The organism is Pseudomonas sp. DR48 (assembly GCF_019823085.1).
Lineage (GTDB): Bacteria > Pseudomonadota > Gammaproteobacteria > Pseudomonadales > Pseudomonadaceae > Aquipseudomonas.
This window is the reverse complement of sequence record NZ_CP081946.1, coordinates 2,030,928-2,088,598: the sequence shown is the minus strand read 5'-3', so window position 1 is coordinate 2,088,598 and position 57,671 is coordinate 2,030,928. Positions and strand designations below refer to the sequence as shown.

The following is a 57,671-nucleotide window of genomic DNA, read 5'->3' as shown; positions in this document are numbered from 1 at the left end:
GCCTGGTGATCAACATCAAGGCTGGCGAGTCCAGTGGTTCGGCGCTGTACACCGTGCCCAATGACGTCTACACCGGTGCTTCGCCGGTCAGGGCAGCGATAGCGGACAGCACTGGCGGCAACTTCGAAAAACTCGACACGGACCGCTCGGCTGTCGTTACCAAAGTGACCGACGTCGCCGACACCACCACGGTCAGCCTCACCGCCACCGGCTCGGTCGCTGAAGGTGGTTCGATTGTCTACACCGCGAACCTGACCAATGCGGCCGGCACACCGGTGACTGTGACCCTGAGCAACGGCGCCGTGATCAACATCGCTGCCGGCACAACGACCGGCTCCGTCACCGTCAAAGCCCCGGCTGATGACGTCTACAAAGACGCCGGCAAGGTCGAAGCGACCATCAAGGAAGCGAGCGGCGGCAATTTCGAAAACCTGGTGAAAGACCCGTCTGCGGCGGTAACCAACGTAACCGACACCCTCGACACCTCGACCGTCAAACTCACTGCCACCGGCAGCGCGGCCGAAGGCGGCGTCGTCACTTACACCGCCACCGTGGGTGCGCCTGTCACCGGTTCGCCAGTGACCGTGTCCTTGGCCAACGGCCAGACCATCACCATCGACATCGGCAAAACCACCGGCGTCACCACCACCCTGGCACCGAACGATGCGTTGACCGGTCATGCACCACTGACCAACTCGATCACCAACGTCAGTGGCGGCAACTACGAAAACCTGGTCGCCGACAAAACTCCGGTCAGCACCAGCGTGACCGATACCATCGACACCACAACGGTCAGCCTGAGCGCTACCGGCTCGGTCGCTGAAGGTGGTTCGATTGTCTACACCGCGAACCTGACCAATGCGGCCGGCACACCGGTGACCGTGACCCTGAGCAACGGTGCCGTGATCAACATCGCCGCTGGCGCGACGACCGGCTCGGTGACCGTCAAGGCGCCAGCCGATGACGTCTACAAAGACGCCGGCAAGGTCGAAACGACCATCAAGGAAGCGAGCGGCGGCAATTTCGAAAACCTGGTGAAAGACCCGGCTGCTGCCGTGACCAACGTCACCGACACCCTCGACACCTCGACCGTCAAACTTACTGCCACCGGCAGCGCGGCCGAAGGCGGCAACGTGGTGTACACCGCCTCCGTCACCGCGCCGGTGACTGGCAAAGACGTAATCGTCACGTTGGCCAATGGCGAAAAAATCACCATCGCGGTCGGTGAAAGCGCCGCTTCGATCACCGTCAAAGCACCGAACGATGCCTTGGTCGGCCACGAGCCGTTGACCAACTCCATCAAGGAAGTAACAGGCGGCAACTACGAGAACCTGGTCGCCGACAAAACCCCGGTCAGCACCACCGTGACCGATACCACCGACACCACGACGCTGAGCCTGAGTGCGACCGACTCCGTGGCCGAAGGCGGTTCGATTGTCTACACCGCGAACCTGACCAATGCGGCCGGCACACCGGTGACCGTGACCCTGAGCAACGGTGCCGTGATCAACATCGCTGCCGGCGCGACGACCGGCTCGATGACCGTCAAGGCGCCAGCCGATGACGTCTACAAAGACGCCGGCAAGGTCGAAACGACCATCAAGGAGGCCACGGGCGGTAACTTCGAGAACCTGGTCGCCGACAAAACCCCGGTCAGCACCACCGTGACCGATACCACCGACACCACGACGCTGAGCCTGAGTGCCACCGACTCCGTGGCCGAAGGCGGTTCGATTGTCTACACCGCGAACCTGACCAATGCGGCCGGCACACCGGTGACTGTGACCCTGAGCAACGGCGCGGTGATCAACATCGCCGCTGGCGCGACGACCGGCTCCGTGACCGTCAAGGCGCCAGCCGATGACGTCTACAAAGACGCCGGCAAGGTCGAAACGACCATCAAGGAAGCGAGCGGCGGCAACTTTGAAAACCTGGTGAAAGACCCGGCTGCGGCAGTGACCAACGTCACCGACACCCTCGACACCTCGACCGTGAAACTCACTGCCACCGGCAGCGCGGCCGAAGGCGGCGTCGTCACTTACACCGCCACCGTGGGTGCACCTGTCACCGGTTCGCCAGTGACCGTGTCCCTGGCCAACGGCCAGACCATCACCATCGACATCGGCAAAACCACGGGTGTCATCACCACCCTGGCACCGAACGATGCGTTGACCGGTCATGCACCACTGACCAACTCGATCACCAACGTCAGTGGCGGCAACTACGAAAATCTGGTCGCCGACAAAACTCCGGTCAGCACCAGCGTGACCGATACCATCGACACCACGACGGTCAGCCTGAGCGCTACCGGCTCGGTCGCTGAAGGTGGTTCGATTGTCTACACCGCGAACCTGACAAACGCGGCCGGCACGCCGGTGACCGTGACGTTGAGCAACGGCGCCGTGATCACCATCGAGGCAGGCAAAACCACCGGCACCGTGACCGTTGATGCACCTAAAGACGACGCCTACATCGACGCCGGCAAGGTCAGCGCCACAATCGCCACCGCCACGGGTGGCAATTTTGAAAACCTGGTAAAAGACCCGGCTGCGGCAGTGACCAACGTCACCGACACCCTCGACAAGACCGAAGTCAGCATCACCGGCAGCACCTCGGTGACTGAAGGCCAGACCGCCAGCTACACCGTCAGCCTGACCAACCCGGCCCAGACCGAAGTCACCCTGAAGATCACCTACAGCGGCACTGCGGCCGACGGTTCGGACTTCACCGGTGTGTACACCGTGAAGATTCCGGCCGGCGCCAGCACTGCGAATTTCAACGTCGCGACGCTGGACGACAGGATCACTGAAAGCACCGAAAACTTCGTGGTCAAGATCGACTCGGCCACCGGAGGCAACTTCGAGAACCTGACAATCAGCGCGACCAATGGCAGCATCAGCACTGCGATCGTCGACAACGATGCGCCGCCGGTTCTCGACCTGGACGCCAACAATTCCAGCGGTGCCACCGGGGCCAATTACAACGTGACCTTCACCGAAGGCACCACCGGCCAGGGTGTGTCGATTGGCGACACCGATCTGAAAATCACCGACCCGGACAGCACCATGCTGACTGGCGCGACCATCGTGCTGACCAACCGTCAGCCTGGCGATGCGCTGAACCTGGGCAACAGCGTCAACGGCATTACCATCAATGCCAACAGCAAGGACGGCACCGTCACGCTGACGTTGTCGGGCAACGCGACGCTGGCCGACTACATGCAGCAGATCAAAAACATCAGCTTCACCAACAGCAGTGAAGATCCGAGCACCGTGCCGCGGATCATCACCGTGACCGTGACTGATGGCAGCAACTACTCCAACACCGCGACTACCACCGTCAACGTAGTGGCGGTAAACGACGCGCCGACCGCCGCACCGGTCAACGTCACCGGGACCGAAGACACACCGCTGATCCTCAACTGGTCGACATTTGGCGTCAGCGACGTCGACAGTCCTGCTGCAAGCCTCGGCGTGAAAATCACCGGCCTGCCGGGCGAAGGCAAGTTGCAGTACCTGAATGGTTCGACCTGGACTGATGTCACGAACAACCAGACCTTGACCAAGGCGGACATCGACGCGGGTAAAGTGCGCTTCCTGCCGGATGCCAACGAATCCGGTGCAAATGGTTACGGCGGCGCGGGCCTGGGCAACAATCTGGCGGACTACGCGCAGATCAAGTTCCAGCCAACCGACGGCTCGGCGCTGGGCAACACTGGCACGATCAAAATCGACATCACCCCTGTGGCCGACGCGCCATCGCTGAGCGTTGCGGACAACAGCGTCAAATCCACCGGGTTGATCAAAGAGATCTGGACTGGCCTGTCGGGTCTCGGCACCGATGGCAGCGGCGCGTCTTCGAGCACGCTGAAAAGTGTCATCGACGGCGCGGGCACACCTAACTCCAGCAGCACCGTCAGCAACGTGCAATCGAATGGCGACGTGGCCGTTGGCACCGCCTCGAAAACCTCCGGCTTGATCTATCTCGAAGCAGGCAAGACTTACACCTTCACCGGCACCGTCGATGACAGCCTGCTGGTGACCATCGGCGGCAAGAACGTCGCGGCCATCACGTGGGGCGCGGGCGGCAACCTGAACGGCTCGTTCATCCCGACCACCAGCGGTTACTACACGCTGGACATCTACCACCACAACCAGAGCGGCCCGGGCAACTATGACGTCAACCTGTCGGTCAACGGCGGCGCGGCAGTCGACCTGAGCAGTGCCGGCGTGCCGCTGTACACCGGCGTGGCGGATCTGGCGGCTTCCGGCGTGACCGTCTCCGACCTGCACGGCACCAACGGTGAGGGTTACTACGACGGCTACAAACTCAACTCCGGCGCCGAAGGCACCAGCGTTCACCTGACCGCGATCAAGACGGCCCTGACCGACACAGACGGTTCCGAAAGCCTGAGCGTGAAGATCGGCGGCATCCCGGCGGGTGCGGTTCTCACCGATGGCGCGGGCCACACGTTCACCGCGACGGCGACCTCCGGCGAAGCCAACGTCACCGGCTGGAACCTGGGCACCCTGACCGTGACCCCGCCGTCGTACTACAACGGCCAGTTCAACCTGACGGTGACCTCGACCTCCACCGAGGCCTTGGGCGGTTCGGCGCTGAGCACGGCGACGATCCCGGTCACCGTCTACCCGGCGGTCTACAACGCGATTACCGCCACAGCCGCCAATGACACCGTCACCGGCACTGACGGCAACGACATCATCGTCGCCGACATCGGTGGCCTGACCGTGGTGCCGGGCACCAACTACAACATCGCGTTCATGGTCGACAGTTCGGGCAGCATGAGTTCGTCGTCGATCAGCGCCGCCAAAGACTCGCTGACCTCGGTGTTCAACACGCTCAAGCAAAGCATGGGCGGCAACTCGGGCACGGTGAACATTTTCCTGGTGGACTTTGATACCCAGGTCAACAAATCGGTATCGGTCAACCTCAACGATCCGAATGCGCTGAACCTGCTCAAGTCGGTGCTGGACTCGATGTCATCCGGCGGCGGTACCAACTACGAGGACGTGTTCAAGACCACGGCCAACTGGTTCCAGAGTGCCGACGCGGTGGCCAACACCGGGGCCAAGAACCTGACCTACTTCATCACCGATGGCCAGCCGACCTATTACCAGAGCGGCGAGCAGACCAACCCGACGCTGTACGGCAACGTGAAGCTCGATGACGTGGTTAAAACCAGCAATTACAAGCCGGGCGATGCGTTCTCCACGTACATCGACAGCACGCACATTCTGAACATCAACAGTTCGGGCACCGTGACGCTGCAAACCTACAATTCGTGGTGGGGCTGGAGCTCCAGCAACCTGGGCACCGTTCACGCTCAAGGCGACGGCACCTACGAGCTGTCCAGCCTGGCGGGCAGCGGCAACAGCTCCGGTTCGAATACCACCGACAACGCCAACAGCAGTTTCGCACTGCTGGGCAACCTGTCGAATGTCGAGGCCATCGGCCTGAACAAGGACGTCAGCCTCTCCGACCTGAAACCGTACGACACCGACAAGACGCCGCAAACCAACATCGATCCTAAAGACCTGGCCAACTCGATCATCGGCCACACAGAAGCGACGATGCCGGGCAACGACACTGTCAGCGGTGGCGATGGCAACGACATCCTGTTCGGCGACCTGGTGAGCTTCAACGGCATTTCCGGCGAGGGTTACCAGGCAATGCAGGCGTTCGTCGCGCAGCAGACCGGCGTCGACGTCAGCAAAGTCACCACCAGCAACGTGCACCAGTTCATCACCGAGCACTACACCGCGTTCGATGTGTCCGGCGCCCATGACGGCAACGACACGCTGTTGGGCGGTGCGGGCAATGACATTCTCTTCGGCTCGGGTGGTAACGACGTACTCGACGGCGGCAAGGGCAATGACATCCTGCTCGGTGGCTCGGGCAACGATTCGTTGATGGGTGGTCAGGGCAACGACATCCTGATTGGCGGTTCGGGTGCCGACACCTTCGTCTGGAAGGCTGGCGACACCGGGAACGACGTGATCAAGGACTTCAAGGCCAGCGAAGGTGACCGCATCGACCTGCGCGACTTGCTGCAAGGCGAAAGCGGCAGCACCATCGACAACTTCCTGAAGATCACCACGGTGGATGGCGTTTCGTCGTTGCAAGTCAGTTCCGGCGGCAAATTCAACTCGGGCGATGCTGCAGCCGCGACGCCGGATGTGACGATCAAACTGGACGGCAACAACTGGTCCAGTGCGAATATCCACTCGCTGATTGCCGGCAGCGACCCGACCATCAAAGTCGATCACAACAACAGCTGATCCAACGAAAAACGGCCGCCCTTATGGGGCGGCCGTCACGTTTGCGCCTATCCCCCCGGTGACGATTTCGTCGCCGCACCGCATACTCGCGTTCCAGTTGGCCTATGCTGCTGACAGCATGACGCTGGTCCATTTCTGAGGGATGCTCAATGTTCTACGTGCAACGCGATGCGCAAGGTCAGTTAGTGCGCGTGGAAGCCGCGGCCTACGCCGAGGCCACGGAAACGCTGCCGGCTGATAATCACGAGATTCAGGCCTGGTACGCCAACGAGGTGATGGAAACCAGCCTCAAACAACTCAAGCAGAGTGACCTGGAAATGATCCGGGTACTCGACGACTTGATCCAGGTGCTGACCAGCAAAGGCGTGATCCGCGTCACCGACCTGCCGGCCGCCGCCCAGGCCAAGCTGATGGACCGGACCCAGGCCCGTGAAGCGTTGGGTGGGTTGAGTCATTTGATTGATGATGAAGAGACTGGGTTGATCTAAAGTCCCGAGCTCATGGGTGTCTGCACTGGCGCCTTCGCGAGCAAGCCCGCTCCCACATAGATCTTCAGTGAACACTCAATGTGTAAACAGCCGAGATTCAATGTGGGAGCGGGCTTGCTCGCGAAGGCGCACTCATTGGCGATGCAGCTATAACGCCTTACTGCCAAGGCTTCGGCTCACCAAACAGCTGCCCCTGAACCCCATACAGCCCCATCTCCCGAATCACCAACAACTCCCCTTCCGTCTCGACCCGTTCGGCAATCAACGGCAGATCAATGCTGTGCGCCGCGCGCTGAATCGCCTCGATGAACAAACGCTTGTCACTCTCCTGATCAATCGCACGGATGTAACTGCCATCGATCTTCAAGTACGCCAGGCCCAGTCGCGCCAGGTTGCCAATCATGCTGAAGCGCCCGCCAAAACGTTGCAGGCTCAATGAGAACCCAAGCTCACGCAGACGCCGCGTCAGATCTTCCAGCATCGCTTGCTCGGGCAGTTGTTCCTCGCCGATTTCCAGGGTCAGTCGCGGGCCGAGATCGGAGTGAATGCGCAAAATCTCGAAGATTTTGCTCAACGCCTGCGGGTCGACCAACGTCGCCGAAGACAGGTTCAGCGCCAGCGACTGTTCATGCTCGGCCATTTGCTCAAGCACCAGCTCCAACATCAGCCGATCCAGCCGCGCGGTCCAGCCAAACCGCTCCAGCCACGGCAGGAAGCGTCCAGCGGGAATGGTCTGGCCCTCGGCGTCGATCAACCGCGACAACACCTTGTAATGCAGCACCAGTTGCGTGTCCTGACTGGCCACCACCGGCTGGAAATACAATTGGAAGCGATGATGATTCAACGCCTGATCCAGCAAGGTGTGCCAGGCGTGATGGTCATCACCGACACTGGCCGAAGCACTGTGATCAAGGCACGCCCAGCTCTGCTCACCTTGCCCTTCGGCCTGGGCCAATGCCTGATCGCCCAGGCTCAACACGGCTTGCGGCGAGTCGCCGTGAACAAACGGTGCGAGCCCGATCGAGGCCACTGAAGCCACGTCGGTGGCGCCTGTCGCATGCAGGCTCGCCAAGGCGCTGTCGAGGTTCTGCGCCAGTTGCAGCGCTTCTTCACGCACCAGCCCTGGCGCCAACACGGCAAATTCGCCACCACGGATCCGCGTGACGAGGTTCTGCGTTTCAGGGTACTTGGCGCACTCACGGGACAGTTGCTCGCCCACCGCTTGCAACAATTGATCTGTGCGCTGACCACCCAGCCGCTGGTTCAAACCCGCCAGGTCCTTGACTCGCAACAGCAGCAGATAACCGGAACTTGCCTGTTCCGGGTTGCTGACCCGGGCATTCAACTGCATCTCGAAATAACGCCGGTTGGCCAGGCCCGTGAGGTTGTCCTGATAGGACTCGACACGCAGTTTTTCACTGCGTTCGGCCTGTTCCTGGAACAGCGCCTTGAGCTTCTCGACCATCTGATTCATGGCTTGCACCACACGTCGCAACTCAGGCGTGCGTGGCAGCTCCGGCAGACTGAGGAATTCGCGGCGAGCGATGGCGTGGGATTGCTTGACCATGTAATCCAGCGGCTTGAGTTGTCGACGCAACAGCAACGCACCCAACACCGCGCTCACAGCGCCGCAAATCAGCAACCAGCCGAGGCTGCCCAACGCGCTCTGCCATAGTTTGGCCAACGCGAACATCGGGTGGCTGACCACCTCGACCCGCGCCGCTTGTTCCCAACCGCGGCTGACAATCGCATCGCCACCGGCCGGTTCCAGGCCGATCATTTTGACGAACCAGTCCGGCACATTGTTGACCGCCGGAATGCCGCTGCGCTCGACGATGGTTTTGTCGTTGGACAAATCGACCACACGGATGCTCGCGTAATAGCCGCTGTCGAAGATCGAACTGACCAACAACTCGACCATCGCTGGATCATCGATATTTGGCGTCAGGGACAGCGCCAACGCCGTCGCGGCGTCCTGGGCATGGGAGCGCAACTGGTTGACGTACTGGGTACGCGAGCTTTCCAGGCTGACCATGAAGCTGCCGGTGAAGGCGACCACCAGGAACAGACAGATAGCGATCAACAGCTGTTTGAACAAAGACATCTGAGCGCGTGCTCCTAATTAGTCGTCTCGACCGGGAAACCTTCGGCCTGCATTTTCTTCAGTACGTCCTGCCAACGAGACAGGCGTTTGGTATCACCGACCTTTTTGTTGCCCTTGGCACCCGGCAGCCACAATCCTTCGGCATTGAAAGAGTAGACCGGCAACAAATCGGTTCGCTGGTTGGCCGGCTTGATCGCGTCAATCAAGCTGTCGAGCACCAGCGGCATGGCCTCTGGGCTCGAGTAATAGGTCAATACCATGTGCGCTCGGTTCAAACGCAACGCCTTGACGTAGGTGATGCGCAGCTTGTCACTGGACACACCGAGATGGCGCAGGCTGAAATACTTGGCAATGGCGTAGTCTTCGCAGTCGCCGGCGCCTTTCCACAAGGCTTCGATGGGAGTTTCCCAATAGTCGACTTCATGCCACAGATCGATGTCCTCGACGTAACGCACCTGTTTATTGAAGAACTGGTTCACCACGTTGAGCTGCTCCAGCTCATTGACCTGCTTTTGCGTCGCCAGCAAATGCTGCCAGGCGTCGATGCGTTGCTGCCCTTCGCCCAAGGGCCCGTACAATGCCTGCGCGCGACGGCTGATCAGCGAGAAATCCCAATCGGCATGCAACCCGCCCAGCATGACGCCGGCCAGCAGCAAGGCGCAGCACAGCCAGCGTAAGGTCCGAGGGATCGCGAAACGTACCGCCAATGCGAGGCATCCAGATCAGGCAGATGGAATTCGTTTGATGGTGAAGGTTAGCCCGGTAAAAGACAATGGCACCGTGCAATCACTGGTGACGCGCTAAACTTTGAATGGTGAATGACATAATAAGTGGCAGGCTTCGATCCCCGGATCGTTTGACAACCTGACAAGCAGTCACTAGTGTCCATTTGGATCCAAATATTTCAGTCAAACAGGGTGCGTAGTAGTGACACAGAAGCCCAACCCGCTCAGCAGTATCAAGGTCAACGGGCCGATTCCCGCTCATTTGGCACGCTCGGTGATCGAAGAAACCCTGCGTTCTGCCATTCTCGACGGTCGCATTCCGTGCGGCACTGCGTTGCGCCAGCAGGATCTGGCCGACCTGTTCGGTGTCAGCCGCATGCCGGTGCGCGAAGCCTTGCGCCAACTCGAAGCCCAGTCGTTGCTCAACGTCATCGCGCATAAAGGTGCCGTCGTCGCGCCGCTGGTTCAGGGTGACGCCGTCGAAACTTATGCGTTGCGGATTCTGTTGGAGTCCGAAGCACTGCGGTTATCGATTCCCTTACTCGACGCCGCGGATCTCGAAGAAGCTGCGCGCTATATCGATAGCCTCGAGACAGAAAACGACTACACCGAAATCGGTCGGCTCAATCGCCTCTTCCACATGGCGCTTTACAGCAAGGCGCCTAACCGCCGTCTGTTGAGACTGGTCGAAGACGGGTTGAACGAGGAAGAGCGCTTCCTGCGCTTTAACCTGGAAGCCATGGGCCTGGGCAAACTGTCCCAGGAAGATCACCGAGCGCTGTTGTTGGCCGTCGAAAATCGTGACGTCGAACGCGCGGTAAAGCTGCTCGAACATCACCTCAATCGCGGTGTGGAGGTCATCACGCGTTACCTCAACAGCCCCGAGGCGCAGAGCAGGAAAACCAACCGCTAATCTCGGCGGTCAATGAGACAGGGCAAATCCCTGAGCCTGTTTCATTGACCGCCATTCAACCTGATGAAGCCTCGACAAATCCTCTTACACATCCTCCGGCGTCCTGCCGAACCGCTGTAGCGACCGCACTTCCTGTGGCCAAGGCCCTTTCGCCGAACGACTTCCCTCCAGCCCATTCATTGCACCGGTTAATGACAACCCGGTGATAGCGGCTGCCTTGATTTACGCTCACTCTTGGGCTGCCAACAAATAAAGAACGGGCGACGCTCCGCATCCTGCGAAGCAGTCCCCGCACCAAGAACCTACGGAAGGAGTCTTGTCACGGGAAAGGAAGAACCGGCGTCGATCCCAGCCAACTTCCACCCCCTTAAGTCATCTAAACGACACCTTTAGAAAGTTGCTTCGAGTGAGGCATTCACTCTTTACCTGAATTTTGACTTTTATTAGTCGAAAGGAGCAACTACGCCCAAATAAAACAACTAACAAATGTTTTATCGGGACTTGTCGCGCGCAAGAAAATATAACTTCCAAATAATATAAAAATAACTTGCCGGGAACTTTATTCATGTATTAGTTTTTCTCCGCCCCCTTCCGAATATGGGTGCTAAACGCCTTTACCTGGCGCCTTACTTTCAACGCAAACTCATCAATTAACTTGAGGCATTCGCTCGCCAACAGAAAACTTTAAACGACTGTCACTTAATGATCAAAGCACCCCCTATCGGCATTTCAGATCAACTATAGGCTCGCTCATGAAAACGCATAAAGACCGCCTCAACCAAAAGAAAGCAGAACTTAGTGCGCACCCGATATTCGCTGAAATACATTCACTGTCGGTACTTCAACGCTTCATGGAAACCCATGTTTTTGCGGTGTGGGATTTCATGTCGCTGACCAAACGTCTGCAACAGGAATTGACCTGCGTTCAACTGCCCTGGTTGCCGCCGCGAGACCCGCAGGCTGCGCGCCTGATCAACGAGATTGTGCTCGGTGAAGAGTCCGATGATCGTCCGGCCCACGGTCATTACAGCCATTTCGAGTTGTACCTGGATGCAATGCGCGAAGTCGGTGCCAGTACGGTCGCGGTCGAACGGTTTGTGGCGTTGCAACAAGAAGGTGTGAGTTACGACGTGGCGTTGCAAAGCGTTGACGTTGATCCGGCGGCTGCGCAGTTCGTGCGCCATACCTTGCACACCGCGCTGCATGCACCGGGGCATAGCGTGGCGGCGGCGTTTCTGCACGGTCGTGAGAGTGTCATTCCACACATGTTCCAGCGGATCCTCGATGACTGGGGCATCGGCATCGAGCAGGCGCCGACCTTCCGTTACTACCTGGAACGGCACATCGAGGTCGATTCCGAAGACCACGGCCCGGCCGCGGAGAAGCTGCTGGCACGACTGGTCGATGGTGATCCGCAACGCGAGGCCGATGTCTACGCCAGCGCGATTGCCGCCGTAGAGAGCCGCATCGCCCTGTGGGACGGCTTGCGCCAGAGCATGAGCGAACCGGTTGCCGAGGTGAACGCATGAACGCCGCTGACTACCAATCCTTCGCCGACGCCTGGGAGAGCCGCGCGACCATCCGCACCCGTCCCCGGCGCGTGCTGGAGAACGATGACAAGTTGATCTATCCCTTGAGTCGCCAACCGCTGGTGCTGAGCGAAACCTTCCTGCGCGAATGCCCGGAGCAACGCGACTTCGCACTGGTGCAGACGCTCTACAAATTCATCAACGACGTGGTGATTTTCGAGACCGAGATCGTCGACAAGACCGCACGTAGCATCGCAAAGAACCGCTTCGCCCTAACGTTCCCGTTCGCCTGTCGCTATGACGCCATGACCGTGGTGGTGGACGAGGATTACCACGCGCTCGTGGCCATGGATTTCATGCAGCAGACCGTCGCCATGACCGGTATCACGCCGATCGAATTGCCCGATGAAATCGAATTGAGCCGAGCGATACCGGCGGCCGTGGCCCTCGCACCCGAGCACCTGCGCAGTGCCGTGGAACTGATTTGCGTGGCCATCGCAGAGAACACTGTGACCGGTGATGTCGCCGCGTTCGCCAAGGACGACACGGTCAAGCAATCGATCAAAGGCCTGATGGCCGACCACTTGCTCGACGAAGGTCGCCACTCCGGATTCTGGTCGCGGATGGTGCGCATCTACTGGCACACCGCGAGCGAAGACGACCGCCAACGCATCGCGCAAATCCTGCCGGTGTTCATCGCGCATTACCTGACCAACGACATCCAGAAGTCCTTCGATTTTCGTCTGATCGACTCGTTGCAGATCAGCGATGCCGCGCGTCGTGCACTCAAGAGCGAAGTCTCGGGACTGGCCTTCCCGATCAATCGCCATCACCCGCTGGTCGCCAATATCGTGCGGTTCTTCCGCAGCAGTTCGCTGCTCGATTCGCCGTGCGTGCAAGACGCCCTCAGCGACTACCTGGTTTAACGAGGAGAACATCATGAGACGTCTCGACATTCTGCTCATTGGGCAAAGCCAGGCCTTGACCGACCTGGCGCTGGAACTTGAACAACAGGGTCATTTGCTGGTGCGGCTTGAGGCGTTCGAAGGGACGCCATCGTTTGATTTGCTGATCGACGATGCCAGCCAGGCGTTTTCAGTCTTGGGCGATGCGCCACGTCTTACCCTGCAACTGGGCGTCGGCAAGCCAGGCATCACCGGGCTGGCGCCGATGGACTTGCTATGCATGCAAGCAGGCCGGCTTTTCACTCGTGTGCCAATTGCCGACGAGCCGTCGGGAAACGGCCAGGCATTGCGCCTCAAAGCGGTGGCGGAACTGGTGGATCATGTCGCGCTGCTGGTCAGTCGGTTCTCCCGGGACGCCGAGTATTTTCTGCAGGCCGAAACGGCCGATTCCGCTCACTTCGAGCATGTGGAAAACCTGTTGTTTCTAGAGCACCTGGCTTTCGTTCATCAATTCAACAACACCGCTCAACCCGCGCTGCTGCAACTCGCGCGGATTCCGATGATCGAGCGCCTCGAGCAACGCTTCATCGAGTCGCCCGAACGACCTGCGCTGAACATCGCTGGCACGTCCTTGAGCTATCGGCAATTGCACGCCCATAGCCGCGCGATCCAGCAGCGATTGCTGCCATTGCTCGCTCAACATCAGGGGCCGTTGGTCATCGGGATTTGCCTGCCCAAATGCACGGCTTTGTATGCGGGGATTCTGGCGATTTTGGGCAGCGGTGCGGTGTATTTGCCGTTGGAGCCAAGCCACCCGTTGCAACGTCAGCAATACATTCTTTCGAACGCCGGGGCCGTGTTGTTGCTGCATGACGGCCAACATCCGCTGGCCGATGAAATGCCAGCGCTGGACATCAGCCAAATCGACGCTGATGACGTCGACCTCGGCCAATCCTTGATGCGCCAGAGACCTGATCTCGATGCACCGTGCATGGCGCTTTATACGTCGGGCACCACCGGGCATCCCAAAGGCGTATTGCTCAGCCAGGCCAACCTCGCGCACTTCACCGCGTGGTACGCCGACTATGTGCAACTGACTGAACAAAGCCGGGCGCTGCAGTTTTCATCGCTGAGTTTCGACTCGTCGCTGATCGATATTTTCCCGACCTTGCTTCAGGGCGCCGAGCTGATCGTGCCCAGCGATGATCAGCGCCGCGATCCCTTGCAACTGGTTGAACTGATCCGTCATCAACGGCTGAGCCATGCGTTCCTGCCGCCGGCGCTGCTGAGCATTCTGCCGCTGGAGCAACTGCAGGTCCTGGATCATGTGATGACCGGTGGCGATGTCTGCGAGCCCTATGTCATCGAGCAACTCACCCGCCAGGGCAACCTCTACAACCTCTATGGTCCGACCGAAGCCACCGTCCTGATCACGGCCCGACAGCTGCGTAATGGCGACAGCAACCGCACTCTCGGCGCACCGATTGCCAACAGTCAGGTGCTGATTCTGGATGAGGCCTTTAGACCCGTGGCCGAGCAGACCGTCGGCGAGTTGTACATCGTCGGGCCGGGGGTTTGTCTGGGTTACCTGAACAACCCGCAGCAGACCGCCGAGCGCTATCTGAACCTGAGTCTGCCTGACGGCCAGACCCTGCGCGCCTACCGCACCGGCGACATGGCGAAGTGGACCACCGACGGCATCGAGCTGTGTGGACGACGGGACAACCAGGTAAAGATTCGCGGCTTTCGGGTCGAGCCGGAGGAGATCGAACGCTGCCTGCGCGACAGTCAGTTGTACCGCCAGGTGGCGGTGGTGATCGACAGTCAGCGGCGCATTCTGGCTTTCCTGGCGCAGCCACAGGAGAAGCAACCGGGTGCTGCTCGCGAAGCCTTGAGGGCTCACGCGATGCAGTTTTTGCCCGACTACATGCAGCCCGGCGCCTGGACCGAACTGACCAGCATGCCGTTCGCCAGCAACGGCAAGGTCGATCGCAAAGCGCTACTGGCCCTGCCGGTGAATGTTTGCGAAAACACGGTGCGACGCCTCCCGGCCAGCGCCGATGAAGCACTCTTGCTTGAGATCTGGGCCGAGTTGCTGGAGCTGCCACCCAGCGATATTTCGACCGACGAAAGCTTCTTCAATCTGGGCGGCCACTCGATTCTGTTGTCGCGGATGCTGCTGCGATTGCGTGAGGAATTCGGCCGCAGTATCTCGATCAACCGCTTTATCGAATTACCGACCATTGCGAAATTGGCGACCCTGGTCCGTGGCTCGGGCACCGAGGAAGTGCTGAGTGCGCAAGCGCTGGCAGATGCTTTCCGTGAGCTGGATATTCAGCCGCTGCCAATCAGCCGCATGGGCGATGTGCACAAGGTGATCGTCACGGGCGCCAACAGTTTTGTCGGTGTGCATATCGTCGAGGCGTTGTTGGCGTGGGGGGCGAGTGAAGTGGCGTGCCTGGTGCGTGATGGTGACGGGCAATCGGCGGCTGAGCGTTTCGCTCAAGCGTTGCGCGAAAACCGTCTGGAGCATCTGGACCTGAGTCGGGTGCAGGTTTACGCGGCGGATATTACGCGTCCGTCACTGGGGCTCGAACCGGCCATTTACGAGCGTTTGGATCGAGAGTTCGGCGCGTTGGTGCACAACGCCGCCAACGTCAATCACGTACTCGATTACGAGTCGCTGGCGCGAGACAACGTCGAGCCGATTTTCGAGTGCTTGCGTCTGTGCGAGGGGCGCAGCAAGAAAATCTTCAACTTCGTCTCCACGCTGTCGGCCTCCAGCACGATTGCCGACGATGGCCGGGTGCTGGAACTGCCCGCCGCACAAACCCCGCCGATCTACATCAAGAACGGCTACAACCTGTCGAAATGGGTCGGTGAACGGATCCTCGAACGAGCCCGCGAGCGCGGGGTGCGGGTCAATCTTTACCGACCGGGGAACATCAGTTTCAACAGCCTCACCGGCGTCTGTCAGCCGCACAAGAACCGCTTGATGCTGATGCTCAAGGGATCGATTCAACTCGGTCAGGTGCCGGAGTTCGCGCTCAATTTCGACCTGATGCCGGTGGACTTTCTGGCCCGGTTCATCGCCTTCCATGCCAGCCGCTATCAGGCCGAAAAAGCCGTGTTCAACCTGCACAACCCCGAGCCCCTGAGTTGGGACGACTACGTTGCGTCATTCCGTGATGCCGGCCGGGAATTCGCCATGGTCAGTGTCGCTGACTGGCAGCAGCAACTCGGTCGGGTCGACAGCGACAACGCGCTGTTCGGCGTGCTCGGGTTCTACCTCAACGGCTTCGAGGAAGACATCGGCGACATCTCGATGATCGGCCACGACAACGCCCAGGCCGGCGTACGACAGATGGGCGCGCATTACCCGGAAAAATCCCCGGCATTGCTGCGCCGTGGCTGCGACTACCTGAAAGAAATCAACTTCATCTGATTCATTCAAACCCAATGGAGCAAGACCATGAGCACTCTGCAACCCGATACCCTGATCAAAAACCCTCACGGCTGCCACGTCGTATCTTCTGTGGAGGTGCCGACGGATGCCGCAAAAGTCTGGGCGGTGGTCGGCAACTTTGCCGGCTTCGACAAATTCATTCCTGCGCTCTCGCATATCGAGATGACAGGAGAAGGCGTGTCGTCGCTGCGCAAGAAATTCTTCAAGGATGGCAACCTGGTGGTCGAGCAGCTTAATTCACGCGATGACCAGGCGCTGAGCATGACGTGGACCACGATCTACAACACGTTGGGCGTGGCCAATTTGTGGGCGGCGATGAGTGTAGAACCGCTGGGTGCGGGCAAGTCGCGGGCGACCTGGACCATCATTGCCGAGCCGGCGCAGGGCGGCGCCGAGGCCTTGCCGGGATTCAAGGATTTTGTGCAGGGGTTTGCCGATGATGCGATGAATAATGTGTTGAAGCTATTTGCGTAGGGCTTTCGTCTGGCGGTGATTGAGCTACCGCCATCGCGGGCAAGCCCGCTCCCACAGGTTAACCGGGTTCCTTCTGAAGGAGTGCGGTCAAGCGTGGGAGCGAGCCTGCTCGCGATGAACGATAACGCGGTCTGACCTGAATCAGATCTTGAAGCTATCCACCAGCTGCTTCAACCGGTTCGCCTGCAACGACAATGCATCGCAATCCTTCAATGTTTCATTGAGGTTCGCTACGCTCTGCTGGTTCAGCAGGTTGATCTGATTGACGTCAACGTTGAGGGTTTCCACGACTGCCGTCTGTTCTTCGGTCGCGGCTGCCACCGACTGGTTCATCCCGTCGATTTCGCCAATGCGCTGGGTAACACTCACCAATCGCAGACCGGCCTGATTCGCCACTTCGACAGTCTCTTCACTGGAGACCTGGCTCGCATTCATGGTCGTCACCGCTTCGCGGGAGCCGATCTGCAGCGAGGTGATCATCTTGTGGATCTCTTCCGCCGACTCTTGCGTGCGATGCGCCAGATTGCGCACTTCGTCCGCCACCACCGCAAAACCGCGACCGGCTTCACCGGCTCGAGCCGCTTCGATGGCCGCGTTGAGCGCCAGCAAATTGGTCTGCTGGGAGATGCCTTTGATCACATCCAGAATGTGCCCGATGTTATCGGTGCTGGCATTCAGGGTTTCGATCTGGGTGCAGGACAGGCTGATTTTTTGCGACAGCTCGGTCATGGCCAGAATGGTTTTTTCCACCACCTGACGACCGTCATCGGCCTGCTCGCTTGCGCCGCTGGCGTGCTGGGAAGCGTCCGCGGCGTTACGCGCGATTTCCTGAGTAGCGGCGCCCAACTGATTAATTGCGGCGGCCACGCTGTTGGTGCGAGCGCTTTGTTCGTCGGAGCCGACGATTGAGGCGTTGGACGAGGCCATTACACGCTGGGACAGGTCATGAACCTGCCGGGTCGCCGAGGACACTTCGGAAATCGAGGCGTGAATCCTTTCTACGAACTGATTGAAAGAGCCGCCCAGCTCGCCAAACTCGTCTTTGCTTTCCACGGACAGACGACGGGTCAAGTCACCCTCGCCCTGGGCGATGTCCTGCATCGCACGGCCCATGGTAGTCAGTGGGCGCATCAACACATTGATCAGCAGGCTCAGGAGCACTGCAATAACGCTGACGGCGATAAACATCGCGATCAACGCTGAGGTGCGGAATTGACTCAACGGCGCGTAGGCCTTGTCCTTATCGATCGACAGACCAATGTACCACTCGGCATTCGGCAAACCGCTGACCGGAGTGAACGAAAGGATGCGGTCCTGCTTGTTCAGGGTGACGTCCTGATTGCCCTTCTCGATGCGCACACCGGCGTTCGGATAGATGTCCTTGAGGTTTTTCATCACTTGGTCTTTGTCCGGGCTGACGATTACTTGCCCGTCGGCGCTGACCAGGAACGCATGGCCGATGCCACCGAAGTCTACCGAATTGATGATCTTCACCAGGGTTTCCAGGCTTAGGTCACCACCGACCACCCCGAGCAATTCTCCATTCTTCTTCACCGGCATGGCGATGGTGACCACCAGGCCACCGACAGCTGCCATATAGGGCGGAGTCAGCATGGTCTTGTCGGCAGCTACAGCTTGTTTGTACCAGGGGCGCTGACGCGGATCGTAACCGTCCGGCATCTTCGCATCGGGACGCTGAGTGAATACACCATTGGCCTGGCCAACATAGGTGAATTGGAAGTTGGAAGTGAAAGCCGGTTGATCGACCAAACCCGGAAGGTCAGCATTGGCGCCTTGATGAGCGACGTTTTGCGCGAGGTTTTCCAGGACCAGTACACGCCCACTCATCCAGTTCTGCACGCTGCTGGCAGTCAGGTCGCCGGCTTGCTGGACGGACGATTCGAGGTTCTGCCGGATCGTGTTTCGCTGCAGATAGTCGTTGTACAAAGTGAACAACGCAAACGCCAGCACCACGACGCCAGAGGCGGCCAGAAGGATTTTATGGCTGAATTTGAGATTCATTTCATGGGACTTCTATGCAAAAAGTGGGGATGCGTTCCAGGTGCAACATTCCATGTAACAGCGCAGACGGCGCTCTTCGACCGCTCTACTTTGGTGCACGCATGTCTCATCAGTCTTTCGGCACAAACCCGGGAATACTTAGCGGTTTAAATGAAATGCCCGGTATTCCCGCTGAACGGTGTGCTAGAGCGGCGCAGGCGTAACCGCTGGCACTTGAAAGGGTCGAGGACTGTTCTGGTGCCGAAAGGTGTCGGCTCGCAGAGTTCCTGAGTGTGGTGAGGGTAGGCGGGGTCGGCGTTTTTACGGACGTCAGAAAGACAAAACCCCTGTCTGCGTTAGCAAACAGGGGTTTTGGAATTGATCTTGACGATGACCTACTCTCACATGGGGAAACCCCACACTACCATCGGCGATGCATCGTTTCACTGCTGAGTTCGGGATGGGATCAGGTGGTTCCAATGCTCTATGGTCGTCAAGAAATTCGGTGGCTAGCCCGTTACAGTCGTAACGTGCCGGCAAAATCAGTGACTTATACTAAAACAAAACCCCTACCTGCATACGCAGATAGGGGTTTCGGAATTTAATCTTGACGATGACCTACTCTCACATGGGGAAACCCCACACTACCATCGGCGATGCATCGTTTCACTGCTGAGTTCGGGATGGGATCAGGTGGTTCCAATGCTCTATGGTCGTCAAGAAATTCGGTAGCCAGGTCGTGCTCTCTTGCGAGACCACGCTCCAGCGAATGGGTATGTGATAGCTTCGGTGTTTTGCGAGCCTTCTCGAACTTTCGGTTCGTTTCGTCTTCACACACCGCAATCTGATGCTCTTTCGAGTAGTCAAATTGCTTGGGTGTTATATGGTCAAGCCTCACGGGCAATTAGTATTGGTTAGCTCAACGCCTCACAGCGCTTACACACCCAACCTATCAACGTCGTAGTCTTCGACGGCCCTTCAGGGGACTCAAGGTCCCAGTGAGATCTCATCTTGAGGCTAGTTTCCCGCTTAGATGCTTTCAGCGGTTATCTATTCCGAACATAGCTACCCGGCAATGCCACTGGCGTGACAACCGGAACACCAGAGGTTCGTCCACTCCGGTCCTCTCGTACTAGGAGCAGCCCCTCTCAAATCTCAAACGTCCACGGCAGATAGGGACCGAACTGTCTCACGACGTTCTAAACCCAGCTCGCGTACCACTTTAAATGGCGAACAGCCATACCCTTGGGACCGGCTTCAGCCCCAGGATGTGATGAGCCGACATCGAGGTGCCAAACACCGCCGTCGATATGAACTCTTGGGCGGTATCAGCCTGTTATCCCCGGAGTACCTTTTATCCGTTGAGCGATGGCCCTTCCATACAGAACCACCGGATCACTAAGACCTACTTTCGTACCTGCTCGACGTGTCTGTCTCGCAGTCAAGCGCGCTTTTGCCTTTATACTCTACGACCGATTTCCGACCGGTCTGAGCGCACCTTCGTACTCCTCCGTTACTCTTTAGGAGGAGACCGCCCCAGTCAAACTACCCACCATACACTGTCCTCGATCCGGATAACGGACCTGAGTTAGAACCTCAAAGTTGCCAGGGTGGTATTTCAAGGTTGGCTCCACGCGAACTGGCGTCCACGCTTCAAAGCCTCCCACCTATCCTACACAAGCAAATTCAAAGTCCAGTGCAAAGCTATAGTAAAGGTTCACGGGGTCTTTCCGTCTAGCCGCGGATACACTGCATCTTCACAGCGATTTCAATTTCACTGAGTCTCGGGTGGAGACAGCGCCGCCATCGTTACGCCATTCGTGCAGGTCGGAACTTACCCGACAAGGAATTTCGCTACCTTAGGACCGTTATAGTTACGGCCGCCGTTTACCGGGGCTTCGATCAAGAGCTTCGCGTTAGCTAACCCCATCAATTAACCTTCCGGCACCGGGCAGGCGTCACACCCTATACGTCCACTTTCGTGTTTGCAGAGTGCTGTGTTTTTAATAAACAGTCGCAGCGGCCTGGTATCTTCGACCGGCATGGGCTTACGCAGTAAATGCTTCACCCTCACCGGCGCACCTTCTCCCGAAGTTACGGTGCCATTTTGCCTAGTTCCTTCACCCGAGTTCTCTCAAGCGCCTTGGTATTCTCTACCCAACCACCTGTGTCGGTTTGGGGTACGGTTCCTGGTTACCTGAAGCTTAGAAGCTTTTCTTGGAAGCATGGCATCAACCACTTCGTGTACTAAAAGTACACTCGTCATCAGCTCTCGGCCTTAGAATCCCGGATTTACCTAAGATTCCAGCCTACCACCTTAAACTTGGACAACCAACGCCAAGCTGGCCTAGCCTTCTCCGTCCCTCCATCGCAATAACCAGAAGTACAGGAATATTAACCTGTTTTCCATCGACTACGCTTTTCAGCCTCGCCTTAGGGACCGACTAACCCTGCGTCGATTAACGTTGCGCAGGAAACCTTGGTCTTTCGGCGTGGGTGTTTTTCACACCCATTGTCGTTACTCATGTCAGCATTCGCACTTCTGATACCTCCAGCAAGCTTCTCAACTCACCTTCACAGGCTTACAGAACGCTCCTCTACCGCATCACCTAAGTGATACCCGTAGCTTCGGTGTATGGTTTGAGCCCCGTTACATCTTCCGCGCAGGCCGACTCGACTAGTGAGCTATTACGCTTTCTTTAAAGGGTGGCTGCTTCTAAGCCAACCTCCTAGCTGTCTAAGCCTTCCCACATCGTTTCCCACTTAACCATAACTTTGGGACCTTAGCTGACGGTCTGGGTTGTTTCCCTTTTCACGACGGACGTTAGCACCCGCCGTGTGTCTCCCATGCTCGGCACTTGTAGGTATTCGGAGTTTGCATCGGTTTGGTAAGTCGGGATGACCCCCTAGCCGAAACAGTGCTCTACCCCCTACAGTGATACATGAGGCGCTACCTAAATAGCTTTCGAGGAGAACCAGCTATCTCCGAGCTTGATTAGCCTTTCACTCCGATCCACAGGTCATCCGCTAACTTTTCAACGGTAGTCGGTTCGGTCCTCCAGTTAGTGTTACCCAACCTTCAACCTGCCCATGGATAGATCGCCCGGTTTCGGGTCTATTCCCAGCGACTAGACGCCCTATTAAGACTCGCTTTCGCTACGCCTCCCCTATTCGGTTAAGCTCGCCACTGAAAATAAGTCGCTGACCCATTATACAAAAGGTACGCAGTCACCCAACAAAGTGGGCTCCCACTGCTTGTACGCATACGGTTTCAGGATCTATTTCACTCCCCTCTCCGGGGTTCTTTTCGCCTTTCCCTCACGGTACTAGTTCACTATCGGTCAGTCAGTAGTATTTAGCCTTGGAGGATGGTCCCCCATATTCAGACAAAGTTTCTCGTGCTCCGTCCTACTCGATTTCATGACTAAGAGATTTTCGCGTACAGGGCTATCACCCACTATGGCCGTACTTTCCAGAACGTTCCGCTAATCTCAAAGCCACTTAAGGGCTAGTCCCCGTTCGCTCGCCACTACTAAGGGAATCTCGGTTGATTTCTTTTCCTCAGGGTACTTAGATGTTTCAGTTCCCCTGGTTCGCTTCTTAAGCCTATGTATTCAGCTTAAGATACCTAACTTATGTTAGGTGGGTTCCCCCATTCAGACATCTCCGGATCAAAGTCTGTTTGCCGACTCCCCGAAGCTTTTCGCAGGCTACCACGTCTTTCATCGCCTCTGACTGCCAAGGCATCCACCGTATGCGCTTCTTCACTTGACCATATAACCCCAAGCAATCTGGTTATACTGTGAAGACGACATTCGCCGAAAATTCGATAATACTCAATTAAGAGCAACTCACAAATTTTACCTTAGCCTGATCCGTTACCAGTGAAAGTAACGTCCAGTCTATCTTTCTATCACATACCCAAATTTTTAAAGAACGATCTAGCCAAAGACTAGAAATCAACATTCACCATCATCACGATGGAATGCTCATTTCTAAGCTTTCAACAAACAGAAGCAGTGAGTGGTGGAGCCAAACGGGATCGAACCGTTGACCTCCTGCGTGCAAGGCAGGCGCTCTCCCAGCTGAGCTATGGCCCCGTATTGCTACAGGTTCCCACACAAAAATTGGTGGGTCTGGGCAGATTCGAACTGCCGACCTCACCCTTATCAGGGGTGCGCTCTAACCAACTGAGCTACAGACCCAATTTCGGGCTGCTTCTTATCGTCTTCTTCAATGAATCAAGCAATTCGTGTGGGAACTTATGGAGCAGCTGATGTCGTCGATTAAGGAGGTGATCCAGCCGCAGGTTCCCCTACGGCTACCTTGTTACGACTTCACCCCAGTCATGAATCACACCGTGGTAACCGTCCTCCCGAAGGTTAGACTAGCTACTTCTGGTGCAACCCACTCCCATGGTGTGACGGCGGTGTGTACAAGGCCCGGGAACGTATTCACCGCGACATTCTGATTCGCGATTACTAGCGATTCCGACTTCACGCAGTCGAGTTGCAGACTGCGATCCGGACTACGATCGGTTTTCTGGGATTAGCTCCACCTCGCGGCTTGGCAACCCTCTGTACCGACCATTGTAGCACGTGTGTAGCCCAGGCCGTAAGGGCCATGATGACTTGACGTCATCCCCACCTTCCTCCGGTTTGTCACCGGCAGTCTCCTTAGAGTGCCCACCATAACGTGCTGGTAACTAAGGACAAGGGTTGCGCTCGTTACGGGACTTAACCCAACATCTCACGACACGAGCTGACGACAGCCATGCAGCACCTGTCTCAATGTTCCCGAAGGCACCCATCCATCTCTGGAAAGTTCATTGGATGTCAAGGCCTGGTAAGGTTCTTCGCGTTGCTTCGAATTAAACCACATGCTCCACCGCTTGTGCGGGCCCCGTCAATTCATTTGAGTTTTAACCTTGCGGCCGTACTCCCCAGGCGGTCAACTTAATGCGTTAGCTGCGCCACTAAGAGCTCAAGGCTCCCAACGGCTAGTTGACATCGTTTACGGCGTGGACTACCAGGGTATCTAATCCTGTTTGCTCCCCACGCTTTCGCACCTCAGTGTCAGTATCAGTCCAGGTGGTCGCCTTCGCCACTGGTGTTCCTTCCTATATCTACGCATTTCACCGCTACACAGGAAATTCCACCACCCTCTACCATACTCTAGCTTGTCAGTTTTGAATGCAGTTCCCAGGTTGAGCCCGGGGATTTCACATCCAACTTAACAAACCACCTACGCGCGCTTTACGCCCAGTAATTCCGATTAACGCTTGCACCCTCTGTATTACCGCGGCTGCTGGCACAGAGTTAGCCGGTGCTTATTCTGTCGGTAACGTCAAAACAGATACGTATTAGGTAACTGCCCTTCCTCCCAACTTAAAGTGCTTTACAATCCGAAGACCTTCTTCACACACGCGGCATGGCTGGATCAGGCTTTCGCCCATTGTCCAATATTCCCCACTGCTGCCTCCCGTAGGAGTCTGGACCGTGTCTCAGTTCCAGTGTGACTGATCATCCTCTCAGACCAGTTACGGATCGTCGCCTTGGTGAGCCATTACCTCACCAACTAGCTAATCCGACCTAGGCTCATCTGATAGCGCAAGGCCCGAAGGTCCCCTGCTTTCTCCCGTAGGACGTATGCGGTATTAGCGTCCGTTTCCGAGCGTTATCCCCCACTACCAGGCAGATTCCTAGGCATTACTCACCCGTCCGCCGCTCTCAAGAGAAGCAAGCTTCTCTCTACCGCTCGACTTGCATGTGTTAGGCCTGCCGCCAGCGTTCAATCTGAGCCATGATCAAACTCTTCAGTTCAAACATCTTTGGGTTTTTAAGAAACCCTAAACTTGGCTCAGCAATCGTTGGTTACATCTTTGATTTCTCGCGGAGTAACTTGTGATGCTGATAATCTTGTTGACTATCAGTCTGACTCCACAAGCACCCACACGAATTGCTTGATTCAGTTGTTAAAGAGCGGTTGGTTAAGATCTTTCGTCTCAACCGAGGCGCGCATTCTACAGCAGCCTCTGTTGCTGTCAAGCGGTTATTTTCAGAAGTTTTCAAAGTTTCCTTTGCAACTTCAACCACTTGCGCTTCCGATCTCTCGTTAGCGGGAGGCGAATTCTACAGCGTTACTCGCTGCTGTCAACACCTCTTTTTCTCCGCTTTCGACCGAGAAGATCGAAACGTCCATAAGGCCAAACCCACCTGCCTTACCGACTCCTTCTGGGCTTCGATGACCTGAAGCAACTCGCTGCCGAAAACTGCGTAACTCTTTGTTTACCAAGGAGTTTTCCGTTTCGACCGCGCCGGAAGTGGGGCGAATTATAGACTTCCAGAATCTGCCGTCAACACCTATTTATGCTTTTCTATCAATAACTTGTAGAAGGCATGAAAACTGGTCGATTTCCCTCTATATAGAAGAGCAAAACCACGCCTTCTATATAGTAAGGCGGCTTTAGAGCACCCCCGCCACCTTGAAAGCCGCAACCGCATCAGCATCCAGGCCCAGCACCCGCTGCAAAACCTCCAGCGTGTGCTCGCCCAATAAAGGAGGCGCATTACGATATTCGACTGGCGTCTGCGACAATCGAATCGGGCTCGCGACCTGCGGCACCATCCCAGCCAGCACATGCGGCAATTCAATCGCCAAACCGCGCGCCTTAACCTGAGGATCGGCAAACATCTGAGCCAGGTCATTGATAGGGCCACACGGCACACCGGCCTGCTCCAATTGCAGCACCCACTCAGCGGTGGTCTTGAAGACCGTCGCCTGGCGGATAAGAGGGATCAACACCGCACGATTCGCCACCCGCAGCTTATTAGTCGCAAAGCGCGGATCGTCTGCCCACTGCGGCTGACCAGCCACCTCGGCAAATTTTCGGAACTGCCCGTCATTGCCCACAGTGAGGATGAAGTCGCCATCCGCCGTGGGAAAGTCCTGATAAGGCACGATATTCGGATGCGCGTTACCCAGGCGCTTGGGAGCATTGCCTGTCGTCAGGTAGTTCATCGCCTGGTTAGCCAGACAAGCCACCTGAACATCCAGCAACGCCATATCAATATGCTGTCCGCCACCAACATGCTCTCGATGAGCCAGCGCGGCAAGAATAGCCACGGTGGAATAGAGCCCGGTCAATATGTCCGTCAGCGCCACACCGACTTTCACCGGCCCTGCGCCCTCCTCCCCTTCCGGTCGACCCGTCAAGCTCATCAGCCCGCCCAAGCCCTGGATCATGAAGTCATAACCCGCGCGCTTGGCATAAGGTCCGGTCTGTCCAAACCCGGTGATCGAGCAATAGATCAGGTTCGGATTGATGGACTTGAGCGTCTCATAGTCCAACCCATAAGCCGCCAGACCACCGACCTTGAAGTTCTCGATCAGGATGTCGGACTTGGCCGCCAACTCACGCACCAGCTTTTGACCCTCTGGCCGCGTGAAGTCGATAGTCACCGATTGCTTGTTGCGATTGGCCGACAAGTAGTAGGCGGCCTCGCTGGTGTTCTCGCCATAGGCGTCTTTCAGGAAGGGAGGGCCCCAGGCGCGCGTGTCGTCGCCATTGCCCGGGCGCTCGACCTTGATCACTTCGGCGCCAAGGTCTGCAAGGATCTGCCCGGCCCAAGGCCCGGCGAGCACCCGCGATAAATCCAGTACCCGTAGATGCGAAAGCGCGCCCATGGCCGTTCTCCTATTAATAGAACGCCTGGATGCCGGTCTGCGCGCGACCGAGGATCAACGCATGGACGTCATGCGTACCTTCATAGGTGTTCACCACTTCCAGGTTCACCAGATGGCGAGCGACACCGAACTCATCGGAGATACCGTTGCCACCCAGCATGTCGCGCGCCATGCGCGCGATATCCAGCGACTTGCCGCAGGAGTTGCGCTTCATCATCGAGGTGATCTCGACCGCCGCAGTGCCTTCATCCTTCATACGACCCAGGCGCAGGCAACCTTGCAGCGCGAGGGTGATTTCGGTCTGCATGTCGGCCAGTTTTTTCTGGATCAACTGCGTGGCAGCCAACGGGCGACCGAACTGTTGACGATCCAGGGTGTACTGGCGAGCAGTGTGCCAGCAGAACTCGGCAGCGCCCAATGCGCCCCAGGAAATGCCATAGCGTGCCGAGTTGAGGCAGGTGAACGGGCCTTTCAGTCCACGCACGTCCGGGAAAATGTTCTCTTCAGGGACAAACACGTTGTCCATCACGATCTCGCCGGTGATCGATGCACGCAAACCCACCTTGCCGTGGATTGCTGGTGCGCTCAGGCCTTTCCAGCCCTTCTCCAGAACGAAACCACGGATGTCGCCTGCATCGTCCTTGCCCCAGACCACGAACACATCAGCGATCGGGCTGTTGGTGATCCACATCTTGCTGCCCGTCAGGCTGTAGCCGCCTTCCACTTTGCGTGCACGAGTAATCATCGCGCCCGGGTCGGAACCGTGGTTCGGCTCTGTCAGACCAAAGCAGCCAATCCATTCACCGGTAGCCAGTTTCGGCAGGTACTTTTGCTTCTGGGCTTCAGTACCGAATTCGTTGATCGGTACCATGACCAGCGAGGACTGCACACTCATCATCGAGCGATAGCCGGAGTCGACACGCTCGACTTCACGGGCAATCAGGCCGTAGCTGACATAGTTCAGGCCGCTGCCACCGTATTGCTCTGGAATGGTTGCACCCAACAGACCCACTTCGCCCATCTCGCGGAAGATCGCAGGATCGGTCTTCTCATGGCGGAAAGCTTCCAGAACGCGCGGCGCCAGCTTCTGCTGAGCGAACTGCTCGGCGGTGTCGCGAATCATGCGCTCTTCTTCGGTGAGCTGTTGATCCAGCAGCAGGGGATCGATCCAGTTGAAGCTAGCTTTACCGCCCATGAGTGAGTCCTCTCGAATCGGGTCAAATTGCGTGGGACTGATCCTAGGCCGGGTTCGGCGTGACAGCAAACGAGGATTTTGCATACTGTTGTGCTAATTTCTCACTCCGTAGCATCGTGAAGCGGCTTTTATACGATGCATTAGTGAGGTAGAAGTACATGCGCCGGAAAATCCCTAGCACAACTGCGCTGATCAGCTTTGAAGCGGCCGCACGCCACGAGAGCTTCACCAAGGCGGCACAGGAGCTTTCGCTCACCCAGGGCGCAATTTGCCGACAGATCGCCAGCCTGGAGGAGTTCCTCAGCGTTGAACTCTTCCGACGCTCGCGGCGCGGAGTCAAACTGACCGAGGCAGGACTTTCCTACAGCCGCCGGGTCGCTACCCAGCTCGATGCTGTCGAGCGCGACACGCTTTCAGTGATGGGGCAACAAGGCGCCAACGTGATCGAGTTGGCCGTCGTGCCGACCTTTGGCACTCAATGGCTGCTGCCACGACTGAAGGACTTCCAGCACAAACACCCGGAAGTGACCGTCAACCTCACCAACCGCACACGTCCCTTCCTCTTTGCCGACACTGACTTCGATGCCGCTATTTACTTCGGTGATGCGGACTGGTCGGGTACCGAATCCCACAGGCTGATGGGTGAAAATCCGATGCCAGTGTGCAGTCCAACGTTACTGGGCAATAAGACCTCCCTGTCAGCCGATGAAATTGCCGACATGCCCCTGTTGCAGCAAACCACTCGGCCCTATGCCTGGCGCCAATGGTTCAACTCGCAAAACCTTAATGTGCCGCGAGACATGACAGGGCCGCGCTACGAGCTATTCTCCATGCTTGCCCAGGCGGCGATGCACGATATGGGGATCGCCTTGATTCCGCCCTTTCTGATTCAACGCGAATTGGCCGAGAAGCGCTTGGTGATTGCCAACCCCCAGGCACTGTCGAGCATCAAGGCCTATTACCTGATGATTCCTGAGCGAAAGGTCGAATCGGCGTCTCTACGCGCTTTTCGTGACTGGTTGGTGAACCAGGCGCAGAGCTACAGCCTAGAGGGATAAAGGGTCAACGCCATTTGTTGACCTCGTAGTCAGCAAAGTAAAAGCCCTACAGATATAAGTATTTGTCGCATATTCGCAGACTGTACCGAAAAGCAGTACAAACGTCCCACAAGCGCCTGCCTACGTGGCTTTGAGCCTCTACTGATGGGCAATAACACCTCATTCACGGTGCGGATGCGTAAATTCTTTAATTTTCGCCAAAATCCTTGTAAGGCACGGCCTGTATGGGATTGAGGTGGTAGGTTGCGACATTCGGTCACGGGGTGACTTGTAGTTAATTTTCCGTCACCCGTCATAATCCCTTGAAGGGCACAAAGTTCGCCTGCAAAATGCCGCGCCCCGCCCTGATTTGGCGGGATCGTGCTGATCGGCCGCCCCAGCCGCACCATCCGTAGTGCCTGGGTTTACTCAATAAGATCACGCAGGAGATTTGACGTGCACATTGGTGTTCCTCTCGAAACCCAGACGGGTGAAACGCGGGTTGCTGCAACCCCGGAAACCATCAAGAAGCTGATCGGCCAGGGTCATAAGGTCACTGTACAAAGCGGCGCAGGCATTAAAGCCAGTGTTGTTGACAGTGCCTATGAAGCGGCAGGCGCAACCATTGGCAGCGCCAACGACGCATTTGGTGCCGAGCTGATTCTCAAGGTGGTCGCTCCCAGCGACAGCGAGCTGACGCTGATTAAGAGCGGCACCGTTGTGGTGGGCATGCTCAACCCGTTCAACAATGAAACCATTGCCAAGCTGGCCGAGTGCGGCATTACCGCGTTCGCGCTGGAAGCTGCGCCACGCACCTCCCGCGCCCAAAGCCTGGATGTGCTGTCCTCCCAAGCGAACATCGCCGGTTATAAAGCCGTGCTGCTGGCCGCTCACTACTACCCTCGCTTCATGCCGATGCTGATGACTGCTGCGGGCACCGTGAAAGCGGCGCGCGTGCTGATTCTCGGTGCAGGTGTAGCCGGTTTGCAGGCGATCGCCACGGCGAAACGTCTGGGTGCAGTGATCGAAGCGTCCGACGTGCGCCCTGCGGTGAAAGAGCAGATCGAATCTCTGGGCGCCAAGTTCGTCGACGTCCCTTATGAAACTGAAGAAGAGCGCGAATGCGCCGTCGGTGTCGGCGGTTACGCGCGACCAATGCCTGCCAGCTGGATGCAGCGTCAGGCCCTGGCCGTGCACGAACGCGCCAAACAGGCCGACATCGTCATCACCACCGCCCTGATCCCGGGCCGCAAGGCTCCGACACTGTTGAGCGCCGAAACCGTGGCGCAGATGAAGCCGGGCTCGGTGGTCATCGACCTCGCGGCAGCCCAGGGCGGCAACTGCCCGCTGACCGTGGCTGACCAGGTCGTCGTCGAGAATGGCGTGACCATTTGCGGCCCGACCAACCTGGCCGGCGAAGTCGCCGCAGATGCTTCGGCCCTGTACGCCCGCAACTTGCTGGACTTCCTGAAGCTGGTCTTCAACAAGGAAGGTCAGTTTGAAGTGAACCTCGAAGACGACATCGTCGCCGCGTGCCTGATGTGCCGCGACGGCCAAGTCATCCGCAAAAACGCCTAAGCAGGGATTCAGACGATGGAAGAGCTTATCTCCCCCGGTATCTACAACCTGATCATCTTCGTGCTGGCGATTTATGTCGGTTATCACGTGGTCTGGAACGTAACGCCTGCGCTGCACACGCCCCTGATGGCAGTCACCAACGCCATCTCGGCGATTGTCATTGTCGGTGCCATGCTGGCCGCCGCGCTGACCGTGACGCCACTGGGCAAGACCATGGGCACCCTGGCAGTCGCTCTGGCTGCAGTGAACGTGTTTGGTGGCTTCCTGGTCACCCGCAGGATGCTTGAGATGTTCAAGAAAAAAGCCCCGAAAGCCGTAAAAGAAGAGGCGCCCAAGTAATGAGCATGAACCTTGTCACGACGCTCTACTTGATCGCGTCGATCTGCTTCATCCAGGCCCTCAAAGGCCTGTCGCACCCAACAACGTCACGGCGCGGCAACGTATACGGCATGCTCGGCATGGCACTGGCGATCCTCACCACGGTCGGCCTCATCTATAAGCTGGGGGCAGAGTTGGCTACGGCCGGCATTGGTTATGTCATCGTCGGTCTGCTGGTCGGCGGCACTGCCGGTTCGATCATGGCCAAGCGCGTTGAGATGACCAAGATGCCGGAACTGGTCGCCTTCATGCACAGCATGATTGGTATGGCCGCGGTGTTCATTGCCATCGCCGCTGTGGTCGAGCCGCAATCCCTGGGCATCGTCAAACACCTGGGCGATTCGATTCCGGCGGGCAACCGTCTGGAGCTGTTCCTCGGTGCGGCCATCGGTGCAATTACCTTCTCCGGTTCGGTCATTGCGTTCGGCAAATTGTCGGGCAAGTACAAGTTCCGTCTGTTCCAGGGCGCACCGGTACAGTTTGGTGGTCAGCATAAGTTGAACCTGCTGCTGGGCCTGGCGACACTGGGCCTCGGCGTGACCTTCATGCTGAGTGGCAACCTCAGCGCCTTCGCGCTGATGCTGGCCCTGGCCTTCGTGCTGGGCGTGCTGATCATTATCCCGATCGGCGGCGCAGACATGCCGGTCGTGGTGTCGATGCTCAACAGTTACTCCGGCTGGGCGGCGGCAGGTATTGGCTTCTCGCTGAACAACTCGATGCTGATCATCGCAGGCTCGCTGGTGGGTTCGTCCGGTGCGATCCTCTCGTACATCATGTGCAAAGCGATGAACCGTTCGTTCTTCAACGTATTGCTCGGTGGTTTCGGTAACACGGCCGACGCGGCCGGCCCTGCGGGCTCGAAAGAAGCCCGTCCGGTGAAATCCGGTTCGGCTGACGATGCGACCTTCCTGCTTACCAACGCCGACACCGTGATCATCGTTCCCGGCTACGGCCTGGCGGTGGCACGGGCGCAACACGCGCTGAAAGAACTGACCGAGAAACTGACCCATCGCGGCGTGACCGTGAAGTATGCGATCCACCCGGTTGCCGGTCGCATGCCTGGCCACATGAACGTGTTGCTGGCGGAGGCAGAAGTGCCTTACGACCAGGTGTTCGAGATGGAAGACATCAACTCCGAGTTCGGTCAGGCCGACGTGGTACTGGTGCTCGGCGCCAACGACGTGGTCAACCCGGCCGCGAAGAATGACCCGAAATCGCCGATTGCCGGCATGCCGATTCTCGAGGCATTCAAGGCCAAGACCATCATCGTCAACAAGCGCTCGATGGCCAGCGGCTATGCCGGTCTGGACAACGAACTGTTCTACCTCGACAAAACCATGATGGTCTTCGGCGACGCGAAGAAGGTCATCGAGGACATGGTTAAAGCAGTCGAGTAAAAACTGCTCCAACGCAATGCCCAAAACCCCGGCCTTTAGTAGGCTGGGGTTTTTTTATTCCTCATGAAACCCGACCAAAGGCTCTAAATCAGTGGTCTGCATTCGACCATGGTAGCGGGAGGAATTTTTCTGAAATCACTAGACTGCAGACCTTGCTTCCGTTACCCGAGATAACAATCCATGTACCGTGATCGTATTCGTTTGCCTTCGTTGTTGGATAAGGTGATGAGCGCCGCTGACGCTGCCGCTCTGATTGAGGACGGCATGACCGTCGGCATGAGTGGTTTCACGCGCGCCGGCGAAGCCAAGGCCGTACCTCACGCATTGGCCGAACGCGCCAAAATCACTCCACTGAAAATCACGTTGATGACCGGCGCCAGCCTGGGCAACGACCTCGATAAACAGCTCACCGAAGCCGGCGTACTGTCGCGACGCATGCCGTTCCAGGTCGACAGCACACTGCGCAAGGCTATTAATGCCGGCGAAGTGATGTTCATTGACCAGCATCTCTCGGAAACCGTGGAATCGCTGCGCAACCAGCAACTCAAACTGCCGGACATTGCGGTGATTGAAGCCGTGGCGATCACTGAGCAAGGCCATATCGTGCCGACCACGTCCGTGGGCAACTCGGCCAGCTTCGCGATTTTCGCCAAACACGTGATCGTTGAGATCAACCTGGCGCACAACCCGAATCTGGAAGGTCTGCACGACATCTATATCCCGACCTACCGCCCGACGCGCACGCCGATCCCGCTGGTGAAGGTCGACGATCGTATTGGCAGCACCGCGATCCCGATCCCGCCGGAAAAGATCGTCGCGATTGTGATCACCAATCAGTCCGACTCTCCATCCACCGTCCTGCCGCCGGACGTCGACACCCAAGCCATTGCCGACCATTTGATCGGCTTCTTCAAGCAGGAAGTCGCCGCAGGGCGCATGACCAACAAGCTCGGCCCATTGCAGGCCGGCATTGGTACCATTGCCAACTCGGTAATGTGCGGCCTGATCGATTCGCCGTTCGAAGACCTGACCATGTACTCCGAAGTGCTGCAGGATTCGACCTTTGACCTGATCGATGCGGGCAAACTGAGTTTTGCTTCGGGCAGTTCGATAACCTTGTCGAGCCGGCGTAATGCCGATGTGTTTGGCAATCTCGAACGCTATAAGGACAAGCTGGTTCTGCGGCCGCAGGAAATTTCAAACCACCCGGAAGTGGTGCGCCGCCTGGGCATTATCGGCATCAACACGGCGCTGGAGTTCGACCTGTATGGCAACGTCAACTCTACCCACGTCTGCGGCACGCGGATGATGAATGGCATCGGCGGTTCCGGGGACTTCGCGCGCAACGCGCATCTGGCGATCTTCGTTACCAAGTCCATCGCCAAGGGTGGCGCGATCTCCAGCGTGGTGCCTATGGTCAGCCACGTCGATCACACCGAGCATGACGTCGACATCCTTGTGACCGAGATAGGCCTGGCGGACTTGCGAGGTCTGGCACCACGCGAGCGCGCCAGGGTCATCATCGACAACTGTGTGCACCCGGATTATCGCCAGGCACTGGATGACTACTTTACGGCTGCTTGCGCAGTGGGTGGGCATACACCGCATATCCTGCGCGATGCCCTGAGTTGGCACATCAACCTGGAAGAAACCGGGCGAATGCTGGTGGTCTGATCCAGGAAAATACAGCTGACACAAACACAGTTGTGTCAGCTGCCCTTCGCTTCCTTCGATTCCGTTTAAAACTGTACTTCTGTACCGGTCATTTCTTACCGTATCGCCCTACCAAATCGTGTAAGACGGGCATTTTTGCCCCTTATTGGTGCAGACAAGTACAGTTGCCTCAATTTCGACCAGTACACCGTCTATTAACAGTTAACTGGTCCCTCACAATACAGGTGAACTGTATCTACAGGGACTGGCCAAACGAGAGGATCATTGGCATCAGTTAAACCACTACCTAATCCCGCCATAAGCGGAAGGATGTCAACCATGGAACGTACACTCAGTTCCGAACTGTTCTTCGAAGACACTGCTGCAAAATCCCAGGCTTCCATGCCTCTGCGCGTTATTGCCAACCTGATGTTGTGGCAGCGCCGCATCTCCAGCCGCCATCAACTGGCTCGTCTGGATTCGCGTCTGCTGGCTGATGCCGGGATTAGCGAAGCACAACGCTACGAAGAGCTGAGCAAGCCGTTCTGGCGCTAACTTAGCGTCGCTGGCCCTGACCCACCGGGTCCACTGCCAGCATCCAAATTGAAAAAACAGAGCCCGTCGTGGGAAACCACGACGGGCTTTGTCGTTTTCGGCATCAGGCGGCGGCTATACAGAAGAGATAACGGAGAATAGGTACAGTTTAAGCATTTCATCTATTGAACCGGTACAATTTGACATCGGTGTATCTGTTGCTCCGGTACCAGCGGCATCAACATGTACGTCCTGACTCACCAACTAAAGGACTGCGTCATGGATGACTTACTGAATGTCCGCACCCCTTCCCTACAAACCAAACTGCGATTCAGCAGACTCAAAGGTGTGTTGACGGCATTCGCTGATAGCCTTGAGCGAGCTCGAACCCGGCGTTTGTTGGGCCAAATGAATGAACATCAACTCTCGGACTTGGGCATTAGCCACGCCGATCGCCTGAATGAATTGGACAAACCGTTCTGGCGTTGACGCCCTGCACTGAAAGACAGGACTATTCGAAGTGATAAAAGCAGGCTTAATATCCAACCCGAACGTGGCGAGCGCTGCATGACAAGCGTCTGATCCAACAGCGGCTTCATCACCTCACTTTCGGTTATCCAAAGGAGTTACACCATGTCCCGTCTTCGTCTGCTCAGCGCCGCAGCCCTGCTTGTCGTGGCTGCAAATTCCCACGCCACCAGCTTTATCGTGACCACGGATGCAGTGGTTGGCGCGCTGAAGTCCAGCTCCGATGCAACCTCGGATGTCACTTCTTCCTTTCGCGATAACAAAATTGTTCGCGCCGCCCGTGACGACGCCGCCAGCTATGTGGCCAGCGAAGGCGCCATTCGTGGTGTGAAACTGGAAAGCGCATTTGACTACATTCGCCGCCAGGTTCCTCAACTGAACGCAACCGATGCCCAACTGGCCCAGGCTATTCTGGCAATCTAAATCCCACGCTCCATGAGATACGCCGGTCGTGTCCCAATGTTTCGACGCTGGCTCTACGCCGGGCGTTGAGCTAGCCTTGGGACTCGCTTTCGGCAATCGAGTCTCATGCGTTTTATTCCAAAGCTTGTTTACTTTTCGATCATTCTCCCGGCCTTTTGGTCGGGCTCAACGCTTGCCTACGACGCCTTCAATCTTTCCACGCAAGGCATTGTCGCCACGGGTTACGCCACCAGCATGGTGACCACTGCCCCCTTCGACCGTAAGCTGCTACTGGCTGCGCACGATGACGCCGCAGCATTCATTGCCAGCGACGGCCAGCTACGCGGAGCGCGGCTGGAGTCGGCGCTGATTTACTTGCGCCAAACCCAACCAAAACTTCATGCAAGCGACCTTGAACTGGCGCAGGCAATTCTCGTCCAATAGTTATCCTTGTTCTTGCGGAGCTGTTCCATGCGTACCCCCCTGATCGCCGCCACTCTTGGCCTGCTGCTGTTGGCCGACATAGCTCATGCGCAAACCCTGGTTGCCACCAGCAACATCCTCATCAATGCCACCCGGCGCACGCTCGATTTCACGTCTGACACCACGACGTCCATCCGCGACTCCAAGATCGTCCGTGAAGCCCACGACGATGCAGCCAGCTTCGTTGCCAGCAACGGCGACATACGCGGCGCTCACCTGGAAGCGGCCTTCAATACCTTGCGCATCCGCGTACCCGAAGCCCGCGACGCCAGTGATCAGGTTCTCGCAGAAGCCATTCTCGCACTGTGAAGTTTCCCGTAGCCTGGCTGCTGGCCGGGGTAATGCTACTGCTTTGCAACACGGCTCAGGCGAGCCTGCAATTACGGCTCAAGACTGAAGGCCTGAGCCCTGAACAACAGCAGGCCAGTCAAACGTTGCTTGATGAAGCCATGCAGGCCTTGCCGCCACGCTTCATTGAGCAACTGGACCGGCGCATTGATGTCGGCTGGACCGATGACATGCCGAGCAATGCTTTCGGTCAGGCGTCGCTGGTCTCTGAACTCGACCTGAACCGCAACCTGCTCGCCAGCCTCACCGACGGCAGTGCCGCGACAAAGAAGACCTATCGCCCCCACGGCACTGTCCGCCGCGAAATGCTCGCGACGGTACTGCATGAACTCACCCACATTTACGATCGCTCACGCCTGTGGCCCGACGCGGAGCGCAAGCTGATCCAGCGTTGCACCCGACGTAATGACAGCTCAGGCCTGATTGGCCTGCCCGATGAATGCCGAGGCCAGTCCGCACGGCGTTTTACCTTGAGCGATGATCCTCGCCTGCTGGATCTGGCCGGATGGCAGCAATACGTCGGTCGCCGTGGCGAGCGCGAACAGCACAACCGACAAATTGCCCGAAGCCCGGACATCTACGAGACGAGCAGTCCCAAGGAGTTCGTCGCGGTCAACATGGAGTATTTCCTCCTCGACCCGAGCTATGCCTGCCGTCGTCCCGCGCTGTATCGCTACTACAAAGAACATTTCGGTTGGGCGCCCGCCGCCAAAGACACTTGCGCCAAATCCTTCGCCTTCCTCAACGCCGGCAACGACTTCGCCAAACAACCGCTGGGACAGGTCGATCCGGAACGGGTGTATGCCGTCGACTATCTGCTAGCCGAAGCCAACCAGAACTGGGTCAGCCGCTGGGGCCACAGCATGTTGCGCCTGGTGATCTGTGCGCCGGGGCGGCCAAGGGGACCGGACTGTCGCCTGGATCTGGACCAGCATCTGGTCTTGTCCTACCGCGCCTTTGTCGGTGACGTGCAGCTTTCCAGTTGGGATGGACTAGTCGGCAAATACCCGTCGCGCCTGTTCGTCCTGCCGCTGTCCCAAGTGATCGACGAATACACCAAGACCGAGTTGCGCAGCCTGGCGTCGGTACCCCTGAACCTGTCCCGCCGAGAGATCGAAGACGTGGTGGAACACGCCGCCGAGATGCACTGGAGTTACGACGGCAACTATTTTTTCCTGTCCAACAACTGCGCGGTGGAAGGCCTGAAGTTACTGCGCAGCGGCACCAACAATGCGCAACTGGTCGGGCTCGACAGCATCATGCCCAACGGTTTGCTTGAAGTGCTCAAGGGCCGGGGGCTGGCGGATACCAGTGTGCTGGATGATCCGCGAGAAGCCCTTCGCCTGGGCTATCGCTTCGACTCCTTCCGCGATCGCTACCAGGCGATGTTCGACGTGCTGAAAAAGCATTTGCCGATCAAGCAGGAAAAGGTCGAGGACTGGCTGGCTTTAAAAGCCGTCGACCGCCGGCAATGGTTCGAACAGGCTGACTTGCGCACCAGTGCGGCATTGTTGTTGCTGGAGCAGGCAAGCTTCCGCCAGCAATTGGTGTTGGCCCAGGACGAAGTGAAACAGCGCTATCTGGGTGCCAGAGAGTTGAAGAACGGCGGAATGGACAAGGCCAATGCAACCTTGCAGCAGATTCTTGCCAATAGCGGCTTCCTCAGCCGTCCGGCAGAGCTACTGGGTAGCGGCGGATATGGTTTGCCTCAGCCCAGTGAATGGCAGCGACTGGAGTCGGAAAGCAGTCTGCGCCAGAAGCAGCTTCAGTTGCTCACCGGTGATCTGGACAAGGAAGTCCGGGCGCTGCTCGATCCGAGTCGTGCCGCTGAGATGGCCGCCAATGAAGCCAACCTGAAACAGATTGGCGAACATTTGCGCAAGTTGCACAAAGCGGCGGGCGGATTGGAATTGCCATAAAAAAGAAGGCTTCGTGGATGATCCACGAAGCCTTTTTGTTACCTGCAGGTTAAATCAAAGCACGCCTTCCAGAATCTCGTAGACGATCCCGGTGCTCACGGCGATCAACACGATGTCGCCGCCCGCACGGCGCCATTCGTAACCAGGGTAATACGGCAGTCGACCCAAGGCGCGGTTATCCAGGCGTTCGCCGTAATAGCCATGAGGCAACGGTCGACCACGAACCAGGTGAATACCTGGAGGTGGCGGCGCGCCCCTTACGAAATAGCCATGATTGTCGTGAATGGTCTGGCGCACCGGGCCGAAGTCTCGCGGTGGAGGGCCGCCGCGACGGTTGTCCTGCGGACCCCGGTGATCATTACCATGGTCATCGCCACGATTATCTCCACGGTTATCGTAATGGCCCTGCTGCTGGTCGCCGCGGTCGTGATCGTCACGCTGATCGGCGCTCGCATGCAACAGCGGGGTGGCACTGAGCATCAGCACACCCAGGCTGGCAATCAGACGTTTCGGCATTTTCATCAGGTCTTTCCTCACTGCGCATACAGCAAAAAGGGCTTCAGAACGGTGTCCTGAAGCCCTCGGTCTTGCTATTTAGTGTGTGCCGCGAGGCGCTAATTCCTCTGTATCAGGAACTTTACCTTCAGCTGACGCGGGCCTTACGCACGCCATCGGCCAATGCCGCGCAAAGACTCAACACTCCGTCCACGGCCTGTTCCGACGTCGAGGCATTGGCGATGTGATCGATCAGTGCCGAACCCACCACAACACCATCCGCCAGGCGTGCGATGGCCGCCGCTTGTTCTGGAGTCCGAATGCCAAAACCGATGCTGATCGGCAGATCGGTGTGACGACGCAGGCGCGCCACCGCTTCTTCCACGTGCTCCAGCGTCGCCGCGCCCGCACCGGTCACACCGGCGACGGACACGTAGTAGACAAAGCCCGAGCTGCCATTGAGAACAGTCGGCAGGCGCACATCATCGGTCGTCGGTGTCGTCAGACGGATGAAGTCCAGGCCCGCGGCCTGAGCCGGATCGCACAGCTCGGCGTTATGCTCTGGCGGCAAGTCGACCACGATCAGGCCATCAACGCCGGCCGCTTTCGCGTCGGCAATGAAACGCGGCACGCCGTACATGTGAATCGGGTTGAAGTAACCCATCAGCACCAGCGGCGTGTCGCTATTGCCTTCACGGAACTCGCGAACCATTTGCAGGGTTTTCGCCAGGTTCTGCTTGGCGCCCAGCGCACGAATGTTCGCCAACTGGATCGCCGGGCCATCGGCCATCGGATCGGTGAAGGGCATGCCCAGCTCGATCACGTCGGCACCCGCACCGGGCAAGCCTTTGAGGATCGCCAGGGACGTGTCATAGCTCGGGTCGCCGGCGGTGACGAAGGTCACCAGAGCGGCACGATTTTGTTCCTTGTGTTCGGCAAAACGTGTTTGCAGGCGGCTCATCAGTGTTTCTCCTGCTGGGAGTGCTCTTGTTGAGAGTGTTCCATATGGTGCATCACGGTTTGCATGTCTTTGTCGCCACGACCGGACAGGTTGACCACCATCAGGTGATCCTTAGGCAAGGTCGGCGCGCGCTTGAACACTTCGGCCAAGGCGTGGGCGCTTTCCAGTGCAGGAATGATCCCTTCCAGGCGGCAGCATTTATGGAACGCATCAAGGGCTTCGTGATCGGTCACCGAGGTGTACTGGACGCGACCGATGTCATGCAACCAGGCGTGTTCAGGGCCGATGCCTGGATAGTCGAGGCCGGCAGAAATCGAATGGGCATCGATGATCTGGCCATCGTCGTCCTGCAGCAGGAAAGTACGGTTGCCATGCAACACGCCTGGCACGCCGCCGTTCAGGCTGGCGGCATGCTTGCCGGTTTCAATGCCGTGTCCAGCGGCTTCGACACCAATGATCTCGACGCTTTTGTCGTCCAGGAACGGGTGAAACAGGCCCATGGCGTTGGAACCGCCACCGATGCACGCCACCAGGCTGTCCGGCAGGCGGCCTTCCTGAGCTTGCAGTTGATCACGGGTTTCTTTGCCGATCACGGCCTGGAAATCACGGACCATGGCGGGATAAGGGTGCGGACCGGCAACGGTGCCGATCAGGTAGAACGTGTTGTCGACGTTGGTTACCCAGTCACGCAGGGCTTCGTTCATCGCGTCTTTGAGCGTACCGGTGCCGGCCACGACCGGAATCACTTCGGCACCCAGCAGTTTCATGCGGAACACGTTGGCCTGCTGACGTTCGATGTCAGTGGTGCCCATGTAGATCACGCACTCCAGGCCGAATCGAGCGGCCACGGTGGCAGTCGCCACACCGTGCATGCCGGCGCCGGTCTCGGCAATGATGCGTTTCTTGCCCATGCGCCGCGCCAGCAGGATCTGGCCGATGCAGTTATTGATCTTGTGTGCGCCGGTGTGATTGAGCTCTTCACGCTTCAGATAAATCTTCGCACCGCCGCAGAACTCGGTCAGACGCTCAGCGAAATACAGTGGGCTTGGACGTCCGACATAATCACGCTGGAAGTAGGCCAATTCTTCTTTGAATGCCGGATCTTCCTTCGCCAACTCGTATTCACGGGCCAGGTCGAGAACCAACGGCATCAGGGTTTCGGCAACGTAGCGGCCGCCGAACGAGCCAAACAGGCCGTTGGCATCGGGGCCGGTACGCAAATTAGTCTGGGTCATGGGTCGCTCCAGTTGGATTCGTGAGATGACAATGACGATCACTCTACCCCTGACGCCCAGGCCTGAAAACCGATAAGATCGCCACAACCTGTCAGGAAAACTCACAGATCCCATGAGCCACGACCTCCCCCCGCTGAACGCCCTTCGTGCTTTCGAAGCGACTGCCCGCTTGAACAGCGTCAGTCAGGCCGCCGAACAGCTGCACGTCACTCATGGTGCCGTCAGCCGGCAACTCAAGGTGCTTGAAGAACACTTGGGCGTCAGCCTGTTCATCAAGGATGGACGCGGCCTGAAACTCACAGATGCCGGCGTACGGTTGCGTGATGCCAGCAGCGAAGCCTTCGAGCGTTTACGCACGGTATGCGCCGAGCTGACCCAAAGCACCGCCGATGCGCCATTCGTCCTGGGTTGCTCGGGCAGCTTGTTGGCGCGCTGGTTTATTCCGCGCCTGGGACGACTGAATGCGGACCTGCCGGACCTGCGTCTGCACCTGTCGGCAGGGGAAGGCGATCTGGATCCGCGTCGGCCGGGGCTCGATGCCTTGTTGGTGTTTGCAGAGCCGCCATGGCCGGCAGACATGCAAGTCTATGAACTGGCCAGCGAACGGATCGGCCCTGTCATGAGCCCGCGCTTCGCAGGTTACGAAAAGCTGCAAGGTGCACCGGCCAGCGCGTTGCTAACCGAGCCGTTGCTGCACACCACGTCGCGCCCGCAGGCCTGGCCGAGCTGGGCACAGCAAAATGGCCTCGACGCCAAGGCGTTGAAGTACGGTCAGGGTTTTGAGCATTTATATTATTTGCTGGAAGCTGCAGTAGCGGGGTTGGGCGTGGCGATTGCGCCTGAGCCGCTGGTGGCCGAGGACTTGAAGGCCGGTCGCCTGGTTGCGCCGTGGGGTTTCAGTGAAACCCCGGCGCAACTGGCGTTGTGGCTACCCAAGCGCGCCGCGGACGGGCGCGCTCGGCAGTTGGCGCAATGGCTCAAGAATGAGCTGCGCCAACCAGATTAGTCACCGCGCTTGCACAGAAGGTACGCCGCGAGCAAACCGAGGGCACCGACAGCGACGCCAGCGGTAGTCCAAGGGTGTTCCTGGGCGTAGTCCCGAGTGGCAATCCCGGTTTCGCGGGTTTTGACTTTGACTTCCTCATACGCATCGCTCAGCAGATGGCGCGAATGCTTTAGCGCGTTCTCGGCGTTGCTTTTAAGCGCTTTGAGGGTTTTACGCGACTCGTCCGAGGCATCGTCTTTCAGGCTTTCCAACGATTTGAGCAGACTCTCGATCTCGGCTTCCATGCTTTGCAATGAGGCTTTACGTAAAGAGGTGTTGGCCATGGTGGCTCTCCTTCATTGATATGAGTTGCGTGTGTTGGTTGGGACTTCAAGGGTTCGAGAAAGTGCAGTAAATCTGAACTTATGCGTGACATCAGCCGACAGAAGTAAGACGAAAAATCACTGCTAGGCTGTATTTCACACCCTGAGGAGAACACCCATGACTGATCACCACACGTACAAAAAAGTCGAACTGGTTGGCTCATCCACGTCCAGTATCGAAGACGCGATCAACAATGCACTGGCCGAAGCCAGTAAAAGCATCAAATACCTGGAATGGTTCGAAGTCACCGAAACCCGCGGCCACATCAAGGACGGCAAAGCGGCACATTTCCAGGTGACTCTCAAAGTCGGCTTCCGGATTGCCAGCAGCTGACTTTGAGCTAGTCTTCTGAACTTGCGCGCTGGCCGAGCGCCATAGGGAAATGGCAAGCGCTAGATGAGTGCCTCTAGCCCATGGCTGGATGCTCCCTTTGACCCGACCAGGAATGCGATCGATGAAGAATCTTATTTTGGCGATAGGTTTATTGAGCCTTGCGGGGACAGCCTTCGCCGATGGCAAATCGTGTGAAGAGCTGAAAGCTGAAATCGCGGCGAAACTGGATGCCAAGGGCGTTTCCGGTTACTCACTGGAAATCGTCGATAAAGGCGCCGAAGCCGGCGGGAAAAAAGTAGGCACCTGTGAAAAGGGCGCCAAGGTCATCGTTTACAAGAAATAAGCAGGTCCTGCACCAATGAAAAAGCCGACGCAATGCGTCGGCTTTTTTGCGGGGCTTGTGAGCCTCAGCCCTTCATGACCTGCGCCAGCAACTCATAGGAATGCACGCGATCAGCGTGTTCGTACAGATCACAGGTGAAGATCAGCTCGTCAGCCTGGGTCTGCTCGACCAATACTTCCAGTTTGGCGCGGATTTTCTGTGGGCTACCCACCATCGCAAGGCCGAGGAAATCGCCGACGGCTTCTTTCTCATGGGGCAACCACAGGCCATCCATGGTCTTCACCGGCGGACGTTGCACCAGGCTCTGACCGCGCATCAACGCGAGAATACGTTGGTAGACCGATGTTGCCAGGTAATCCGCTTGCTCATCGGTGTCAGCTGCCACCAGCGGCACACCCAACATCACATAGGGTTTATCCAGCACGGCTGAAGGCTTGAAGTGATTGCGGTAGACGCGAATCGCTTCATGCATGAAGCGCGGTGCGAAATGGGAGGCGAACGCGTAGGGCAAACCGCGCTCACCGGCCAGTTGTGCGCTGAACAGGCTGGAGCCGAGCAGCCAGACCGGGACATTGGTCCCGGTGCCCGGCATGGCGATGATCCGCTGGTCCGGCGTACGTGGCCCGAGGTATCGCATCAGTTCGGCGACGTCCTCGGGGAACTCGTCAGCACTGCCAGAGCGTTCACGACGCAGCGCCCGCGCGGTCATTTGATCGGAACCGGGCGCACGGCCCAGGCCCAGATCGATCCGTCCCGGGTAGAGGCTCTCGAGGGTGCCGAATTGCTCGGCAATCACCAATGGCGCGTGGTTGGGCAGCATCACACCGCCGGAACCGACCCGAATGGTCGAGGTGCCGCCGGCCAGATAACCCAGCAATACCGAGGTAGCCGAACTGGCGATGCCGTCCATGTTGTGGTGTTCGGCAACCCAGAAGCGGTTGTAACCGAATTTCTCGACATGTTGCGCAAGGTCCAGCGAATTACGCAGCGACTGGGCCGCACTGCCATTCTCGCGCACGGGCACCAGATCGAGGGTCGAAAACTTGATATCGGACAGTCGTTTCATAAACCTGCTTCTCCAATTGAGGTCGCAGGTTTTTTCTCTCGAACGAAAACCTGCCAAATCCATAAGCGTGTTCCATGCAATGAGGGCATATACCCGAGTTTCAATAGCCAAGCCAAAAAAACCTACGAAAACGGTAGGAATAATCAGATCAGGTGAACTTTGCGCCACCGTCTATCCTCAGAACCCTAGCAACCGAAAACCACGAAGGTGCGACGTTCCGCACCGGATCTTGAGGAGGCAGACATGGCTATCACGAAGAAAGCATCGGCTCATTGGGAAGGTGACCTGAAAACCGGCATCGGCTCGATCTCCACTGAAACCGGCGTACTCAGAGAAGCGCCTTATGGTTTCAAGGCTCGTTTCGAAGGCGGTAAAGGCACCAATCCTGAGGAGCTTATCGGCGCAGCCCACGCAGGCTGTTTCTCCATGGCGTTTTCGATGATCCTCGGCGATGCTGGCCTCAAGGCTGAGAGCATCGACACCAATGCCGAAGTTACCCTGGATCAGGTCGAGGGCGGTTTTGCGATCACCGCAGTGAAGTTGATCCTCAAGGCGAAAATTCCTGGCGCCACCCAGGCGCAGTTCGAGGAGTTGAGCAATAAAGCCAAAGAAGGCTGCCCGGTGTCCAAAGTGCTGAATGCGAAAATCAGTCTGGATGCAACGCTGGTTAGCTGATAACCAGATACAAGCGTCTACACGAACAGGCTCGCTCCCCACATTTGGAATGCATTCAATATGTGGGGAGCGAGCCTGTTCGCGATGCGAGTTTATAAACGACACCCTCCCAACGGCTCAACATGTGAGCGAAGTCAGAACTCGCTTTGCAAAACTGTGGTCGAATAAATGACAGCAGCTGAAACGCAGGTCCCTGCGCGCTGCCTCAATGGAGCCTCACCATGAAACGTTTTGCCTTGGCGATTATGTGTTGTGCACTGGCCACATCGGCTCTGGCGGCAACGAAATCCTGTGAAGAACTCAAGGCCGAGATCGAAGCCAAGATCCAGGCGAAAAACGTCTCGTCCTATACCCTGGAAATCGTCACCAACGATGAAGTGCACGATCAGAACATGGTTGTCGGTACGTGCGACGGCGGCACCAAGAAAATCATCTACCAGAAGAACGACCGCTGATCCGCCTCACATGAGGCAATAGGACTCTCGATCTTCGGCGACGATTTCCCGCTTGGCGTTATACAACCTGGCACCGGGGGTAAACGCTAATGACTGACCTACCAGCACGTAACGCTGGCCGGCTTCGAAATGATCGTATTGGATGGTCAGGTAGCAAAGCCGCTCCGTAGGGCCGTCCATAAAACTCGGGCCGCCCCCTCCGGGCACTTCGAAGTCGAATCGAACAATCAGCTCATGGCTGCCGGGCGTCACTTGAAAAAAACGCCCGTCAGGCATTCGCTGCTTATCCAGACGTTCGGCCATGAGCAATTTGTCGTTGGGGAACGGTGTAGAAAAGTCCACCCAGGCCATTTGCGGGTTAACCGCCGGCAACGGGCTCTGACAGCCGGCAACGACGCCGGCAGCGAGCAACAACATCAACCTGCGCATGATGAATGTCCCACTGATTGGTGATTCAGCATACCGCCGATCAGCTGCGTTGGCAGCCTGCCGGTGTGCCCTGACCAATCACTTTTCGCTGCTGATCATAAAGTTTCGCCCACGGCCGAAAACCGATATTCCCCGCTTGCAACTGATACCGCTCGCCGGCGTTGAAGTCGTTGAATTTCACATTCAGCTGGCAGTCGCGCCACAGCGGCTTGGCATCAGGACCGATATTGCTGGGCTGGACCGCAAACTGGTAACGCACCGTCAACTCATGGCTTCCCGGCTGAACCTCGAAGTAGCGTTTGTCGGGTGAAGCCTTTCTATCGACTTTCAGCGCTTGCAGTGTGGTGTCTTCCTGCCGCGAATCCAGGTCGATCCATGCTTGAGACGGATCATGGCGAGGGAATCCGAATCCAGCACAGCCGGTCAGCATCAATAAGCTTCCCGTCAGCATCAATTTGCGCATAGCGGAGCTCCAGTCAGGCGGGATAGTCTTGCGGGCAGACTCTCCATGGATGATTTTTATTTTGATCAGGCCGCTTCCAAGCCTTGGGTTACTTGATCGCGTTTTTCGGATTTTGTTTCCGGGTGTACTGCTTTTACTGCTCAGCGGCTGCGCCAGCGTCAGCTATTACAGCCAACTGGCCAGCGGTCAGCTGCAATTGCTGCGAGCCAGGGAGCCGGTTTCCAGCGTCATCGCCGATCCGCAGCGCAGCGAGCAATTACGTGCACATCTGGCGCAATCACAAAAGGCCCGCACCTTTGCCAGCCAACAGCTGCACCTTCCGGATAATCAGAGCTACCGACTGTATGCCGACATCGGCCGACCGTTTGTGGTCTGGAACGTCTTCACCACGCCGGAATTTTCCCTGACACCACAGACCCATTGCTTCCCCATTGCCGGCTGCGTCGCCTACCGCGGTTATTACAACCAGAGTGCCGCCCGTGGCGAGGCTGCGATGCAACGCCTGAAAGGTATGGATGTGTCGATTGGCGGCGTCGAGGCCTATTCGACGCTTGGCTGGTTCAATGATCCGATTATCAGTTCGATGATGGGTTGGGGCGACGAGCGGTTAGCGACGTTGATCTTTCACGAACTCGCCCATCAGCGCTTCTATGTGAAGAACGACACTGAGTTCAACGAGTCTTTTGCCACCTTTGTCGAGCAGGAAGGCACTCGCCAATGGCGTGCATTACGCGGCCTGCCTCCGGACGATGGCGTGCAGTCACAACACCGGGATCAGTTCATCCAGTTGGTTCTGGACACTCGCAAACGACTTGAAAAGCTGTACGCCCTGCCGTTACCCGCAGACCAGATGCGCCAACGCAAAGCGGCGGAGTTCGAACGACTGCGCCAGGAATATCGACAGCTGCGCGACAGCCGATGGGCCGGGGACAAACGCTACGACGCGTGGATCAATGCACCGATGAATAATGCGCGGTTGTTGCCGTTCGGGCTGTATGACCAATGGGTGCCGGCGTTTGCGACGTTGTTTAAGCAGGTTGGTGGAGACTGGGTGAAGTTTTATGCGGCGGTCGAGAAGCTGGGCGCGTTGCCGATGGGTGAACGCAAGGCGGCGTTGAAGGCTTTGGCTGGTTCATAAAATTTCGGCGGCTTATAGGGCCTCATCGCGAGCAGGCTCGCTCCCACAGGATCCGTGTGGACGCGCGGCTGCTCGCGATGGCGATAAACTAGCGCTGCAAGAACGCCTGATGCATCTCTTCCAGCGTTTCGAAGTGATACGCGGGCGCTTCAGCGTTCAACTCTTCCCGACTGCCAAAGCCATAACCCACCGCCGCCGCATCCAGTCCATTACTGCGAGCACCGATCAGGTCGTGTTTGCGATCGCCAATCATCAGCGTGCTGGCCGGATCCAGGCCTTCTTCGGCCATCAGGTGGGCTATCAACTCGACCTTGTTGGTCCGGGTGCCATCCAGTTCGCTGCCGTAAATCACTTTGAAGTGCTTGGCGAAATCGAAGTGCCGGGCGATTTCCCGGGCGAATACCCACGGTTTGGACGTCGCGATGTACAGCTGGCGCCCTTGCCCGCTCAAGGTTTCCAACAACGGCGTAACGCCGTCGAATACGCGGTTCTCATACAAACCGGTCACCTTGAAGCGTTCGCGGTAGAAATTCACGGCTTCCCAGGCTTTGGCCTCGTCGAACGCGTAAAACTGCATGAACGCCTGCAACAACGGCGGGCCGATGAAGTGTTCGAGCTTGGTCAAGTCAGGCTCATCGATGCCCAGTTTGCTCAGGGCGAACTGGATCGAGCGCGTAATGCCCTCACGCGGATCGGTCAGGGTGCCATCGAGGTCGAACAGTACGGTTTGGTAATGCATGAAAATTCCTGGGCAAGTGCGAAACGCTTTCCGTTAGTCGAGGCTCAGAGCTGGTCGTAGCCTTCGGCCATGTGCAAATCCTTGAGCTTCACGTAATTCGCCGCACTGTAGGTAAAAAAGGCTTTTTCCTTGTCCGTCAGCGCGCGGATCTGTTTCACCGGACTCCCCACATAAAGGAAGCCGCTTTCCAGGCGTTTGCCCGGTGGCACCAGGCTCCCGGCGCCGACGATCACATCGTCCTCGATCACGGCACCGTCCATGACGATGCTGCCCATGCCGATCAGAATCCGGTTACCGACGCTGCAGCCATGCAGCATGACTTTATGGGCAATGGTCACGTCGTCTCCAATCAGGCAGGCGAAGCCATCGGGGTTGAACGGCCCGGCGTGAGTGATGTGCAACACGCAGCCATCCTGAACACTGGTGCGCGCGCCGATACGGATGCGGTGCATGTCGCCACGGATGACCGTCAGCGGCCAGACAGAGCTGTCTTCGCCGATTTCGACGTCGCCGATCACCACTGCCGAACCGTCGACAAAAGCGCCTTTGCCCAGTAGCGGCGTATGGTTCTGATACTTGCGAAGGGTCACGATAGGGTTTCTCTCTGTTGCCGATAGCTGCGGTGAGCGTCGATTGTAATTAAGATGGCCGCATGTTTCTTCCAGCCAAGGTGCCAACCGTGAGCGTGAACAACCCTCTTTTGCAGTCCTACGACCTGCCGCCGTTCTCGGCGATCCGTGCCGAACACGTGCAACCGGCCATTGACCAGATCCTCGCTGACAACCGCGCCGCCATTATCGAGATCCTCAAAACCCAGCGCAAACAGCCTACCTGGGCCGGTCTGGTGCTGGCGATGGACGAACTCAATGATCGCCTGGGCGCCGCCTGGAGCCCGGTCAGCCACCTGAACGCCGTGTGCAACAGCGCTGAACTGCGCGAAGCCTACGAGTCGTGCCTGCCGGCGTTGAGCGCCTACTCCACCGAACTGGGCCAGAACCGCGAGCTGTTCGAGGCTTTCGAAGCCTTGGCCAACAGCCTTGAGGCTGCCGGTTTCGATGTGGCGCAGAAAACTATCCTGGAACACTCACTACGCGACTTCCGTTTGTCGGGTATCGACCTCCCGCCAGACGAGCAAAAACGCTACGCCGAAGTGCAGAGCAAACTGTCGGAGCTCGGCAGCCGCTTCTCCAACCAGTTGCTCGACGCCACTCAAGCCTGGACCAAACACGTTACCGACGAAGCCGCCCTCGCCGGCCTGACCGATTCGGCCAAGGCGCAAATGGCCGCAGCGGCCCAAGCCAAAGGCCTGGAAGGCTTCTTGATCACCCTGGAATTCCCGAGTTATTACGCGGTGATGACCTACGCCCACGACCGCGCCTTGCGCGAAGAAGTCTACGCCGCCTACTGCACCCGTGCGTCGGACCAGGGCCCGAATGCCGGCCAGAACGACAACGGCCCGGTCATGGAAGAAATCCTCGACCTGCGTCAGGAGCTGGCCAAGCTGCTGGGTTTCGCCAGCTTCTCGGAGCTGAGCCTGGCGACCAAAATGGCCGAATCCAGCGATCAGGTGCTGAGTTTCCTGCGCGATCTGGCCAAGCGCAGCAAACCGTTTGCCGTCCGCGACCTGGAACAACTCAAGGCTTACGCCGCCGAACAAGGTTGCCCGGACCTGCAAAGCTGGGACAGCGGTTTCTACGGTGAAAAACTGCGCGAACAACGCTACAGCGTTGCCCAGGAAGCACTGCGCGCTTACTTCCCGATCGACAAGGTACTGGGCGGCCTGTTTGCCATCGTCCAACGCCTGTACGGCATCGAGATTGCCGAGCTCAAGGGCTTCGACACCTGGCACCCGGATGTTCGTCTGTTCGAAATCAAGGAAAACGGCCAGCACGTCGGCCGCTTCTTCTTCGACCTCTACGCTCGCGCCAACAAGCGTGGCGGTGCATGGATGGACGGCGCACGCGACCGTCGCCGCACCATTAGCGGCGTATTGCAAAGCCCGGTGGCTAACCTGGTGTGCAACTTCACACCAGCGGACAGCGGCAAACCTGCGCTGCTGACCCACGACGAAGTCACCACCCTGTTCCACGAGTTCGGTCACGGCCTGCATCACCTGCTGACCCGCGTCGAACACGCTGGCGTGTCCGGCATCAACGGCGTGGCGTGGGATGCGGTCGAGTTGCCAAGCCAGTTCATGGAAAACTGGTGCTGGGAACCGGAAGGCCTGGCGCTGATTTCCGGTCACTACGAAACCGGCGAACCGCTGCCGCAGGACCTGCTGGAAAAAATGCTCGCGGCGAAAAACTTCCAGTCCGGCCTGATGATGGTTCGACAGCTGGAGTTTTCGCTGTTCGACTTTGAACTGCACGCTACCCACGGCGATGGCCGCAGCGTGGCGCAAGTGCTCGAAGGTGTGCGCGACGAGGTGTCGGTCATGCGTCCACCGGCCTATAACCGTTTCCCCAACAGCTTTGCGCACATCTTCGCTGGCGGTTACGCGGCGGGTTACTACAGCTACAAATGGGCTGAAGTGCTGTCGGCGGATGCCTTCTCGAAATTCGAAGAAGATGGCGTGCTGAATGCCGAGACCGGTCGCGCCTTTCGCGAAGCGATCCTCGCCCGCGGCGGTTCTCAGGAACCGATGGTGCTGTTCGTCGACTTCCGCGGACGTGCGCCGTCGATTGACGCACTCTTGCGCCACAGCGGCCTGACTGAGGTCGCAGCAGCATGAGCGAGGGTCCTGTGATCACGAAGAAGCGCTTTATCGCCGGGGCGGTCTGCCCGGCCTGCAGCGAGCCCGACAAATTGATGATGTGGAACGAAGACGAGGTCCCGCACCGCGAGTGCGTGGGCTGCGGTTATTCCGACACGTTGAATGAACAAGGTCTGTCCGTGCCCAAGGAATTGGGCACGCGGGTCAATACGTCGGCGCTGAAGGCACCGGATGCCAAGGTTCAGGCGGTGCAGTTTTTCCCGAACCCGAAGCTGAAGAAAAAGCCTGACGAGCAACACTGAGTCACCACCGTCCACACCTTAAGGGTGTGGACGGTGGCCTCATGATCCCTTCTAACTATTTATTCTCGACGTTCGCCGATTTGAACCAGTTCTTCATGGAGCACATGGCAAATGGGCTGGTACTGCAATCGCCATTGGCCAATGCGGTACGCAATTTGTCGGTATCCGCCTGCATCATGTAGCGAACACCGTCCTTGAAGTGGGTGCTGTCACCAAAACCGCCCTCGGTCATTTCGTTCAGAGCGTCTTCCTTGCTCCAACCCTGCACAACCACCCGATACATGGCCGCCATCAGGCCCGTGCGGTCGGAACCGTGTTTGCAATGCATCAACACCGGGCCTTTGGCCTCGGCATCCTGAATTGCGCGAAGGGCAGCGATGACCTGTGCATCATCCACGTGATTGGTGCGATAGGGCAGTTGGACCTGGTTGATGCCTGGTGTAGACAACCAGCGGGAGTCCGACTCAGGCAGGAAGTTGATGACGGTTCCAACCTTGAGCTTTTCCAGCAGCGGCACCACTCCACTGTCCGGCAATGCGCTGCGGTAGAGAGTCGGGGACATCTGGAAGAGGTTGTACTTCGCCTCCACCGGCTGCGCCCATTCCGCTGGTCGCGATGATGTGCTGTCGCCGGCCAAGGCCAGCGATACATTGAACAAGGCAACAAGCGACAGACACATAGCTGGGATAAAACGAGTAATGGGCATGCTCGGCGGCCGTAGGGAAGAAGGGAATAATGACGCTCAGCTTCAGCCTTGAGCGGTCAAAGCGCTGTGAGCCAACTGTCAAAGAATCGTGAATGCAGCAACTTTCGTCACAAAACCCGGTTTATTTCCGCTGAATCGGTTCATCGTGATACTTAGCCTGCTACCATTTGTTACCAAAGTTTGCAGATGCGCAGCGTTATTACGGCCGCCAAAGATCCGCATCCCTGCCAAAACACAAAGCCGTTCGACGAAACGGCTGAAAAAACCATCAATGCCTGATGAGGTGCCCCCCATGTCTGATCAAGATCGAGACAACCCGCGGCGTGAGTTTTTGCGCAAATCCCTGACCTTGATCCCGGTGGTCACCGTCGCCAGCACCGCGCTGGGCAGCTCCGTCCTGCTCGCCGCGCCAGAATCGGCGCCGGCCAACCCTGGCAGAACTCCGGTCAGCACCAGCACCTATGAACCCACCTACTTCACCGCCGAAGAATGGACATTCATCAAGGCTGCCGTTGCTCAATTGATCCCCAGTGATGCCCAAGGACCCGGCGCGCTGGAAGCCGGCGTGCCGGAATATATCGACCGCCAAATGAATACCCCTTACGCCGCCGGTGCCCTGTGGTTTATGCAAGGGCCATTCAACGCCGATGCCGCGCCAGAAATGGGTTGGCAGAGCAAACTGGTGCCCAAAGAGATCTATCGCCTGGGTATTGCTGCTACGGATGCTTGGTCGAAGGCGTTCAACGGGAAAATATTTGCCGAGCAAGACAGCGCTACCCGAGACAATTTGTTGAAACAACTCGAGGCCGGGAAGCCTGAGTTCGATAGCGTCCCATCGAAGATTTTCTTCAACCTGCTGCTGCAAAACACCAAGGAAGGGTTCTTCTGCGACCCGATCCACGGTGGCAATAAAGGCATGGTCGGCTGGACCATGATCGGCTTCCCCGGCGCCCGCGCCGATTTCATGGATTGGGTGGAACGCAATGAGCAATACCCCTTCCCGGCAGTTTCGATTCGCGGCGAGAGGGCATAAGCATGGCAACGGTAATGAAGAAGGTCGACGCAGTGATCGTCGGTTTTGGCTGGACTGGCGCGATCATGGCCAAAGAGCTGACAGAAGCAGGCCTGAACGTGTTGGCGCTGGAGCGCGGACCGATGCAGGACACCTACCCTGATGGCAACTATCCCCAGGTGATCGACGAACTCACCTACAGCGTGCGGAAAAAACTCTTTCAGGACATCTCCAAAGAGACCGTTACCATTCGCCATAGCGTGAATGACATTGCACTGCCGAACCGCCAACTCGGAGCGTTCCTGCCCGGCAATGGCGTGGGCGGCGCCGGCCTGCACTGGTCCGGCGTGCATTTTCGGGTCGATCCGATCGAGTTGCGGATGCGCAGCCACTACGAAGAACGTTACGGCAAAAGCTTCATCCCCAAGGACATGACCATCCAGGACTTCGGCGTCAGCTACGAAGAGCTGGAGCCGTTTTTCGATTACGCCGAGAAAGTCTTCGGCACCTCGGGTCAGGCCTGGACGGTCAATGGCCAGTTGGTTGGTGAAGGCAAGGGCGGCAACCCTTACGCGCCAGATCGCTCGAATCCCTTCCCGCTGGAATCCCAGAAAAACACGGTTTCCGCACAACTGTTCCAGAAAGCCGCCACAGCTGTAGGTTACAAACCCTACAACCTGCCGTCGGCCAATACGTCCGGCCCGTACACCAATCCCTACGGCGCCCAGATGGGCCCGTGCAACTTCTGCGGTTTTTGCAGTGGTTACGTTTGTTACATGTACTCCAAGGCTTCGCCGAACGTGAATATTCTTCCGGCCCTCAAGCCGCTGCCGAATTTCGAGTTGCGGGCCAATTCCCACGTGCTGCGGGTCAACCTCGACAGCACCAAGAGCAAAGCCACCGGCGTGACTTACATTGACGGCCAGGGCCGAGAGATCGAGCAACCTGCCGACCTGGTGATCCTCAGCGCGTTCCAGTTCCACAACGTGCGATTGATGCTGCTCTCCGGCATCGGCAAGCCTTACGACCCGATCAGCGGCGAAGGCGTGGTCGGCAAGAATTTCGCCTACCAGAACATGGCCACCATCAAGGCGTTCTTCGACAAGGACACCCACACCAATAACTTCATTGGTGCCGGCGGCAACGGTGTGGCGATTGATGACTTCAACGCCGACAACTTCGACCACGGCCCCCACGGCTTCGTCGGCGGCTCGCCGATGTGGGTCAACCAGGCCGGCAGCCGGCCGATTGCCGGGACGTCCAACCCACCAGGCACGCCGGCCTGGGGCAGTGCCTGGAAACGTGCCACCGCCGATTACTACACCCACCAAGTGTCGATGGACGCCCACGGCGCGCATCAGTCCTACCGTGGCAACTACCTGGATCTCGACCCTGTTTACCGCGATTCCTACGGTTTGCCACTGCTGCGGATGACCTTCGACTGGCAAGAAAACGACATCAAGATGAACCGTTTCATGGTCGAGAAACTGGGCAAGGTCGCCGAAGCGATGGGCCCCAAAGCCATCGCCGTGATCGGCAAACAGGTCGGTGATCACTTCAACACCGCGTCCTACCAGACCACCCACCTCAACGGTGGCGCGATCATGGGCACCAACCCGAAAACCAGTGCCTTGAACCGTTACCTGCAGAGCTGGGACGTGCACAACGTGTTCGTCCCTGGCGCGTCGGCATTCCCACAAGGCCTGGGCTACAACCCTACAGGTCTGGTCGCCGCATTAACCTACTGGTCGGCGCGGGCGATCCGCGAGCAGTACCTGAAAAACCCCGGCCCGCTGGTTCAGGCTTAAGGAGCGATGAGCATGAAAGCATTCGTTATCGCGACCTTGGCCCTACTTGGCAGTGGCTCGATCAGCGCCGCTGAAGTTGATCAAAACCTGATCAAACAAGGCGAATACCTCGCCCGTGCCGGCGACTGCGTGGCCTGTCACACCGCCAAGGACGGCAAGCCATTCGCCGGTGGCTTGCCGATGGAAACGCCGATAGGGACGATCTATTCAACCAACATCACGCCGGACAAAACCGGCCTGAGCGACTACAGCTTCGAGGACTTCGACAAAGCCGTGCGCCATGGCGTAGCCAAAAACGGTAGTACTTTGTACCCGGCGATGCCGTATCCGTCCTACGCCAGCGTCAACGCAACCGACATGCAAGCCTTGTACGCCTACTTCATGCACGGCGTGGCGCCGGTGGCCCAGGAGAACAAGGCCAGCGATATTCCCTGGCCATTGAGCATGCGCTGGCCGCTGATGGGGTGGCGCTGGCTGTTCGCCCCGGCCGTGGCTGACGACAAAGCGGCGCCTGGCGCAGATGCCGTGGTCAGTCGTGGGGCTTATTTGGTTGAAGGCCTGGGACATTGCGGCGCCTGCCATACGCCGCGTGCCCTGACCATGCAGGAAAAATCCTTGAATGCCGGGGAAGGTAGTACGTTTCTGTCAGGCAGTGCGCCACTGGAAGGCTGGATCGCGAAAAGTCTTCGCGGTGATCACAAGGATGGCCTTGGCAGTTGGAGCGAAGAGCAACTGGTGCAATTCCTCAAGACCGGGCGCAGTAATCGAAGTGCGGTGTTCGGTGGCATGAGCGATGTGGTCACCCACAGCATGCAGTACATGACCTACGCCGACCTGACCGCGATTGCCCGTTACCTCAAGTCCCTGCCGGCCAATGACCCCAACGACCAGCCGCACCAGTACGACAAACAAGTGGCCCAGGCGCTATGGAAAGGTGACGACAGCAAGCCCGGCGCCTCGGTATACATCGATAACTGCGCGGCCTGCCACCGTACCGACGGTCACGGATATACGCGGGTGTTCCCGGCGTTGGCGGGCAACCCGGTGTTGCAGTCGGACGATCCGACGTCGTTGATCCACATTGTGCTCAAGGGCGGGACCTTGCCGGCCACGCATACGGCACCGTCCACTTTCACCATGCCCGGGTTTGCCTGGCGGCTGTCGGATCAGGAAGTGGCGGATGTCGTGACCTTCATCCGCACAAGTTGGGGAAATAAAGGCACGACCGTAAAGTCTAGCGATGTAGCCAAACTGCGCAAGGATGATATGAAAACAACTTCCGGCGACGATCTTGGCCAACTCACCCAGCATAACTAAGCTGTCGTAATGAAGTGAACCTGCATGAGCGATCATGCAGGTTTAATTAGTTATCAAACTATCAAGGATTGACGATAACGGAATAGGCCTTGGCCAGAGCCAGCAGCTTTCCCTTGTCATGACTATCGATATCACCGTCACCATCTACATCACTGCTGATTGTCTGGATATTAAAGGATCGACCGCCATCCGCCGAGACTGCTGTGATGTAGACGGAATCCACCAGTGCTTCGGTCTGTACGCCATTGACGGCATCCCAATCCAACTCCTTGCGGGCAAGTTGCATCGATACTTGCGCTTCATTTGGATTGACAATAGTCGGGGCCAACAACTGCAAAAAAATACCGCGCTGATTAAACATTGACATTTATTAATTCCATTTAATAAGTAATTCACGAAGGTTTCGTGTGCCGGAGATAATACTTACCTCACTACACTACAACCTACTATTTATATGTTTCCCATGATGACGACATGCCTCGTTAATACTCCCGATGCAAAAACTGTTTGATGCGGCAGATCGCCGAACGGCACTGGCCGAATTTTTCGGGCCCCTATACTGTATGTGCATACAGCCTGGAGCAAAAATCATGGCCACCCCTCTGCCACCACGCGGTCGCGGCACCGCCACCAACCCGCACAATCGCTTCGCACCGAATCGCTCGGTGGTCGAGGATGACGGCTGGTATCAGGAAGCGCCGGTCACCCAAGGCACCGAGGTACGCATCGAAACGGCAAAAACCATCATCACCCGCAACAATTCGCCGGACTTGCCTTTCGACCGCTCGATCAACCCCTATCGCGGCTGTGAACACGGTTGCATTTACTGCTACGCGCGGCCCAGTCACGCTTACTGGGACATGTCGCCAGGGCTGGACTTCGAAACCAAATTGATCGCCAAGACCAACGCTGCCGATGTGCTGGAAGAACAACTGTCCAAGCGTGGCTATCAATGCGCGCCCATCAACCTGGGCTCCAACACCGATCCTTATCAACCGATCGAGCGTGAACACAAGATCACTCGCAAAACCCTCGAAGTGCTGCTGCGCTACCGCCATCCGGTGACTATCATCACCAAGGGCTCACTGATTCTTCGCGATCTGGACCTGTTGGCCGAACTCGCGGAGCAAAGGCTGGTGGCGGTGATGATCAGCCTCACAACCCTGGACGATGAGCTCAAACGCATCCTCGAACCCCGTGCCGCGGCGCCCAAGGCCCGGTTGCGCGCGATCAGGGTGATGCGTGAAGCGGGTATCCCGGTGGGCGTGCTGTGTTCGCCGATGATTCCGATGATCAACGACAGCGAACTTGAAAGCCTGCTCACCGAGGCTCACGCAGCGGGCGCGCAAAGTGCGGCCTACATGATGTTGCGTTTGCCGCTGGAGGTGGCGCCACTGTTCGAAGAATGGCTGGCGGCCCACTACCCTCAACGTGCCGCGCATGTGCTGAGCCTGATTCGACAAAGCCGCGGCGGCGAGCTCTATGACAGTCGGTTCGGTGCCCGGATGCGCGGTGAGGGGCCGTTCGCCGATCTATTGGCGCAACGTTTTGCCAAAACCATCAAACGCCTGGGGCTCAATCATCGCGAAGGCTTTAATCTGGACTGCGATTCCTTCTGCCCGCCGGGTCGCCAGATGTCATTGATTTGAGGACAATGGGCGTATGGTTGAGGAGTGGGAAATACATTTGGCCATGACGCCGGTCACGTTTTTTGTGACCTGGAACACACGTTCTAGAGCGTTCGATTCAGTTTGAGTTAAGTTTCGACGGCTACCTTGTTCATCGAGTGACTGACGGGTCTAGCTTCTCGGCCTGGATGTTTTTTAAACAGCCACTGGCTTCACACCGGACAAAACGGGAAAATTCCCTGACTCCGCCAAAGAGGATGAATCATGAGTGACAAGGATAAACAGCCGTTAGCTGCGTCGGCTTCAGCCCAACACGAGACGGAAACCTCCGATGCAGCGCTGAAACATATTGTTGACGGCTTTTTGCACTTTCATCACGAGGTTTTCCCGCAGCAGGAAGAACTCTTCAAAAAACTCGCCACGGCCCAAAGCCCGCGAGCGA

Annotated in this window: 47 protein-coding genes, 2 tRNA genes and 4 rRNA genes (2 of these 53 cut by a window edge); 31 read left to right on the top strand and 22 right to left on the bottom strand. The window is 57.7% G+C overall.

Going from position 1 to position 57,671, the window contains the following annotated elements:
* Positions 1–6,299, top strand: the 3' end of a protein-coding gene (locus K5K95_RS09600; RefSeq protein ID WP_222589251.1) for a retention module-containing protein. 7,237 nt of this gene lie to the left of the window's left edge; 6,299 of the gene's 13,536 nt are visible here — the last part of the coding sequence; its start codon lies off the left edge, out of view; its stop codon occupies positions 6,297–6,299.
* A 149-nt stretch (positions 6,300–6,448) separates the two neighbouring features.
* Positions 6,449–6,787: a tryptophan synthase subunit beta gene (locus K5K95_RS09595; protein ID WP_090177231.1), complete on the top strand. Its 339-nt coding sequence runs from the start codon at positions 6,449–6,451 to the stop codon at positions 6,785–6,787.
* 157 nt (positions 6,788–6,944) lie between these two features.
* Here K5K95_RS09595 and lapD read toward each other — a convergent pair whose 3' ends face one another.
* Positions 6,945–8,891 (bottom strand): cyclic di-GMP receptor LapD, encoded by a 1,947-nt coding sequence (gene lapD, locus K5K95_RS09590; RefSeq protein ID WP_222589250.1) that lies wholly within the window; start codon positions 8,889–8,891, stop codon positions 6,945–6,947.
* A 14-nt stretch (positions 8,892–8,905) separates the two neighbouring features.
* A complete protein-coding gene (lapG, locus tag K5K95_RS09585; RefSeq protein WP_222589249.1) occupies positions 8,906–9,598 on the bottom strand; it encodes a cysteine protease LapG in 693 nt (230 codons plus the stop codon).
* A 220-nt stretch (positions 9,599–9,818) separates the two neighbouring features.
* Between lapG and K5K95_RS09580 the strand changes: the two genes are divergently transcribed.
* From K5K95_RS09580 to K5K95_RS09560, 5 genes are all read left to right on the top strand, one after another.
* Positions 9,819–10,529, top strand: coding sequence for a GntR family transcriptional regulator (locus tag K5K95_RS09580; protein WP_222589248.1), 711 nt, complete (start codon positions 9,819–9,821; stop codon positions 10,527–10,529).
* 752 nt (positions 10,530–11,281) lie between these two features.
* Positions 11,282–12,058 carry a DUF3050 domain-containing protein gene (locus K5K95_RS09575; RefSeq protein WP_222589247.1) on the top strand — a complete coding sequence of 259 codons (777 nt, stop codon included), beginning with the start codon at positions 11,282–11,284 and terminating at the stop codon, positions 12,056–12,058.
* On the top strand, positions 12,055–12,984 hold the full coding sequence (locus K5K95_RS09570) for a diiron oxygenase (RefSeq protein ID WP_222589246.1): 930 nt from the start codon (positions 12,055–12,057) through the stop codon (positions 12,982–12,984). The genes K5K95_RS09575 and K5K95_RS09570 overlap by 4 nt, the downstream gene beginning before the upstream one ends.
* 13 nt (positions 12,985–12,997) lie before the next feature.
* Complete coding sequence (locus K5K95_RS09565; protein ID WP_222589245.1) at positions 12,998–16,408, top strand: non-ribosomal peptide synthetase; 3,411 nt, start codon at positions 12,998–13,000, stop codon at positions 16,406–16,408.
* Between the two features lie 27 nt (positions 16,409–16,435).
* Positions 16,436–16,903, top strand: a complete 468-nt coding sequence (locus K5K95_RS09560; RefSeq protein ID WP_222589244.1) for an SRPBCC family protein — start codon at positions 16,436–16,438, stop codon at positions 16,901–16,903.
* Between the two features lie 141 nt (positions 16,904–17,044).
* On the opposite strand, the gene K5K95_RS09555 is transcribed toward K5K95_RS09560, so the two are convergent.
* The 9 genes from K5K95_RS09555 to K5K95_RS09515 all read right to left on the bottom strand — a co-directional run bounded on the left by K5K95_RS09555 (position 17,045) and on the right by K5K95_RS09515 (position 27,785).
* A complete protein-coding gene (locus K5K95_RS09555) occupies positions 17,045–18,925 on the bottom strand; it encodes a methyl-accepting chemotaxis protein (RefSeq protein WP_222589243.1) in 1,881 nt (626 codons plus the stop codon).
* A gap of 361 nt (positions 18,926–19,286) precedes the next feature.
* Positions 19,287–19,402: ribosomal RNA gene (rrf, locus tag K5K95_RS09550) — 5S ribosomal RNA — on the bottom strand.
* Positions 19,403–19,509: 107 nt separating this feature from the next.
* Positions 19,510–19,625, bottom strand: a 5S ribosomal RNA gene (gene rrf, locus K5K95_RS09545).
* A 162-nt stretch (positions 19,626–19,787) separates the two neighbouring features.
* Positions 19,788–22,678 (bottom strand): 23S ribosomal RNA (locus K5K95_RS09540).
* A gap of 250 nt (positions 22,679–22,928) precedes the next feature.
* Positions 22,929–23,004 (bottom strand) — tRNA-Ala (locus K5K95_RS09535).
* Positions 23,005–23,032: 28 nt separating this feature from the next.
* A tRNA-Ile gene (locus K5K95_RS09530) sits at positions 23,033–23,109 on the bottom strand.
* Positions 23,110–23,191: 82 nt separating this feature from the next.
* A 16S ribosomal RNA gene (locus K5K95_RS09525) occupies positions 23,192–24,726 on the bottom strand.
* Together the 16S, 23S and 5S rRNA genes with 2 tRNA genes alongside form the textbook arrangement of a ribosomal RNA operon.
* 643 nt (positions 24,727–25,369) lie before the next feature.
* Positions 25,370–26,590, bottom strand: coding sequence for a CaiB/BaiF CoA transferase family protein (locus K5K95_RS09520; RefSeq protein ID WP_222589242.1), 1,221 nt, complete (start codon positions 26,588–26,590; stop codon positions 25,370–25,372).
* Between the two features lie 13 nt (positions 26,591–26,603).
* A complete protein-coding gene (locus K5K95_RS09515) occupies positions 26,604–27,785 on the bottom strand; it encodes an acyl-CoA dehydrogenase (protein ID WP_090177263.1) in 1,182 nt (393 codons plus the stop codon).
* Between the two features lie 158 nt (positions 27,786–27,943).
* Here K5K95_RS09515 and K5K95_RS09510 point away from each other — a divergent pair, with 158 nt between their 5' ends.
* The 11 genes from K5K95_RS09510 to K5K95_RS09460 all read left to right on the top strand — a co-directional run bounded on the left by K5K95_RS09510 (position 27,944) and on the right by K5K95_RS09460 (position 38,042).
* Positions 27,944–28,843, top strand: a complete 900-nt coding sequence (locus K5K95_RS09510) for a LysR family transcriptional regulator (protein ID WP_208670634.1) — start codon at positions 27,944–27,946, stop codon at positions 28,841–28,843.
* A gap of 435 nt (positions 28,844–29,278) precedes the next feature.
* A complete protein-coding gene (locus K5K95_RS09505) occupies positions 29,279–30,400 on the top strand; it encodes a Re/Si-specific NAD(P)(+) transhydrogenase subunit alpha (RefSeq protein WP_222589241.1) in 1,122 nt (373 codons plus the stop codon).
* Positions 30,401–30,415: 15 nt separating this feature from the next.
* Positions 30,416–30,739, top strand: a complete 324-nt coding sequence (locus K5K95_RS09500) for an NAD(P) transhydrogenase subunit alpha (RefSeq protein WP_003187010.1) — start codon at positions 30,416–30,418, stop codon at positions 30,737–30,739.
* On the top strand, positions 30,739–32,175 hold the full coding sequence (locus K5K95_RS09495) for an NAD(P)(+) transhydrogenase (Re/Si-specific) subunit beta (protein WP_222589240.1): 1,437 nt from the start codon (positions 30,739–30,741) through the stop codon (positions 32,173–32,175). The genes K5K95_RS09500 and K5K95_RS09495 overlap by 1 nt, the downstream gene beginning before the upstream one ends.
* A 180-nt stretch (positions 32,176–32,355) precedes the next feature.
* Positions 32,356–33,849, top strand: coding sequence for an acetyl-CoA hydrolase/transferase family protein (locus tag K5K95_RS09490; protein ID WP_222589239.1), 1,494 nt, complete (start codon positions 32,356–32,358; stop codon positions 33,847–33,849).
* A gap of 381 nt (positions 33,850–34,230) precedes the next feature.
* Complete coding sequence (locus K5K95_RS09485; protein ID WP_370694728.1) at positions 34,231–34,383, top strand: DUF1127 domain-containing protein; 153 nt, start codon at positions 34,231–34,233, stop codon at positions 34,381–34,383.
* Positions 34,384–34,641: 258 nt separating this feature from the next.
* Positions 34,642–34,851: a DUF1127 domain-containing protein gene (locus tag K5K95_RS09480; RefSeq protein ID WP_222589238.1), complete on the top strand. Its 210-nt coding sequence runs from the start codon at positions 34,642–34,644 to the stop codon at positions 34,849–34,851.
* Positions 34,852–34,995: 144 nt separating this feature from the next.
* On the top strand, positions 34,996–35,313 hold the full coding sequence (locus K5K95_RS09475; RefSeq protein WP_222589237.1) for a DUF2388 domain-containing protein: 318 nt from the start codon (positions 34,996–34,998) through the stop codon (positions 35,311–35,313).
* Between the two features lie 105 nt (positions 35,314–35,418).
* Entirely contained in the window at positions 35,419–35,736 is a 318-nt protein-coding gene (locus K5K95_RS09470) for a DUF2388 domain-containing protein (protein ID WP_222589236.1), read from the top strand.
* Between the two features lie 27 nt (positions 35,737–35,763).
* Positions 35,764–36,084: a DUF2388 domain-containing protein gene (locus tag K5K95_RS09465; RefSeq protein WP_222589235.1), complete on the top strand. Its 321-nt coding sequence runs from the start codon at positions 35,764–35,766 to the stop codon at positions 36,082–36,084.
* A gap of 32 nt (positions 36,085–36,116) precedes the next feature.
* Complete coding sequence (locus tag K5K95_RS09460; RefSeq protein WP_409999722.1) at positions 36,117–38,042, top strand: DUF4105 domain-containing protein; 1,926 nt, start codon at positions 36,117–36,119, stop codon at positions 38,040–38,042.
* 54 nt (positions 38,043–38,096) lie between these two features.
* Here K5K95_RS09460 and K5K95_RS09455 read toward each other — a convergent pair whose 3' ends face one another.
* From K5K95_RS09455 to trpB, 3 genes are all read right to left on the bottom strand, one after another.
* Positions 38,097–38,564 (bottom strand): anti-virulence regulator CigR family protein, encoded by a 468-nt coding sequence (locus K5K95_RS09455; RefSeq protein ID WP_222589233.1) that lies wholly within the window; start codon positions 38,562–38,564, stop codon positions 38,097–38,099.
* A 121-nt stretch (positions 38,565–38,685) separates the two neighbouring features.
* On the bottom strand, positions 38,686–39,498 hold the full coding sequence (gene trpA, locus K5K95_RS09450; RefSeq protein WP_222589232.1) for a tryptophan synthase subunit alpha: 813 nt from the start codon (positions 39,496–39,498) through the stop codon (positions 38,686–38,688).
* The gene (gene trpB, locus K5K95_RS09445; RefSeq protein WP_208670641.1) at positions 39,498–40,733 is read right to left on the bottom strand and encodes a tryptophan synthase subunit beta; all 1,236 of its coding nucleotides are present in this window, start codon (positions 40,731–40,733) and stop codon (positions 39,498–39,500) included. Before trpB ends, trpA begins: the two co-directional genes overlap by 1 nt.
* 112 nt (positions 40,734–40,845) lie before the next feature.
* On the opposite strand from trpB, the gene K5K95_RS09440 reads away from it, so the two are divergent.
* The gene (locus K5K95_RS09440; RefSeq protein ID WP_222589231.1) at positions 40,846–41,739 is read left to right on the top strand and encodes a LysR family transcriptional regulator; all 894 of its coding nucleotides are present in this window, start codon (positions 40,846–40,848) and stop codon (positions 41,737–41,739) included.
* On the opposite strand, the gene K5K95_RS09435 is transcribed toward K5K95_RS09440, so the two are convergent.
* Positions 41,736–42,062, bottom strand: coding sequence for a YqjD family protein (locus K5K95_RS09435; RefSeq protein ID WP_090177306.1), 327 nt, complete (start codon positions 42,060–42,062; stop codon positions 41,736–41,738). The two genes, K5K95_RS09440 and K5K95_RS09435, sit on opposite strands and share 4 nt — an antisense overlap.
* A gap of 157 nt (positions 42,063–42,219) precedes the next feature.
* On the opposite strand from K5K95_RS09435, the gene K5K95_RS09430 reads away from it, so the two are divergent.
* Positions 42,220–42,435 carry a dodecin gene (locus K5K95_RS09430; protein ID WP_222589230.1) on the top strand — a complete coding sequence of 72 codons (216 nt, stop codon included), beginning with the start codon at positions 42,220–42,222 and terminating at the stop codon, positions 42,433–42,435.
* A gap of 121 nt (positions 42,436–42,556) precedes the next feature.
* Entirely contained in the window at positions 42,557–42,778 is a 222-nt protein-coding gene (locus K5K95_RS09425) for a DUF1161 domain-containing protein (RefSeq protein ID WP_222589229.1), read from the top strand.
* 64 nt (positions 42,779–42,842) lie between these two features.
* Here the strand turns inward: K5K95_RS09425 and K5K95_RS09420 are convergent, their stop codons facing one another.
* Positions 42,843–43,844, bottom strand: coding sequence for an LLM class flavin-dependent oxidoreductase (locus K5K95_RS09420; protein WP_222589228.1), 1,002 nt, complete (start codon positions 43,842–43,844; stop codon positions 42,843–42,845).
* A 243-nt stretch (positions 43,845–44,087) separates the two neighbouring features.
* On the opposite strand from K5K95_RS09420, the gene K5K95_RS09415 reads away from it, so the two are divergent.
* Together K5K95_RS09415 and K5K95_RS09410 are read left to right on the top strand one after the other, a co-directional pair.
* Entirely contained in the window at positions 44,088–44,519 is a 432-nt protein-coding gene (locus tag K5K95_RS09415) for an OsmC family protein (RefSeq protein WP_222589227.1), read from the top strand.
* A 221-nt stretch (positions 44,520–44,740) separates the two neighbouring features.
* Positions 44,741–44,974, top strand: a complete 234-nt coding sequence (locus K5K95_RS09410; protein WP_222589226.1) for a DUF1161 domain-containing protein — start codon at positions 44,741–44,743, stop codon at positions 44,972–44,974.
* Between the two features lie 6 nt (positions 44,975–44,980).
* Here K5K95_RS09410 and K5K95_RS09405 read toward each other — a convergent pair whose 3' ends face one another.
* Together K5K95_RS09405 and K5K95_RS09400 are read right to left on the bottom strand one after the other, a co-directional pair.
* Positions 44,981–45,403, bottom strand: coding sequence for a hypothetical protein (locus tag K5K95_RS09405; RefSeq protein ID WP_222589225.1), 423 nt, complete (start codon positions 45,401–45,403; stop codon positions 44,981–44,983).
* Positions 45,404–45,443: 40 nt separating this feature from the next.
* Entirely contained in the window at positions 45,444–45,866 is a 423-nt protein-coding gene (locus K5K95_RS09400) for a hypothetical protein (protein WP_222589224.1), read from the bottom strand.
* Between the two features lie 61 nt (positions 45,867–45,927).
* Here K5K95_RS09400 and K5K95_RS09395 point away from each other — a divergent pair, with 61 nt between their 5' ends.
* On the top strand, positions 45,928–47,004 hold the full coding sequence (locus tag K5K95_RS09395) for an aminopeptidase (RefSeq protein ID WP_222589223.1): 1,077 nt from the start codon (positions 45,928–45,930) through the stop codon (positions 47,002–47,004).
* 88 nt (positions 47,005–47,092) lie between these two features.
* Here the strand turns inward: K5K95_RS09395 and K5K95_RS09390 are convergent, their stop codons facing one another.
* A complete protein-coding gene (locus K5K95_RS09390) occupies positions 47,093–47,743 on the bottom strand; it encodes an HAD family hydrolase (RefSeq protein WP_222589222.1) in 651 nt (216 codons plus the stop codon).
* A 44-nt stretch (positions 47,744–47,787) separates the two neighbouring features.
* Entirely contained in the window at positions 47,788–48,333 is a 546-nt protein-coding gene (locus tag K5K95_RS09385) for a gamma carbonic anhydrase family protein (RefSeq protein ID WP_222589221.1), read from the bottom strand.
* An 89-nt stretch (positions 48,334–48,422) separates the two neighbouring features.
* Between K5K95_RS09385 and prlC the strand changes: the two genes are divergently transcribed.
* Together prlC and K5K95_RS09375 are read left to right on the top strand one after the other, a co-directional pair.
* Positions 48,423–50,474, top strand: coding sequence for an oligopeptidase A (gene prlC / locus K5K95_RS09380; RefSeq protein WP_261398142.1), 2,052 nt, complete (start codon positions 48,423–48,425; stop codon positions 50,472–50,474).
* A complete protein-coding gene (locus K5K95_RS09375) occupies positions 50,471–50,758 on the top strand; it encodes a YheV family putative zinc ribbon protein (RefSeq protein WP_090177333.1) in 288 nt (95 codons plus the stop codon). The genes prlC and K5K95_RS09375 overlap by 4 nt, the downstream gene beginning before the upstream one ends.
* A gap of 55 nt (positions 50,759–50,813) precedes the next feature.
* Here K5K95_RS09375 and K5K95_RS09370 read toward each other — a convergent pair whose 3' ends face one another.
* On the bottom strand, positions 50,814–51,464 hold the full coding sequence (locus K5K95_RS09370; RefSeq protein WP_222589219.1) for a dual specificity protein phosphatase family protein: 651 nt from the start codon (positions 51,462–51,464) through the stop codon (positions 50,814–50,816).
* Between the two features lie 292 nt (positions 51,465–51,756).
* Between K5K95_RS09370 and K5K95_RS09365 the strand changes: the two genes are divergently transcribed.
* The 3 genes from K5K95_RS09365 to K5K95_RS09355 are packed head-to-tail and all read left to right on the top strand — an operon-like array spanning position 51,757 to position 55,601.
* Positions 51,757–52,497, top strand: coding sequence for a gluconate 2-dehydrogenase subunit 3 family protein (locus K5K95_RS09365; protein ID WP_222589218.1), 741 nt, complete (start codon positions 51,757–51,759; stop codon positions 52,495–52,497).
* Between the two features lie 2 nt (positions 52,498–52,499).
* Positions 52,500–54,284 (top strand): GMC family oxidoreductase, encoded by a 1,785-nt coding sequence (locus tag K5K95_RS09360; RefSeq protein ID WP_222589217.1) that lies wholly within the window; start codon positions 52,500–52,502, stop codon positions 54,282–54,284.
* Positions 54,285–54,296: 12 nt separating this feature from the next.
* A complete protein-coding gene (locus K5K95_RS09355) occupies positions 54,297–55,601 on the top strand; it encodes a c-type cytochrome (protein WP_222589216.1) in 1,305 nt (434 codons plus the stop codon).
* A gap of 61 nt (positions 55,602–55,662) precedes the next feature.
* Here K5K95_RS09355 and K5K95_RS09350 read toward each other — a convergent pair whose 3' ends face one another.
* The gene (locus tag K5K95_RS09350) at positions 55,663–55,968 is read right to left on the bottom strand and encodes a hypothetical protein (RefSeq protein ID WP_222589215.1); all 306 of its coding nucleotides are present in this window, start codon (positions 55,966–55,968) and stop codon (positions 55,663–55,665) included.
* Between the two features lie 223 nt (positions 55,969–56,191).
* Here K5K95_RS09350 and K5K95_RS09345 point away from each other — a divergent pair, with 223 nt between their 5' ends.
* Positions 56,192–57,250, top strand: a complete 1,059-nt coding sequence (locus K5K95_RS09345) for a PA0069 family radical SAM protein (protein ID WP_222589214.1) — start codon at positions 56,192–56,194, stop codon at positions 57,248–57,250.
* A 243-nt stretch (positions 57,251–57,493) separates the two neighbouring features.
* Positions 57,494–57,671: the start of a carbonic anhydrase gene (locus K5K95_RS09340; protein WP_222589213.1), read on the top strand. 554 nt of this gene lie beyond the right edge of the window; the window shows 178 of its 732 coding nt (coding positions 1–178); the start codon lies at positions 57,494–57,496; the stop codon falls past the right edge of the window.

Bases quoted from the DNA above. Each gene is read 5' to 3' on its own strand.
- K5K95_RS09595 (WP_090177231.1), top strand. From the start codon at position 6,449: ATGTTCTACGTGCAACGCGATGCGCAAGGTCAGTTAGTGCGCGTGGAA.
- lapD (WP_222589250.1), bottom strand. From the start codon at position 8,891: ATGTCTTTGTTCAAACAGCTGTTGATCGCTATCTGTCTGTTCCTGGTG.
- K5K95_RS09575 (WP_222589247.1), top strand. From the start codon at position 11,282: ATGAAAACGCATAAAGACCGCCTCAACCAAAAGAAAGCAGAACTTAGT.
- K5K95_RS09570 (WP_222589246.1), top strand. From the start codon at position 12,055: ATGAACGCCGCTGACTACCAATCCTTCGCCGACGCCTGGGAGAGCCGC.
- K5K95_RS09565 (WP_222589245.1), top strand. From the start codon at position 12,998: ATGAGACGTCTCGACATTCTGCTCATTGGGCAAAGCCAGGCCTTGACC.
- K5K95_RS09560 (WP_222589244.1), top strand. From the start codon at position 16,436: ATGAGCACTCTGCAACCCGATACCCTGATCAAAAACCCTCACGGCTGC.
- K5K95_RS09555 (WP_222589243.1), bottom strand. From the start codon at position 18,925: ATGAATCTCAAATTCAGCCATAAAATCCTTCTGGCCGCCTCTGGCGTC.
- K5K95_RS09520 (WP_222589242.1), bottom strand. From the start codon at position 26,590: ATGGGCGCGCTTTCGCATCTACGGGTACTGGATTTATCGCGGGTGCTC.
- K5K95_RS09515 (WP_090177263.1), bottom strand. From the start codon at position 27,785: ATGGGCGGTAAAGCTAGCTTCAACTGGATCGATCCCCTGCTGCTGGAT.
- K5K95_RS09510 (WP_208670634.1), top strand. From the start codon at position 27,944: ATGCGCCGGAAAATCCCTAGCACAACTGCGCTGATCAGCTTTGAAGCG.
- K5K95_RS09500 (WP_003187010.1), top strand. From the start codon at position 30,416: ATGGAAGAGCTTATCTCCCCCGGTATCTACAACCTGATCATCTTCGTG.
- K5K95_RS09495 (WP_222589240.1), top strand. From the start codon at position 30,739: ATGAGCATGAACCTTGTCACGACGCTCTACTTGATCGCGTCGATCTGC.
- K5K95_RS09490 (WP_222589239.1), top strand. From the start codon at position 32,356: ATGTACCGTGATCGTATTCGTTTGCCTTCGTTGTTGGATAAGGTGATG.
- K5K95_RS09485 (WP_370694728.1), top strand. From the start codon at position 34,231: ATGCCTCTGCGCGTTATTGCCAACCTGATGTTGTGGCAGCGCCGCATC.
- K5K95_RS09480 (WP_222589238.1), top strand. From the start codon at position 34,642: ATGGATGACTTACTGAATGTCCGCACCCCTTCCCTACAAACCAAACTG.
- K5K95_RS09475 (WP_222589237.1), top strand. From the start codon at position 34,996: ATGTCCCGTCTTCGTCTGCTCAGCGCCGCAGCCCTGCTTGTCGTGGCT.
- K5K95_RS09470 (WP_222589236.1), top strand. From the start codon at position 35,419: ATGCGTTTTATTCCAAAGCTTGTTTACTTTTCGATCATTCTCCCGGCC.
- K5K95_RS09465 (WP_222589235.1), top strand. From the start codon at position 35,764: ATGCGTACCCCCCTGATCGCCGCCACTCTTGGCCTGCTGCTGTTGGCC.
- K5K95_RS09460 (WP_409999722.1), top strand. From the start codon at position 36,117: ATGCTACTGCTTTGCAACACGGCTCAGGCGAGCCTGCAATTACGGCTC.
- K5K95_RS09455 (WP_222589233.1), bottom strand. From the start codon at position 38,564: ATGAAAATGCCGAAACGTCTGATTGCCAGCCTGGGTGTGCTGATGCTC.
- trpA (WP_222589232.1), bottom strand. From the start codon at position 39,498: ATGAGCCGCCTGCAAACACGTTTTGCCGAACACAAGGAACAAAATCGT.
- trpB (WP_208670641.1), bottom strand. From the start codon at position 40,733: ATGACCCAGACTAATTTGCGTACCGGCCCCGATGCCAACGGCCTGTTT.
- K5K95_RS09440 (WP_222589231.1), top strand. From the start codon at position 40,846: ATGAGCCACGACCTCCCCCCGCTGAACGCCCTTCGTGCTTTCGAAGCG.
- K5K95_RS09435 (WP_090177306.1), bottom strand. From the start codon at position 42,062: ATGGCCAACACCTCTTTACGTAAAGCCTCATTGCAAAGCATGGAAGCC.
- K5K95_RS09430 (WP_222589230.1), top strand. From the start codon at position 42,220: ATGACTGATCACCACACGTACAAAAAAGTCGAACTGGTTGGCTCATCC.
- K5K95_RS09425 (WP_222589229.1), top strand. From the start codon at position 42,557: ATGAAGAATCTTATTTTGGCGATAGGTTTATTGAGCCTTGCGGGGACA.
- K5K95_RS09420 (WP_222589228.1), bottom strand. From the start codon at position 43,844: ATGAAACGACTGTCCGATATCAAGTTTTCGACCCTCGATCTGGTGCCC.
- K5K95_RS09415 (WP_222589227.1), top strand. From the start codon at position 44,088: ATGGCTATCACGAAGAAAGCATCGGCTCATTGGGAAGGTGACCTGAAA.
- K5K95_RS09410 (WP_222589226.1), top strand. From the start codon at position 44,741: ATGAAACGTTTTGCCTTGGCGATTATGTGTTGTGCACTGGCCACATCG.
- K5K95_RS09405 (WP_222589225.1), bottom strand. From the start codon at position 45,403: ATGCGCAGGTTGATGTTGTTGCTCGCTGCCGGCGTCGTTGCCGGCTGT.
- K5K95_RS09400 (WP_222589224.1), bottom strand. From the start codon at position 45,866: ATGCGCAAATTGATGCTGACGGGAAGCTTATTGATGCTGACCGGCTGT.
- K5K95_RS09390 (WP_222589222.1), bottom strand. From the start codon at position 47,743: ATGCATTACCAAACCGTACTGTTCGACCTCGATGGCACCCTGACCGAT.
- K5K95_RS09375 (WP_090177333.1), top strand. From the start codon at position 50,471: ATGAGCGAGGGTCCTGTGATCACGAAGAAGCGCTTTATCGCCGGGGCG.
- K5K95_RS09370 (WP_222589219.1), bottom strand. From the start codon at position 51,464: ATGCCCATTACTCGTTTTATCCCAGCTATGTGTCTGTCGCTTGTTGCC.
- K5K95_RS09365 (WP_222589218.1), top strand. From the start codon at position 51,757: ATGTCTGATCAAGATCGAGACAACCCGCGGCGTGAGTTTTTGCGCAAA.
- K5K95_RS09360 (WP_222589217.1), top strand. From the start codon at position 52,500: ATGGCAACGGTAATGAAGAAGGTCGACGCAGTGATCGTCGGTTTTGGC.
- K5K95_RS09355 (WP_222589216.1), top strand. From the start codon at position 54,297: ATGAAAGCATTCGTTATCGCGACCTTGGCCCTACTTGGCAGTGGCTCG.
- K5K95_RS09350 (WP_222589215.1), bottom strand. From the start codon at position 55,968: ATGTCAATGTTTAATCAGCGCGGTATTTTTTTGCAGTTGTTGGCCCCG.
- K5K95_RS09345 (WP_222589214.1), top strand. From the start codon at position 56,192: ATGGCCACCCCTCTGCCACCACGCGGTCGCGGCACCGCCACCAACCCG.